This window comes from Nonomuraea sp. NPDC049141 (genome assembly GCF_040648415.1).
Classification (GTDB): Bacteria; Actinomycetota; Actinomycetes; order Streptosporangiales; family Streptosporangiaceae; genus Nonomuraea.
Map to the genome: position 1 here is coordinate 1 of NZ_JBEZDR010000036.1, position 56,206 is coordinate 56,206.

At 68.7% G+C, this 56,206-nt stretch carries 55 protein-coding genes and 4 pseudogenes; 31 read left to right on the forward strand and 28 right to left on the reverse strand.

What is annotated here, in order from left to right; translation table 11 throughout:
* Both AB0B91_RS59850 and AB0B91_RS59855 read left to right on the forward strand, forming a co-directional pair.
* Positions 1 to 156: pseudogene (locus tag AB0B91_RS59850) on the forward strand (transposase); the annotation flags it as partial.
* 134 nt (positions 157 to 290) lie between these two features.
* Positions 291 to 1,733 (forward strand): carboxylesterase family protein, encoded by a 1,443-nt coding sequence (locus AB0B91_RS59855; protein ID WP_358341242.1) that lies wholly within the window; start codon positions 291 to 293, stop codon positions 1,731 to 1,733.
* A 380-nt stretch (positions 1,734 to 2,113) separates the two neighbouring features.
* On the opposite strand, the gene AB0B91_RS59860 is transcribed toward AB0B91_RS59855, so the two are convergent.
* Positions 2,114 to 2,692: a helix-turn-helix domain-containing protein gene (locus AB0B91_RS59860; RefSeq protein ID WP_358341244.1), complete on the reverse strand. Its 579-nt coding sequence runs from the start codon at positions 2,690 to 2,692 to the stop codon at positions 2,114 to 2,116.
* A 94-nt stretch (positions 2,693 to 2,786) separates the two neighbouring features.
* On the opposite strand from AB0B91_RS59860, the gene AB0B91_RS59865 reads away from it, so the two are divergent.
* From AB0B91_RS59865 to AB0B91_RS59880, 4 genes are all read left to right on the forward strand, one after another.
* Positions 2,787 to 3,575, forward strand: a complete 789-nt coding sequence (locus AB0B91_RS59865) for an SDR family oxidoreductase (RefSeq protein WP_358341246.1) — start codon at positions 2,787 to 2,789, stop codon at positions 3,573 to 3,575.
* 90 nt (positions 3,576 to 3,665) lie between these two features.
* Entirely contained in the window at positions 3,666 to 4,787 is a 1,122-nt protein-coding gene (locus AB0B91_RS59870) for an MBL fold metallo-hydrolase (protein WP_358341248.1), read from the forward strand.
* Positions 4,769 to 6,001, forward strand: a complete 1,233-nt coding sequence (locus AB0B91_RS59875) for an MFS transporter (RefSeq protein ID WP_358341250.1) — start codon at positions 4,769 to 4,771, stop codon at positions 5,999 to 6,001. Before AB0B91_RS59870 ends, AB0B91_RS59875 begins: the two co-directional genes overlap by 19 nt.
* A 229-nt stretch (positions 6,002 to 6,230) precedes the next feature.
* Positions 6,231 to 7,166, forward strand: a complete 936-nt coding sequence (locus AB0B91_RS59880) for a pirin family protein (protein ID WP_358341252.1) — start codon at positions 6,231 to 6,233, stop codon at positions 7,164 to 7,166.
* Here AB0B91_RS59880 and AB0B91_RS59885 read toward each other — a convergent pair.
* Positions 7,163 to 9,484 carry a serine/threonine-protein kinase gene (locus AB0B91_RS59885; RefSeq protein WP_358341254.1) on the reverse strand — a complete coding sequence of 774 codons (2,322 nt, stop codon included), beginning with the start codon at positions 9,482 to 9,484 and terminating at the stop codon, positions 7,163 to 7,165. The genes AB0B91_RS59880 and AB0B91_RS59885 overlap by 4 nt on opposite strands.
* Positions 9,485 to 9,563: 79 nt before the next feature.
* Complete coding sequence (locus AB0B91_RS59890) at positions 9,564 to 10,613, reverse strand: Lrp/AsnC family transcriptional regulator (protein ID WP_358341256.1); 1,050 nt, start codon at positions 10,611 to 10,613, stop codon at positions 9,564 to 9,566.
* Positions 10,614 to 10,756: 143 nt separating this feature from the next.
* Between AB0B91_RS59890 and AB0B91_RS59895 the strand changes: the two genes are divergently transcribed.
* On the forward strand, positions 10,757 to 12,244 hold the full coding sequence (locus tag AB0B91_RS59895; RefSeq protein ID WP_358341258.1) for an MFS transporter: 1,488 nt from the start codon (positions 10,757 to 10,759) through the stop codon (positions 12,242 to 12,244).
* 14 nt (positions 12,245 to 12,258) lie between these two features.
* The gene (locus tag AB0B91_RS59900) at positions 12,259 to 12,921 is read left to right on the forward strand and encodes a hypothetical protein (protein ID WP_358341259.1); all 663 of its coding nucleotides are present in this window, start codon (positions 12,259 to 12,261) and stop codon (positions 12,919 to 12,921) included.
* Between the two features lie 253 nt (positions 12,922 to 13,174).
* On the opposite strand, the gene AB0B91_RS59905 is transcribed toward AB0B91_RS59900, so the two are convergent.
* From AB0B91_RS59905 to AB0B91_RS59935, 7 genes are all read right to left on the reverse strand, one after another.
* Positions 13,175 to 13,834 carry a hypothetical protein gene (locus AB0B91_RS59905; protein ID WP_358341261.1) on the reverse strand — a complete coding sequence of 220 codons (660 nt, stop codon included), beginning with the start codon at positions 13,832 to 13,834 and terminating at the stop codon, positions 13,175 to 13,177.
* 362 nt (positions 13,835 to 14,196) lie between these two features.
* Positions 14,197 to 15,168, reverse strand: a complete 972-nt coding sequence (locus AB0B91_RS59910; RefSeq protein WP_358341263.1) for an ABC transporter permease — start codon at positions 15,166 to 15,168, stop codon at positions 14,197 to 14,199.
* A complete protein-coding gene (locus AB0B91_RS59915; protein WP_358341265.1) occupies positions 15,165 to 16,133 on the reverse strand; it encodes an ABC transporter permease in 969 nt (322 codons plus the stop codon). The genes AB0B91_RS59910 and AB0B91_RS59915 overlap by 4 nt, the downstream gene beginning before the upstream one ends.
* Positions 16,126 to 17,652, reverse strand: coding sequence for a sugar ABC transporter ATP-binding protein (locus tag AB0B91_RS59920; RefSeq protein ID WP_358341267.1), 1,527 nt, complete (start codon positions 17,650 to 17,652; stop codon positions 16,126 to 16,128). Before AB0B91_RS59920 ends, AB0B91_RS59915 begins: the two co-directional genes overlap by 8 nt.
* Before the next feature lies 1 nt (position 17,653).
* Complete coding sequence (locus tag AB0B91_RS59925) at positions 17,654 to 18,715, reverse strand: ABC transporter substrate-binding protein (protein ID WP_358341269.1); 1,062 nt, start codon at positions 18,713 to 18,715, stop codon at positions 17,654 to 17,656.
* A 15-nt stretch (positions 18,716 to 18,730) separates the two neighbouring features.
* Complete coding sequence (locus AB0B91_RS59930) at positions 18,731 to 20,314, reverse strand: sugar-binding domain-containing protein (RefSeq protein ID WP_358341387.1); 1,584 nt, start codon at positions 20,312 to 20,314, stop codon at positions 18,731 to 18,733.
* On the reverse strand, positions 20,238 to 21,242 hold the full coding sequence (locus tag AB0B91_RS59935) for a PA14 domain-containing protein (RefSeq protein ID WP_358341271.1): 1,005 nt from the start codon (positions 21,240 to 21,242) through the stop codon (positions 20,238 to 20,240). The genes AB0B91_RS59930 and AB0B91_RS59935 overlap by 77 nt, the downstream gene beginning before the upstream one ends.
* A gap of 193 nt (positions 21,243 to 21,435) precedes the next feature.
* Between AB0B91_RS59935 and AB0B91_RS59940 the strand changes: the two genes are divergently transcribed.
* Both AB0B91_RS59940 and AB0B91_RS59945 read left to right on the forward strand, forming a co-directional pair.
* A complete protein-coding gene (locus tag AB0B91_RS59940) occupies positions 21,436 to 22,236 on the forward strand; it encodes a DeoR/GlpR family DNA-binding transcription regulator (protein WP_358341273.1) in 801 nt (266 codons plus the stop codon).
* Positions 22,237 to 22,310: 74 nt separating this feature from the next.
* Complete coding sequence (locus tag AB0B91_RS59945) at positions 22,311 to 23,792, forward strand: sugar ABC transporter ATP-binding protein (protein WP_358341275.1); 1,482 nt, start codon at positions 22,311 to 22,313, stop codon at positions 23,790 to 23,792.
* Here the strand turns inward: AB0B91_RS59945 and AB0B91_RS59950 are convergent.
* Together AB0B91_RS59950 and AB0B91_RS59955 are read right to left on the reverse strand one after the other, a co-directional pair.
* Positions 23,789 to 24,784 carry a CehA/McbA family metallohydrolase gene (locus tag AB0B91_RS59950; RefSeq protein WP_358341277.1) on the reverse strand — a complete coding sequence of 332 codons (996 nt, stop codon included), beginning with the start codon at positions 24,782 to 24,784 and terminating at the stop codon, positions 23,789 to 23,791. The two genes, AB0B91_RS59945 and AB0B91_RS59950, sit on opposite strands and share 4 nt — an antisense overlap.
* A 9-nt stretch (positions 24,785 to 24,793) precedes the next feature.
* Positions 24,794 to 25,642 (reverse strand): polysaccharide deacetylase family protein, encoded by an 849-nt coding sequence (locus tag AB0B91_RS59955; protein ID WP_358341278.1) that lies wholly within the window; start codon positions 25,640 to 25,642, stop codon positions 24,794 to 24,796.
* Between the two features lie 187 nt (positions 25,643 to 25,829).
* Here AB0B91_RS59955 and AB0B91_RS59960 point away from each other — a divergent pair, with 187 nt between their 5' ends.
* The 7 genes from AB0B91_RS59960 (at position 25,830) to AB0B91_RS59990 (ending at position 33,898) form a co-directional block, all read left to right on the forward strand.
* Positions 25,830 to 26,852, forward strand: coding sequence for an AraC family transcriptional regulator ligand-binding domain-containing protein (locus AB0B91_RS59960; protein WP_358341280.1), 1,023 nt, complete (start codon positions 25,830 to 25,832; stop codon positions 26,850 to 26,852).
* A gap of 311 nt (positions 26,853 to 27,163) precedes the next feature.
* Positions 27,164 to 28,096 (forward strand): site-specific integrase, encoded by a 933-nt coding sequence (locus tag AB0B91_RS59965; protein WP_358341282.1) that lies wholly within the window; start codon positions 27,164 to 27,166, stop codon positions 28,094 to 28,096.
* Positions 28,093 to 28,896 carry a hypothetical protein gene (locus tag AB0B91_RS59970; RefSeq protein ID WP_358341284.1) on the forward strand — a complete coding sequence of 268 codons (804 nt, stop codon included), beginning with the start codon at positions 28,093 to 28,095 and terminating at the stop codon, positions 28,894 to 28,896. The genes AB0B91_RS59965 and AB0B91_RS59970 overlap by 4 nt, the downstream gene beginning before the upstream one ends.
* A 380-nt stretch (positions 28,897 to 29,276) precedes the next feature.
* A complete protein-coding gene (locus AB0B91_RS59975; RefSeq protein ID WP_358341390.1) occupies positions 29,277 to 29,456 on the forward strand; it encodes a BldC family transcriptional regulator in 180 nt (59 codons plus the stop codon).
* A gap of 255 nt (positions 29,457 to 29,711) precedes the next feature.
* A complete protein-coding gene (locus AB0B91_RS59980; protein ID WP_358341286.1) occupies positions 29,712 to 31,214 on the forward strand; it encodes a site-specific integrase in 1,503 nt (500 codons plus the stop codon).
* Between the two features lie 58 nt (positions 31,215 to 31,272).
* Positions 31,273 to 31,443: a hypothetical protein gene (locus AB0B91_RS59985; protein WP_358341395.1), complete on the forward strand. Its 171-nt coding sequence runs from the start codon at positions 31,273 to 31,275 to the stop codon at positions 31,441 to 31,443.
* Positions 31,436 to 33,898, forward strand: coding sequence for a tyrosine-type recombinase/integrase (locus AB0B91_RS59990; RefSeq protein ID WP_358341288.1), 2,463 nt, complete (start codon positions 31,436 to 31,438; stop codon positions 33,896 to 33,898). Before AB0B91_RS59985 ends, AB0B91_RS59990 begins: the two co-directional genes overlap by 8 nt.
* A gap of 239 nt (positions 33,899 to 34,137) precedes the next feature.
* On the opposite strand, the gene AB0B91_RS59995 is transcribed toward AB0B91_RS59990, so the two are convergent.
* Positions 34,138 to 35,115, reverse strand: a complete 978-nt coding sequence (locus AB0B91_RS59995) for a pyridoxal-phosphate dependent enzyme (protein WP_358341289.1) — start codon at positions 35,113 to 35,115, stop codon at positions 34,138 to 34,140.
* A gap of 156 nt (positions 35,116 to 35,271) precedes the next feature.
* Here AB0B91_RS59995 and AB0B91_RS60000 point away from each other — a divergent pair, with 156 nt between their 5' ends.
* From AB0B91_RS60000 to AB0B91_RS60025, 6 genes and pseudogenes are all read left to right on the forward strand, one after another.
* The gene (locus AB0B91_RS60000) at positions 35,272 to 35,946 is read left to right on the forward strand and encodes a hypothetical protein (protein WP_358341291.1); all 675 of its coding nucleotides are present in this window, start codon (positions 35,272 to 35,274) and stop codon (positions 35,944 to 35,946) included.
* An 18-nt stretch (positions 35,947 to 35,964) separates the two neighbouring features.
* The gene (locus AB0B91_RS60005; RefSeq protein WP_358341293.1) at positions 35,965 to 36,495 is read left to right on the forward strand and encodes a hypothetical protein; all 531 of its coding nucleotides are present in this window, start codon (positions 35,965 to 35,967) and stop codon (positions 36,493 to 36,495) included.
* Between the two features lie 687 nt (positions 36,496 to 37,182).
* On the forward strand, positions 37,183 to 37,311 hold the full coding sequence (locus AB0B91_RS60010) for a hypothetical protein (protein WP_358341295.1): 129 nt from the start codon (positions 37,183 to 37,185) through the stop codon (positions 37,309 to 37,311).
* Positions 37,312 to 37,380: 69 nt separating this feature from the next.
* Positions 37,381 to 37,656, forward strand: a complete 276-nt coding sequence (locus tag AB0B91_RS60015) for a hypothetical protein (protein WP_358341298.1) — start codon at positions 37,381 to 37,383, stop codon at positions 37,654 to 37,656.
* Between the two features lie 224 nt (positions 37,657 to 37,880).
* Entirely contained in the window at positions 37,881 to 38,432 is a 552-nt protein-coding gene (locus AB0B91_RS60020; RefSeq protein ID WP_358341300.1) for a hypothetical protein, read from the forward strand.
* Between the two features lie 100 nt (positions 38,433 to 38,532).
* A pseudogene (locus AB0B91_RS60025) lies at positions 38,533 to 39,790 on the forward strand (IS3 family transposase).
* Between the two features lie 332 nt (positions 39,791 to 40,122).
* On the opposite strand, the gene AB0B91_RS60030 reads toward AB0B91_RS60025, so the two are convergent.
* The 3 genes from AB0B91_RS60030 to AB0B91_RS60040 all read right to left on the reverse strand — a co-directional run bounded on the left by AB0B91_RS60030 (position 40,123) and on the right by AB0B91_RS60040 (position 41,120).
* Positions 40,123 to 40,578, reverse strand: a complete 456-nt coding sequence (locus AB0B91_RS60030) for an SgcJ/EcaC family oxidoreductase (protein WP_358341302.1) — start codon at positions 40,576 to 40,578, stop codon at positions 40,123 to 40,125.
* A 45-nt stretch (positions 40,579 to 40,623) separates the two neighbouring features.
* Positions 40,624 to 40,776, reverse strand: coding sequence for a hypothetical protein (locus AB0B91_RS60035; RefSeq protein ID WP_358341305.1), 153 nt, complete (start codon positions 40,774 to 40,776; stop codon positions 40,624 to 40,626).
* A 152-nt stretch (positions 40,777 to 40,928) separates the two neighbouring features.
* Positions 40,929 to 41,120 (reverse strand): hypothetical protein, encoded by a 192-nt coding sequence (locus tag AB0B91_RS60040; RefSeq protein ID WP_358341307.1) that lies wholly within the window; start codon positions 41,118 to 41,120, stop codon positions 40,929 to 40,931.
* Between the two features lie 201 nt (positions 41,121 to 41,321).
* Between AB0B91_RS60040 and AB0B91_RS60045 the strand changes: the two genes are divergently transcribed.
* Positions 41,322 to 41,540, forward strand: coding sequence for a sigma factor (locus AB0B91_RS60045; RefSeq protein ID WP_358341309.1), 219 nt, complete (start codon positions 41,322 to 41,324; stop codon positions 41,538 to 41,540).
* On the opposite strand, the gene AB0B91_RS60050 is transcribed toward AB0B91_RS60045, so the two are convergent.
* A complete protein-coding gene (locus tag AB0B91_RS60050) occupies positions 41,474 to 41,872 on the reverse strand; it encodes a hypothetical protein (RefSeq protein WP_358341312.1) in 399 nt (132 codons plus the stop codon). The genes AB0B91_RS60045 and AB0B91_RS60050 overlap by 67 nt on opposite strands.
* A gap of 407 nt (positions 41,873 to 42,279) precedes the next feature.
* Between AB0B91_RS60050 and AB0B91_RS60055 the strand changes: the two genes are divergently transcribed.
* Together AB0B91_RS60055 and AB0B91_RS60060 are read left to right on the forward strand one after the other, a co-directional pair.
* Entirely contained in the window at positions 42,280 to 42,492 is a 213-nt protein-coding gene (locus AB0B91_RS60055) for a hypothetical protein (protein ID WP_358341315.1), read from the forward strand.
* Between the two features lie 153 nt (positions 42,493 to 42,645).
* Entirely contained in the window at positions 42,646 to 43,386 is a 741-nt protein-coding gene (locus tag AB0B91_RS60060) for an SDR family oxidoreductase (protein WP_358341318.1), read from the forward strand.
* Positions 43,387 to 43,873: 487 nt separating this feature from the next.
* Here AB0B91_RS60060 and AB0B91_RS60065 read toward each other — a convergent pair whose 3' ends face one another.
* From AB0B91_RS60065 to AB0B91_RS60080, 4 genes are all read right to left on the reverse strand, one after another.
* Positions 43,874 to 44,464, reverse strand: a complete 591-nt coding sequence (locus tag AB0B91_RS60065) for a TetR/AcrR family transcriptional regulator (protein WP_358341321.1) — start codon at positions 44,462 to 44,464, stop codon at positions 43,874 to 43,876.
* Positions 44,465 to 44,600: 136 nt separating this feature from the next.
* On the reverse strand, positions 44,601 to 45,614 hold the full coding sequence (locus tag AB0B91_RS60070) for an NADP-dependent oxidoreductase (RefSeq protein WP_358341324.1): 1,014 nt from the start codon (positions 45,612 to 45,614) through the stop codon (positions 44,601 to 44,603).
* A gap of 73 nt (positions 45,615 to 45,687) precedes the next feature.
* Positions 45,688 to 46,599, reverse strand: a complete 912-nt coding sequence (locus AB0B91_RS60075) for an alpha/beta hydrolase (protein WP_358341327.1) — start codon at positions 46,597 to 46,599, stop codon at positions 45,688 to 45,690.
* Positions 46,600 to 46,673: 74 nt separating this feature from the next.
* Complete coding sequence (locus AB0B91_RS60080; protein ID WP_358341329.1) at positions 46,674 to 47,489, reverse strand: oxidoreductase; 816 nt, start codon at positions 47,487 to 47,489, stop codon at positions 46,674 to 46,676.
* A 115-nt stretch (positions 47,490 to 47,604) separates the two neighbouring features.
* Between AB0B91_RS60080 and AB0B91_RS60085 the strand changes: the two genes are divergently transcribed.
* The gene (locus AB0B91_RS60085) at positions 47,605 to 47,856 is read left to right on the forward strand and encodes a hypothetical protein (protein ID WP_358341332.1); all 252 of its coding nucleotides are present in this window, start codon (positions 47,605 to 47,607) and stop codon (positions 47,854 to 47,856) included.
* A gap of 135 nt (positions 47,857 to 47,991) precedes the next feature.
* Here AB0B91_RS60085 and AB0B91_RS60090 read toward each other — a convergent pair.
* Positions 47,992 to 48,117 (reverse strand): annotated as a pseudogene (locus AB0B91_RS60090) (FHA domain-containing protein); the annotation flags it as partial.
* A gap of 17 nt (positions 48,118 to 48,134) precedes the next feature.
* Positions 48,135 to 48,431: pseudogene (locus AB0B91_RS60095) on the reverse strand (FHA domain-containing protein); the annotation flags it as partial.
* 161 nt (positions 48,432 to 48,592) lie between these two features.
* Between AB0B91_RS60095 and AB0B91_RS60100 the strand changes: the two are divergent.
* A complete protein-coding gene (locus AB0B91_RS60100) occupies positions 48,593 to 48,946 on the forward strand; it encodes an STAS domain-containing protein (protein ID WP_350780304.1) in 354 nt (117 codons plus the stop codon).
* 187 nt (positions 48,947 to 49,133) lie between these two features.
* Here the strand turns inward: AB0B91_RS60100 and deoC are convergent, their stop codons facing one another.
* Positions 49,134 to 49,892: a deoxyribose-phosphate aldolase gene (gene deoC, locus AB0B91_RS60105; protein ID WP_358341335.1), complete on the reverse strand. Its 759-nt coding sequence runs from the start codon at positions 49,890 to 49,892 to the stop codon at positions 49,134 to 49,136.
* A 123-nt stretch (positions 49,893 to 50,015) separates the two neighbouring features.
* Between deoC and AB0B91_RS60110 the strand changes: the two genes are divergently transcribed.
* The 3 genes from AB0B91_RS60110 (at position 50,016) to AB0B91_RS60120 (ending at position 53,294) form a co-directional block, all read left to right on the forward strand.
* Positions 50,016 to 50,765, forward strand: a complete 750-nt coding sequence (locus AB0B91_RS60110; protein WP_358341338.1) for a GntR family transcriptional regulator — start codon at positions 50,016 to 50,018, stop codon at positions 50,763 to 50,765.
* Between the two features lie 558 nt (positions 50,766 to 51,323).
* Complete coding sequence (locus AB0B91_RS60115; protein ID WP_358341341.1) at positions 51,324 to 51,926, forward strand: DsbA family protein; 603 nt, start codon at positions 51,324 to 51,326, stop codon at positions 51,924 to 51,926.
* A 438-nt stretch (positions 51,927 to 52,364) separates the two neighbouring features.
* Positions 52,365 to 53,294: a hypothetical protein gene (locus AB0B91_RS60120; protein ID WP_358341344.1), complete on the forward strand. Its 930-nt coding sequence runs from the start codon at positions 52,365 to 52,367 to the stop codon at positions 53,292 to 53,294.
* Positions 53,295 to 53,566: 272 nt separating this feature from the next.
* Here the strand turns inward: AB0B91_RS60120 and AB0B91_RS60125 are convergent, their stop codons facing one another.
* The 4 genes from AB0B91_RS60125 to AB0B91_RS60140 are packed head-to-tail and all read right to left on the reverse strand — an operon-like array spanning position 53,567 to position 56,128.
* Complete coding sequence (locus AB0B91_RS60125; RefSeq protein ID WP_358341346.1) at positions 53,567 to 54,400, reverse strand: NAD(P)H-binding protein; 834 nt, start codon at positions 54,398 to 54,400, stop codon at positions 53,567 to 53,569.
* Positions 54,397 to 55,275 (reverse strand): alpha/beta fold hydrolase, encoded by an 879-nt coding sequence (locus AB0B91_RS60130; protein ID WP_358341349.1) that lies wholly within the window; start codon positions 55,273 to 55,275, stop codon positions 54,397 to 54,399. The genes AB0B91_RS60125 and AB0B91_RS60130 overlap by 4 nt, the downstream gene beginning before the upstream one ends.
* Positions 55,272 to 55,727, reverse strand: a complete 456-nt coding sequence (locus AB0B91_RS60135; RefSeq protein WP_358341351.1) for a nuclear transport factor 2 family protein — start codon at positions 55,725 to 55,727, stop codon at positions 55,272 to 55,274. The genes AB0B91_RS60130 and AB0B91_RS60135 overlap by 4 nt, the downstream gene beginning before the upstream one ends.
* Entirely contained in the window at positions 55,724 to 56,128 is a 405-nt protein-coding gene (locus AB0B91_RS60140; RefSeq protein WP_358341354.1) for a nuclear transport factor 2 family protein, read from the reverse strand. Before AB0B91_RS60140 ends, AB0B91_RS60135 begins: the two co-directional genes overlap by 4 nt.
* Between the last annotated feature and the right edge of the window lie 78 nt (positions 56,129 to 56,206).

Sequence of the window (56,206 nt, forward strand, 5' to 3'; positions counted from 1 at the left end):
TCGGCCCGGCTCCTGCGCAAAGAGTTCGGCCCGCACGTGCGTCACTATCTGTGGGGCGGGCACTTCTGGTCCCCGTCCTACTTCGCCGCCTCCTGAGGCGGCGCCCCACTGTCGATCATCAAGGAGTACATCGAAAACCAGAAACGGCCGGACTGATCCGCTCACCCGAACCAACCGTCACGGCACCGCTCGGGCCTGGAGGCCCTCCCACGCTGTCGTTTCCACCCGGGCGTAAACGCCCGGGATTCCACGCCAGATTCCGCTGAAGATCAATCGCGATGGAGGGCAACATGACGACGATCTCGTCCGGCGAGATCAGCGGTTTCGATGACGACGGTGTCGCGGTCTTCAAGGGCATCCCGTTCGCGAAGAGCCCGTTCGGCGAGCACCGGTTCGCCGCGCCGGTGCCCCCGGACCCGTGGGACGGCACCTTCGAGGCCACCTCGTACGGCCCGCGCCCGCCGCAGCCCGCGATGTTCCCCGGGCAGGCGCCATGGAGCTCGGCCGACGGGCTGGACATCCTCACCGTCAACGTCTGGACGCCCGAACTCGGAGGTTCCGGGCTGCCGGTGATGGTGTGGATCTACGGCGGCGCCTACTGGCTGGGCTCGGCCGACTGGCCGGACTACGACGGGGCGCGGCTGGCCCGAGGCGGCGTGGTGGTCGTCACGTTCAACTACCGGGTCGGCATGGAGGGCTTCGGCCACGTCGACGGCGCCCCGGCGGACCGGGCGCTGCTCGACCAGGTGGCGGCGCTGCGATGGGTGCGGGAGAACATCGCGGCGTTCGGCGGCGACCCGGACAACGTCACGATCTTCGGCGAGTCGGCGGGCGGCGGATCGGTGGCGGCGCTGCTGGCGATGCCGCAGGCCGAGGGGCTGTTCAGGCGGGCGATCGCGCAGAGCGTACCGGGGATGTTCTTCTCCTCCGAGTACGCGGCCCGCGTCACCGAGTCGATCATGCGCAGGCTCGGGGGCGGCTCGCCGTACGACAAGACGCCCGAGGAGCTGACGGCGGCGGCGAGCGCGGTCGCGAACGAGGAGATCCGCGGCAATGCCGAGCTTTGGGGGGCGATGGCGTATTCGGCGATGCCATTCGCGCCGGTGGTCGACGGGGAGGTGCTGCCCGGGACGCCGTGGGAGGTGCTGGCAAGCGGGGCGAGCCGCGACGTCGAACTGATCGTGGGCTTCAACCGGGACGAATACCGGACCTTCCACGCGATGAACGGGGAATGGGATCTGGAAGGCGCGCTGAAGGCGCTCGCCCCCGGCGGGGCCGGCGCCGCCTACCGGGCCGGACTGCCGGGGGTGACGGACGAGGAGCTGTACATCCGGCTGATGTCGGACTGGATCTTCAGGATGCCCAGCGTACTGCTGGCCGACGTTCACTCGGGGCCGACGTACGCCTATGAGCTGACCTGGGCCCCCGACCCGATGCTGGGGGCCTGCCACGGGCTGGACGTGCCGCTCACGTTCGGGACGACGTCGGGGCCGATCGCGGCGATGATGGCCGGAGGCTCGCCGGATCTGGAAGGTCTGTCGGAGCAGTTCCGTACGGCCTGGACGCGCTTCGCCACCACGGGTGATCCGGGCTGGCCGCGCTACGAGGCGGGGATCGGGATCACGCACCTGTTCGACGTGGAGCCGTCGGACGTGGCCGATCCCGAGGCGGTCTCGCACGCGATCTGGTCGGCCCGCGACTTCCAGCCTCATGGCGACGGAAAGGACACCTAGCGGGAGCTATGAGGTCGGCCGCCAGCAGACTCGGCCTCCGCTCTTCGCTCTCCGGCGCTGGCCGTCGCCGTCGCCGTCGCCGGTCGCCGGTGGCCGGTCGCCGGTGGCCGGTCGCCGGTGGCCGGTCGCCGGTCGCCGGTCGCCGGTCGCCGGTCGCCGGTCGCCGGTCGCCGGTCGCCAGCAGACTCGATCTACACTCCCCGCTCTCCGCTCTCCGGCGCTCGCCGTCGCTGGTCGCTGGTCGCTGGTCGCTGGTCGCCAGCAGACTCGATCTACACTCCCCACTCCCCGGCCTCCGCTCTCCGGTGCTCGCCGTCGGCCGTTGCCGGCCTCCGGCAGCCGACAGGCGGTAGCCGCTGGAGAGTGAGCGCTCCGGCCGTCTAACTCAGGCCCCGGTCGGTGCCGACGCCGCGGAGCAGGGTGTCGACCAGGAGCGTCGCCAAGGCGTCGGCGTCGTCGCCCTGGCTCTGCGCGGCCTCATGGATCAGCGCGTAGTAGACGCGCCTGGCCCACGCCACATCCACGTCGGCCCGCAGCAGGCCGGTGGCCTGCGCCTTGCGGAACAGCCGGTCGCACTTCTCCTCGACCGCCGAGTGCACTTGGGCCACCGCGGGATCCGCCGACGCGCGGCTCATGGTGAACCCCCAGTCGATCTTCACCCGCAGCACGCTGGCCGTGACCTGGTAGAGCGCGACCAGCGGCGGCGTGGTCTCGGAGCTCGCGGAATCGACGGCCGCCGCGAACTGCCGGGCGGCCCACGACTCCATCGCGCTGACCAGCGCATCGCGGGACGCGAAACGCCGGTGCACGGTCGTACGGGCGACCCCGGCCGCCTCGGCGATCTGCTCCATGCTGGCCGACGGATTCTTGCTGAGCACGCGCTCGGCCGCCTCGAGGATCGTACGCACGGTCCGTTCGGCGTCCGAACGCAGTGCCCGTCCCTGCTGAATCGCTTCCACAGTGAGACCATACACTCCAGAGTTGCATCACTGATGTTGCAAGTGCTACGTTCTCAGCATCGCTAGCGACGCAACTACAGAAGGGCACACCGCCATGGACATGAGCCTCACCGGCAAGACCGCCGTCGTCACCGGCGCCAGCCGGGGCCTCGGGCTCGCCATCGTCGCCGCGCTGCGGGCGGAGGGGATGCGGGTCGTGGCCGGTTCGCGGACGATCTCGCCCAAGCTGAAGGAGACCGGCGCGACGGCGGTAGCCGTCGACCTGTCCGCCGCCGAAGGCCCGGCCGAGCTGATCGGCACCGCCCTGGCCGAGTTGGGCGAGCTCGACCTGCTGGTCAACAACGTGGGCGGGGGCGACGGCGGCGAGGGACAGCTCGACGGATTCCTGGGCTTCAGCGACGAGCATTGGCACCAGACCCACGAGCTCAACTTCCTCAGCGCGGTCCGCGCCACCAGGGCCGCCCTGCCCAGCCTGCTCCGCCGGGGCGGAGCCGTGGTCAACATCTCCTCCAACGGCGCCCGCATGCCGCACGCCGGTCCGATCACCTACACCACGGCCAAGGCCGCGCTGACCGCGTTCGGCAAGGCGCTGGCCGAGGAGTTCGGACCTCAGGGGGTGCGGGTCAACACCATCTCCCCCGGCCCGTCGCTCACCTCGATGTGGGAGGACCCCAACGGCTACGGCGCGGCTCTCGCGGCCAAGATGGGCCTGGAGCACCACCAACTCCTGGCGGGACTGCCGTCGAGCACGGGGATGACGACGGGTAAGTTCGTCGCACCGGAAGAGATCGCCACCTTGGTGACGTATCTGGCCTCGCCGCATGCCGCGAGCGTCAACGGCGCGGACTACGTCATGGATGGCGGAGCGATCAAGACTGTCTGAATCTATCGCGATATATCGTCCAAATCGGGAACATCGGAGATATCGCGATCAGTTGAGGTTGGTGGACCGACTTTCAGGGGAGTGTGAGCGATGGCGGGAATGCGGACGGCACGACGGATCCTCGTAGGCGGGGCGGCCTTGGCCGCGGCGGGCTGGGCCCTCCGCGACGTACCCGCCGAACTGGGCGTGCGGCCTTTGACCTCGGGACCGGACCGGGTGGCCAGGATGCGGCGTTCGCCGCAGTTCAAGGACGGCACCTTCTACAACCCGATGCCGGAGTCCACCACCCTGATGACCACGCCGCCCGCGGGCCTGCTGCGCGAGCTGGCCAAGGACAGGGACCAGCGCAGACCGGGCGGCCCCATCCCGCTGCGCGTCCCGCCGACCGGCGACCCGTCGCCGACCGGCCTGAGCGCGATCTGGTACGGCCACGCGTCCACGCTGGTCGAGATCGAGGGCCGCCGGGTGCTGTTCGACCCGGTGTGGAGCAGGCGGCCGTCGCCGTCGCAGCTCGTCGGGCCGAAGCGGCACCACCCGCTGCCCGTCCAGCTCAACAAGTTGCCGCCGATCGACGCCATCGCGATCTCGCACGACCACTACGACCACCTTGACATGGCGACCGTGCGCTCGCTCACCGCGACACAGAAGGCGCCGTTCCTGGTGCCCCTGGGCATCGGCGCCCACCTGGAACGATGGGGCGTGCCCGCCTACCGGATCATCGAGCTCGACTGGGACGAGGAGGCGGAGGTCGCCGGGCTGCGCTTCGTCGCGACAGCCGCCCGTCACTTCTCCGGCCGCATGTTCACCCGCAACGACACGCTGTGGGGCTCGTGGGTCGTGGCCGGGGCGAGCAAGCGGGTCTTCTACGCGGGCGACTCCGGCTACTTCGAGGGCTATCAGGGCATCGGGTCGGCCCACGGCCCGTTCGACCTGACGCTGATGCCGATCGGCGCCTACAGCCCGGCCTGGCCCGACATTCACATGAACCCGGAAGAGGCGATCAACGCCCACCTCGACCTGGGCGGCAAGCTGCTGTTGCCGGTGCACTGGGCGACCTTCACGCTCGCGCTGCACCCGTGGGCGGAGCCGGTGCAGCGGCTGTGGCGCGAGGCGAAGGCCCGCGACGTCAAGATCGTGGTGCCACGCCCCGGCGAGGCCGTGGACACCGACGGCGCCCCGGCCGTCGACGGCTGGTGGGAGACCCTGGGCTGACCACCTTCGCACACACCCGGCGGGCCTGCTACGCCGGGTACATCACCCAGGCCATCGTCAACAACCTGGCACCCCTGCTGTTCATCGTCTTCCAGACCCGCTACCAGGTGCCGTACGAGATGCTGGGCCGCCTGGTCCTGCTCAACTTCGCCACTCAGCTCGTCACCGACCTGGTCGCGGTCAAAGTGGTGGACCGGACGGGCTACCGGGTGCCCCTGGTGCTGGCGCACGTGTTCAGCGTGGCCGGGCTGGTGCTGCTCGCGGTGGCTCCGTCGGCGCTGCCGTCCCCTTACTGGGGGCTGGCCGTGGCGGTCGTGGTCTACGGGATCGGCGGCGGGCTGCTGGAAGTCCTGGTCAGCCCGGTGGTGGACGCCCTGCCCGCGCCGAAGGAGCACCGGGCCGCCACGATGAGCCTGCTGCACTCCTTCTACTGCTGGGGTCAGGTCGCCGTCGTGCTGGGCACGACGCTGATCCTGGCCTGGATCGGCGACTCGGCCTGGCAGGTGCTGCCGCTGCTGTGGGCCTTCGTACCGCTGGGGGGCCTCGTGCTCTTCCTGCGGGTCCCGCTGCCCGCGACTGTGCCCGACGAGCACCGGACCGGGCTCGGGGCACTGCTGCGGACCCCGTCGTTCGCGGCGGCGCTGCTGCTGATGCTCTGCGCGGGAGCGGCCGAGCTCACCATGTCGCAGTGGTCCTCGCTCTTCGCGGAGCAGGGGCTGGGCGCGGCCAAGGTGTGGGGAGACCTCGCGGGGCCGTGCCTGTTCGCGGTGCTCATGGGGCTCGGCCGGATCGCCTACGGGCTCTGGGGCAGCCGGATCCCCCTGCTGCCCGCCGTGATCGCCTGCGGCGCGCTGGCGACCGCCTGCTACCTCGCCGCCGCCCTGGCCCGGGACCCGGTGCTCAGCCTGGTCGGGTGCGCGCTGTGCGGGCTGGCGGTCAGCCTGATGTGGCCCGGGACGTTCAGCCTGACGGCCGCGCGCTTCCCGTTGGGCGGGGCCGCGATGTTCGGGGTCCTGGCGATGTTCGGCGACGCGGGCGCGGCGGCGGGACCGTGGCTGGCGGGCGCCGTCGCCGACGGTGACCTGCTCGACGACGGCTCCGGACTCCGTGCCGGGCTACTGGTCGGCACCGTCTTCCCGCTCGCGGTCGTCGTGGTGGGGATCGCGCAGTCGCTCCTGATCCGCCGCCGCACCACTGCCCCCGCCGAGAACTGATCCATGCAGTCGTACAGTCCGCGCCGGGAGCTTGTCCGCGCAGCCGCACCGGCCCTGCCGAGAGCTGGTCCATACAGGTCATACAGTCCGTGCCAAGAGCTTGTCCGCGCAGCCGCACCGGCCCTGCCGAGAGCTGACCTGCGCAGCCATACGGTCCGTGCCGAGAACTCGGCTCCCCGGCCGCACGGTCCCCGCCGGGAGCTGATCCGCGCAGTCGTACAGTCTTAACGTGAGCAACCTGGAACAGGACCCCCGCGAGATCCGCTGCGGCGTCGAGGCCGGTGGCGAGACCAGCGACGGGGAGACCGAGCTGCTCGCCGGGCGTGCGGTGCCGCTGGGCGGTCCGCGAGGCATGTCGGTGAGCCGGACGCTGCCCAACGCGCATCGCCGCATGATCGGCGCGTGGTGCTTCGTGGACGCATACGGCCCCGAGGTGGCGACGATGCGGGTGCCTCCGCACCCGCATACCGGCCTGCAGACCGTGAGCTGGCTGGTCGCGGGTGAGGTGCTGCACCGTGACAGTGTCGGCAGTCTCCAGGAGGTACGGCCCGGCCAGCTGAACCTGATGACCGCCGGACGCGGCATCTCCCACTCCGAGGAGTCACGCGAGACCCTGCTGCACGGCGTGCAACTGTGGGTGGCGCTGCCCGGTGAGCACCGGCGGACCGGGCCCGGGTTCGAGCACCACGCGGCGCTGCCCGCGCTGTCCGGCCCCGGCTTCGCCGCCACGGTGATCATGGGGTCGCTCGGCGGCGTGACCTCGCCGGCGACCACCTTCAGCCCCCTGGTGGGCGCCGAGGTGGCCGTCGAAGGGAGCGCCGAGGTGCCGCTCGATGCGGGATTCGAGCACGGTGTGCTGCTGCTCGCCGGACAGGTCGAGCCGCTGGAGGCGGGACCGCTGCTCTACCTGCCGCCCGGCCGTACCCGGCTGCGGTTGAGCGGGCGCGGACGGGTGCTGCTGATCGGCGGCGAGCCGTTCGGCGAGGAGATCGTGATGTGGTGGAACTTTGTCGGCCGCGACCACGACGAGATCGTCGCCTTCCGCAAGGAATGGATGGAGGGCGAGGGGTTCGGCGCCGTCGAGGGCTTCGACGGCGACCCGCTCCCCGCGCCCGTCCTGCCGGGCACCCGGCTGCGGCCCAGGGGTCGCGTGCGCGAGAGCTAGTTCCGGTGCGTGAAGGTGTAGATCACGTCCATGTTCGAGCCGTTCGTCGGCATCTCGGCCAGCAGGCGCACCGCGGTGCCCGTGAAGTCGACCACCTGCACCTGCTGCTTCTCCGCGCTCGCGTCGGGCCTGACCCAGCAGACCAGGTGGCTGTCGTCGTACCAGGTGGCCAGGCCGGAGCAGGGTGACTCGAAGCGCTTCAGCTCGGCGCCGGTCTGGGTGTCGTAAACGCAGTTGTTGCCGCTGCCCAGGCCGGGGCAGTTGGTGACGAACTGCTTGCCCGACGGCGAGAACAACGAGTCGGCGATGCCCGGGCCCACGTTCGGGATGCGGCGTATCCGGAGTCCGTTCTCGTCGAAGAAGCGCAACGCCTGCTGCTTGGTGTCGTTCGACAGGGCCACCACGCCCGTGTCGGTGTGGTCGAAGCCGTAACGGATGCCGTGCAGCGAGCCCTCTCTGAGGGATGCGACCGTGGCCTGCCTGGTGGCGACGTTCACGATCGCGAACCCGGTCGACTGCCACACGCCCTTCACCGGATTGCCGACGTTGAACAGCAGGCGGCCGCTGTCACGCGACCAGCCCTGCACGTACGCGCTGAGCGGCTGGCGCGAGGTCTTGACCGTGAACGCCTCACCCGTCACCTTGTCGGTGATCTTGACGCTGTCGTAGCCGTCGACGAAGTTCTTGCCACGCTGGGCCAGGTACCTGCCGTCGGGCGACAGCATGCTCTCCCACATGTTCGGATATTTCGTGAACGATCCGGTCAGCGTGTCACGGGCGTAATAGATCCAGTCCCGGGTCTTGGCGTCGCGGACCATGTAGGTGGTGAGCCGGACGGCGTCGCCCGGGTTCTCGTAGATGACCGCGTCGGTGCCGGGGAGCGTCGAGGTGACCAGGTTCGCGGTGGGAATGGCCACCGGGGCCGGAGACGTGCTCTTCGTACTCGGGGAGGGGGTGGGGGTCGGCGGGCCGGGCAGATTGATCAGCGCGACGGCCACCACGGCGATGGTGGCGACGATGGCCACGGCCGCGGCGATCGACGCCACCACGTAGCTCTTCTTGCCGCCCGACCGGGATGGCGGCACCGGCAGGCCGACGTACTGCGGAGACTGCCCCGCCGCGGCCGGGGAGACCCACTGCGGCTGCTGGTGCGCTCCTGACTGTGGTTGCGGCCCCTGGGGTGGCGGACCATACGGGTGCGCCGCCTGCGGACCTTCGGGGTGTCCTCCCGACTGTGGTTGCGGCCTCTGGGGTGGTGGACCATAGGGGGGCGCCGCCTGCGGGGCTTGCGCGTGCGGTCCCGACTGCGCGTACGGCGGCGCTGCCTGCGGTGGTGGCGGTTGCTGGTGCGGTCCCGACTGCGCGTACGGAGGCTGCCCGTATTGGGGTTGCGGGTACTGGGGCTGGAACCCCTGCTGGGGCGGGAATTGGGGCTGCGGCGAAGGCGGGGGTGGGGGCGAGAAGCCGCTGACCACCGCGGCTGCCTGCTCCAGTTCGGCGGTGTTCGAGGTGGGGTGTTCCAGCAGCCGCATGATCACCTGTTCGGCGGTGGGCCGCCGGATGGGGTCCTTCGACAGGCAGGCGGCCACGAGTTCGCGCAGCGGCCCGGTGAGCCGGGACAGATCGGGCTCGTCGTAGAGGACCTGGTTGACGATCAGCGGCACCGACTCCGCCTCGAACGGCCCGGTGCCGGTGGCGGCGAACACCATGGTGCTCCCCCACGCGAACATATCCGCGGGCGGCCCCACCGGGTGCTCCAGAACCTGCTCCGGAGCCATGAACGCGGGCGTCCCCACCGGCGTGGACGTGATCGTCGAGGTGGCGTCGAGCGCCTTCGCGATGCCGAAGTCGATCACCCGCGGACCCTCGCCGGCGAGCAGCACGTTGTTCGGGCTGAAGTCGCGGTGCACGATGCCCGCCTGGTGGATGGCCGCCAGCGCGGTGACCGTCCCGATGGCCAGCCGGTACAGGGAGGCCTCCGCCCGCGGCCCCTCCTCTGCCACCACTTGCTGCAGCGGCGGACCTTCGACGTACTCGCTGACGATGAACGGCCGCTCCTCGTGCACCCCGGTCGCCAGCACCTTCGCCGTGCAGAACGGCGCCACCCGCTGCGCCACGGCCGCCTCCCGCGCGAACCGCTCGGCCGCGACCGCGTCGCCCGCCAGGTGCGGACGTAACCACTTGATGGCGGCCTGGCCGCCCTGCTCGTCGACGCCCAGGTACACGACGCCTTGTCCGCCTTCTCCCAGCCGTCCGCGGATCTCGTAACCTCCGAGACCGGCGGGATCTCCTGCTCTCAGCTCACTCATCGACGGCATGACCAAATTATGGACATGCTTCTTGCGAATGACTTAACTGCGCCTGTGGGTAAAATTACCGCTTCGGACCTACACATCATCAGTTTCCGCGGGTGAACGAAGCGGCGGGGGTCAGCGGGCCCGCTGCCTTGACGGTGTGCAGGACGGGGGCCGTTTCGAGCGCGTGAATGGCATCGAGGCCGCCCAGCCGGTGCGTGAGGTAATCGTGCAGGTCGGCGGGGCTGCGGCAGAGGGCGTTGGCCAGCAGATTGGTCCGGCCGGTGGTGGCGGCCACCAGGGCGAGTTCACGGTGACCGGCCAGGGTGGTCGCGACGCGGTCGAGGTGCCCTGGTTGGACGGTCATCCAGAGCAGGGCTTGGGTGGTGGCTCCGAGGACGGCGGGCGCGATCTCGACGTCGAAGAAAATCGCGCCGTTGGCGCGGAGGTCGGCGAGGCGGCGGGCCACCGTGGCTTGGGATACACCGGTGGCCGCGGCGAGATCGGCGTGCGTGGCCCGGCCGTCTTGGCGCAGAGCGTCGATCAGGTCATGGTCGGCACGCGTCAGCGGCGCTCGGGGAGGCGACGTATCAGTCGCCGGTGGTCGAGGAGGCAGCCCATCGGTCGCCGATGATCGACTGGCCGGCGGGTCGGTGGCGCGGGGCGGTTCGAGCTGCTGTTGTTGCTGGTCGGTGAGGGCCTCGAGGTGTCCTCGCCACGCGGTCGGCCCGCCCAGGTAGGTGTGCAGCAGGCAGTGGGCGGAGACCGCGGTGATGCTCGCTCTGCGAGGGATGTCGTGCAGCAACAGTGTGGGTACGGCCTGCGTGTCGCTTGACGCGTGAATGACGGCGAAGATCTCCGTGCCCCCGGAGGCCAGTTTGACCCACGAGGTATCGGCTCGCCGGGCCAGCGACTGAGAAAGGTCCTGCACGGTGGACGGAGTGGCGGTGAGCCGGATCATCCACTGGGTCTGGCCTGCCCGGTCCGGGTTGGGGAGCCCGACCACACGAAGGGCGGCCTCGGCGCGCAGTCGCCGGTAGCGGCGGGCCACGGTCTGCGTCGACGTACCGAGCACCTCGGCGATGCGGCCGAAGGGTGCTCGCCCGTCAATGTGCAGGGCGTGGATCAGACCTCGGTCCACCTCGTCGAGCATGGGGATTTCCCTCATAAATCCGGCAGTCATGGAAGATACTCTCCAACATTACGTTCCAGATGGAACAACTGGCCCCGGCTTCTCCAGTCTGGGATCCCCGCCGAGCTGTCGGCGGGGGTTCGCGGCACTGGAGAGGAATGCGAATGTCTGAACGTGTGGTGGCGGCCTACCGGTGGCGGTGGGTGGCGCTGGCGGCGTTGCTGCTGGCCGAGGCGATGAATCTGCTGGACTCGACGATCGTGCAGGTCGCCACCCCGGCGATCCGGGCCGACTTGGGTGGGTCGGCGGCGGACATGCAGTGGTTCAGCACGGCGTACACCTTGCCGTTCGCCCTGCTGCTGATCACCGGCGGCCGGCTGGGCGACATCGCCGGCCGGCGGCGGGTCTTTCGGATCGGTGTCACTGGATTCCTGGGCGCTTCGGTGGCCTGCGCCCTGGCGCCATCGGTCGGGATGCTGATCGGCTTCCGCGTCGTGCAGGGCGCTGCGGCCGCGGCGGTCATTCCGCAGACCATCGGACTGATCCGCGCGATGTTCGATGGGGAGGAGTCCGATGGGGAGGAGTCCGATGGGGAGGAGATGTCCAAGGCCCTGGGCAGCATCGGCCCCGTCATGGGTTTGGCCGCTGTCTGCGGGCCCGTTCTCGGGGGCGTGCTGACTCACGCCGATCTGTTCGGCTCGTCATGGCGGGCAGCGTTCCTGGTCAACGTCCCGCTCTCTGCCGCCGTGCTGGCCGTCGCGCCGACCCTGATCGAGGACCACGCGCCGGCGCGACCGAGCCTTGACCCCATCGGCACCGCGCTGGCGATGCTCGGCACCGCCCTGATCGTCTACCCGCTGATCGGTGCCGACACAGCGCACCTGCCGATGGGGACGTGGGGCGCCATCGGCCTCGGGCTGGCCGTGATCGCCGGTTTCGGCCTTCATCAGCGGCGCAGTGCCGGGCTTGGCCGCAGCTCGCTGGTGGAGACCAGCCTGTTCGCGCACCGCGCTTTCCCGGCCGCGCTGGTGACGTCCACCCTGTTCTTCGCGGTGACGACCGGGCTGATGTTCGTCGTGGTCCTGCACCTGCAGCTGGGGTTGGGCACCGATGTACGCACCGCGGGCCTGACCATGGTGCCTTGGTCGGTGGGCTTGGCGGTGTCCTCTTGGGTCGCGGGCGCGTATCTGGTTCCTCGGCACGGACGGCGGGTGATGTTCGCCGGACTCGCCACGCTGGCGATCGGCGTGCTGGCCGCCGTCGCCGTGTACCACGCGGCCGGCTCTACTGGCTATCCCACGCCACTGCTCGGCGCCCTGGGAGTCGCGGGTCTCGGTGTCGGGATGTTCACCCCGTCGTTCTTCACCACCGCGCTGAAGCCGCTCAGACCACAGGAGATCGGCTCGGCCGCCGGCCTGCTCAACGCCGTCCAGCAACTCGGCGCGACGCTCGGCGTCGCCGTCCTGGGTAGTGTTTATTTCGATGGGGCCCGGTCGGACTCGCCGGGTAGCGCGGTCCAAGTGACCTTCTGGGTCGCGGGTGGATTGCTCGTGGCGAGCTTCCTCTCCACCGTGCTGATGACAACGGTCAACCCGCGGTTACAGGATCATCCCTCAGGGAGTAAAGAGGCCCTCCTCGACCTCGACTCATAACGGAGCGTGCTGGAATGATCGCCGTTAGGATTCTCGCCATGACAACCCTCCAAGATCTGGGCGGCCGGGTGGCGCGCCTGGAAGAGCGCACGGACAACCAGCGAGAAGACATCAAGGTCTTCGGCCCAGAACTGTCGAAGATTATGGAGACTCAGAACAAGCACTCGCTGAGACTCGACCAACTGGCGGAGACTCAGAACAACCACACGCTGAGACTCGACCAACTGGCGGAGACTCAGAACAACCACACGCTGAGACTCGACCAACTGGCGGAGACTCAGCACGAGCACACGCTGAGACTCGACCAACTGGCGGAGATTCAGCACGAGCACACGCTGAGACTCGACCAACTGGCGGAGATTCAGCACGAGCACACGCTGAGACTCGACCGAGTGGATGCGAGACTCGACCAAGTCGACGCGAGACTCGATCAAGTGGAGATGAGACTCGATCAAGTCGACGCGAGACTCGACCGAGTCGAGGTGAAGCTCGACGAGCACAGCCGGACACTGGCCGAGCACCGAGAGATCCTGGACACCCACACAGAGATCCTCGATACCCACACGGAGATCCTGGACGGACACACGCACACGCTCGACAAGCACACCCGGATGTTCGAGACGATGTTCACCCACTTCGGCATCCCACTCCCCACCGAAGACCCCCACAACAACTAGAGGCCCCGTCAGGCTGGGTCCAGCAAAAGGAACGGGGACCGTCTCTCGACGATCAGCCAGCGAGTGCGTGAGCACATCCGCCTGATCCCCCAACGGTCCCCGCACAGTAGGGCAGCACCGGCGCGACGTGCTCGCCGCGTCTCGCGAGACACCAGCGATCCGCCGCCGCTGCCGCCTGACCCCCAGACGCCTCTCCGGCGGTCGACTTGGCTCCGCAGGGCCCGGGGCTGAAGTGCCCCGGGCGACCCGATGCCTACTTGTCGGAGAGCAGCCGTCCGCGGAACTGCGGGTGGTCGGTCTCCCAGTATCGCCAGCCTTCGATCCTCGACGGGATGCTCGCGATGCCGGTACCGACTCTGACCTCGCTGCAGTTGTGGAGCCGTGCCCACTGTCCCCAGTGGACGCGGTAGCCGAAGACGCGGTACCACATGTTTCCGTACTTGCCGTCGCTGATCGTCCGCGTGTAGTCGTGGCCCGTGAAGATCATGTGCCTCTTCTCGAGGTGCGGAGTGACCTCGAGGTTCACCGCGCGGACGATTTCGTCGGTGGAGACCACGTTGCCGATCGCGGTGTCGTCTGACCTTCTGACTGAGGCGAACCTGTTCTTGTCGGCCTCCACGAACGCGAGCACCTCGAACTCGTGGTGGACCGAGACGGTCATCTCGCCGCCGGGACCGTCGGTGTAGCGGGTGCGCGGAATGAAGAAGTTGTGCGGCCTAAGGGAATGAACCCTGATGAAGGTTCCCGCCTCGCAGCCTCCCCCGTCTCCGACCAGGACCGGCTTGCGGAGTTTGTGCTCGAGATGGTGGAAGCGGTCGTGCCTGTGGTCCGGCGTCGGACCGTTCGCGAGGGCTGGGTTGGTCGTGGTGCCGGCAAGGGCCACGGACAGGGATCCTGCCACGGCCAGCGTCATCAGTCCTTTTGCCGAGCGCCGCCGCGCCGGCTGGGTCGGTATGGCTGTGGCGTCGCTTTTGGGAGTGTGCGTGAACATAGAGGTACCGTTTCTTTTGGAGCGCGGCCGTGACCGCGGCTAACCCATTGGCCGGAAGACGGCCCATGCCTGCCCGCTGGGCGACCCAGCGTGACTGAAAAAATACTTACAGTAGCCATCGATCTCCTCCCGCCGCCACGCCGAAAAGGACTTCCCCGGACAGGGAAAGCAAAGGTGAAAAAACATCAGTGAATGTCTGACGCGGCCCGTTATCCCGCCGAACCACCAAACGCGACAGCCCCCGGGAAGTCACCTCCCCAGGGGCCGCGCCGGTGTGGCAGCCGTTACGACAGTCGCTGCGCCTTGCTCAGCAGCCGCTGCGCCACCACCACCAGTGCCAGGAACGCCCCGCTGACCACCTGCTGGAAGGCCGACGTCAGGCTCCCCACCTGGTTGATCAGGCTTTGGATCACCCCCAGCAGCAGCACCCCCGCCACCGTCCCGGTGATCCCGCCCGCGCCGCCGGTCAGCAGGGTGCCGCCGATGACGACGGCGGCGATCGCGTCCAGTTCCAGCCCGATGCCAAGGATCGTGACCCCGGACGAGAGCCGGGCCGCGTTCAGCGCGCCCGCGAGGCCCGCCAGCAGGGCCGACATCACGTACACCGCCACTTTGGTACGCGCCACGGGCACGCCCATGAGCGCCGCCGCCTGCTCGTTGCCGCCGATCGCGTAGACGTTCTGCCCGAAACCGGTCCGCTGCAGCAGCACCATCGCGACCAGGGCCAGCACCGCGGTGATGTAGACGGGGTACGTCAGGCCGAGCAACTCCCCCTGCCCCAATGACGCGAAAGCAGCATTTTTCACCAAATAGGTGGTGGCCCCCTCGTCCGAAATGGCGAGCATCAACCCCCGCACGCCCAACAAACCCGCCAATGTCACGATAAAAGGGGCCATGCCGGTGCGAGCTATGACGAGGCCCTGCAACAGACCGACCACCCCGCACGCGCCCAACGGCAACGCCAGCGCCATGAGCAGGCCGTACTGGGACCCGTAGGCCGCCAGTACCCCGCCCAGCACGAACAGCGACCCCACCGACAGGTCGATCCCGCCGCTGATGATCACGAACGTCATCCCGATCGCGATGATCGCCAGGAACGACGACGAGACCACCACACTGGCCGCGTTCCCCGCCGTGGCGAAGGAGTCGAAGGCCAGGCTGCCCACGATCACCAGCATCGCCAGCACCATGAGCGCCCCGTGCTGCTGGAGTACCCGGCTCACCTGCTCACGCCGTACAGAGGCTACGGAGGTCATCGGTTCGCACGCTCCCTGGTGGCGTAGACGGCGGCCAGGATGATGACCGCCTGGACCATCTGGGTCCACGACTGCGGCAGGTTGTGCTTGATCAGTGTCGCCGCGAGCAGTTGCATGAGCACCGCGCCCATGACCGTGCTGAGCACCCTGATCCGCCCGCCGGTGAGCGGCGTGCCGCCGACCACGACCGCGGTGATCGCCGACAGCTCGATGAACAGGCCGAGCGACGTCGGGTCGCTGGCCTGCAGGCGGGCCGTCGCCAGCACCCCGGCCAGCGCGGCGAGCAGCCCGGAGATCACGTACACGATCAGCAGCACCCGTTTGACCGGCAGGCCCGACAGCTCGCTGGCCGAGCGGTTGCCGCCGATCGCGACGACCTGCCGGCCGAACGTCGTGCGCCGCACCACGAACAGCATGATCAACGTCAGCGCCGCCGCGATCAGCACGATGAACGGGATCCCGGCCACCGAGCTGCTGCCCAACGCGATCAGGTCCGGGTTGCGGAACTCGACGAGCTGCGGCACCAGGACGTTCGCGATGCCGCGTACACCGACGAGCAGCGCCAGTGTGGCCACGATCGGCTGGACGCCCACGTAGGCGACCAGGGCCCCGCCCGCCGCGCCGACGATCGCTCCGCCGATCACGGCGACGATCAGCGCGGGCAGGGCGCCGTACCCCAGGTAGAGGGCGACGAGCGCGGCGGCGAGCGCCATGACCGAGCCGACGGACAGGTCGATGCCCTGGGTGCCGATCACCAGCGCCATGCCGAGCGACACGATCACGATGGGCGTGACCTGGACGAACTGGGTGCGGAAGTTCGACGCGTCGAGGAAGTGCGGCGTGAACAGCACGTTGAACAGCAGCAGCGCCAGCACGGCCGCGTACACGCCGTAGTCCTGCACCCAGGCGAAGACCCGCGGTTTGAGGTCGGCCCGCGGCACCGCTTTCGAGGTGAGTTCAGTCATCGGACTGCTCCGCGATCGTCGCCATGATTCTCTCCTCGGTCACCTGGTCACCGGTCAGCTCCCCGACGACCGCGCCCTCGCGCAGCACCAGGATGCGGTCGGCGCCCTCGACCAGTTCCTCCAGGTCGGAGGAGATCAGCAGCACGCCCAGCCCCTCCTCGGCCAGCTCGTCGATCAGCGCCTGCACCTCGGCCTTGGCGCCCACGTCGATGCCGCGGGTGGGCTCGTCGAGCAGCAGCACCTTGGGACGTACCGCCAGCCAGCGGGCCAGCAGCACCTTCTGCTGGTTGCCGCCGGACAGCTCCGACACCAGCTGGTTCGGCGAGGCCGCCTTGATGCGCAGCCGCCGCATGAAGATCTCGACCATCCGGTCGATCTTCGCGTCGGACACCACGCCCGCCCTGGCCAGGGCGGGCAGGGCGGCCAGCGCGATGTTCTCGCGGACGGACAGTGTCGGGACGATGCCCTCGGCCTTGCGGTCCTCGGGCAGCAGGCTGATGCCCGCCCTGATCGCCGCGGTCGTGGAGCCGCCGCGCAGCGGCAGCCCGGCCACGAGCACCTGCCCGCCGTCGAGGGGCATCGCGCCGACGATGGCCTTGGCGGTCTCGGTACGGCCCGCGCCAAGAAGGCCGCCGAGCCCCACGACCTCGCCGGGCCGTACGGACACGTCGATCCCGTCCAGGACGTGCCGCCGGGTGAGGCCGCGCGCCTCGACGGCCGGTGGCTCCTGGCCGTTCGCGGCGCGGTGGCGATCACGGGAGAACCTGGTCAGGCCACCGGCTTTGACCTCGTTCAGGTCGCGGCCCAGCATGAGCGAGATGAGCTTGAGCCGGTCGAGCCCCGCGAGCGGCCCGGTGTGCGCGACGCGGCCGTCGCGTAGCACAGTGACCCGGTCGCACACCTGGTAGAGCTCGTCGAGCCGGTGGCTGACGTACATGACAGCGATGCCCTCGCCGCGCAGCCGCCTGATCACCCCGAACAGCGTCTCGACCTCGCGCGGTTCCAGGGACGAGGTCGGCTCGTCCATGATGACCACGCGGGCGTCGACGGCCACGGCCCTGGCCAGGGCGACCATCTGCTGGGCTCCGATGCCGAGCGTGCGCAGCGGCCGCCGGACGTCGGTCTCGACGCCGTAGCCGGACAGGATCCGGGCGGCTTCGGCGTACATCCTCGTGGCGTCGATCACCCCGAAGCGGCCGCGTGGCTCGCGGCCGAGCAGCAGGTTGCGGGCGACGCTCATCATCGGGACGAGGTTGACCTCCTGGTAGATGGTGGAGATCCCGGCGCGCTGCGCGTCGAGCGGCGTGCCGAAGGCGGCGGGCGCGCCGAGGTGGCGCAGTTCGCCGCCGTCGGGATGGTATACGCCGGTGAAGACCTTGATCAGGGTGGACTTGCCCGCGCCGTTCTCCCCCACGAGGGCGTGCACCTCGCCGGGGAGGAGGGCGAGATGCACACCGTCGAGAGCGAGTACGCCGGGGAAGCGCTTGCTGATCCCCTTCGCCTCAAGAACCGCATCCAACTCAGTACGCCTCACCGAGGGAGTTCTTGGCGTTGGACGTGTCGTAGTCGCGGTCGGAGATGACCACCTTGTCGGGGATGGCCTGGCCGTCGAGGAACTTCTGCGCGGTCTCGAAGGCGAGCGGCCCGAAGCGGGGGTTGGACTCGATGACCGAGTGCAGCCAGCCGTCGGCGATGCCCTGGACGGCGCTGCGGGTGCCGTCGACGGACACGATCTTGATGGTGCCCGCCTCCTTGCCCGCGCCCTTCAGAGCGGTGACCGCGCCGAGCGCCATCTCGTCGTTCTCCGCGTAGATGCCGTTGATGTCGGGGTTGGATTGGATGAGCTGCTCGGTGACCTGCTGGCCCTTCTCACGGGCGAACTCACCGGTCTGCTCGAAGGAGATCTGGATGCCCGGCGCCTTCTCCGCGATCCGCTCCTTGAAGCCGTCGGTCCGCTCGGTGGTGACGTTGTTGCCTGGCGCGCCGAGCAGGATGGCGACCTTCCCCTTGCCCGACAGGGCGTCGATCATCCGGTCGGCGGCCCGCTTGCCCTGCTCGTGGAAGTCGGAGCCGATGAAGGTCAGGTAGTCGCTGCACGCCTTGGCGTTGATCTTCCTGTCGACCGTGATGATCGGCACCTTCTTGGCCGCGGCCTGCTGGAGCACCGGCTCCCAGCCATCGGAGTTCAGTGGCGCGATGACCAGCAGTTGCACGCCCTGGGCGATGAGCTGCTGCACGTCGGTGATCTGCTTGGAGAACTGCGACTGGGCATTGGTGACCTTGAGATTGGCGATGCCCAGCTTGGCCGCCTCATCCTTGATCGACTTGGTCTCGGCGATGCGGAACGGGTTGGCCTCCTTCTCCGACTGGGAGAAGCCGACGGTGGCCGTCTTGAGGTCGAACTTCTTGCCGCCGAACTGGTCGAGCGTGCACGTCGGTCCCGCCGAGCCGCTGGGGCTCTGCACGACCTGCTGCCCGGCCGTGCTGGTGGCGGCGGGCGCGCTCTGCGGCTCCTCCGACTTGGCGCAGGCCGACGCGGTGAGGAGTACGGCCAGCGCCAGGCAGGCTGTCCGGAGATTCATAGGGGTTCCTTCCTATCAGGCGCAAGCCGGGGAGATCTGGTCGGTGAGCGCCTTGTTCGCGTCGTGGACCCGGGCGACGTCGGTCTTGGTGACGGCTCTGTCGTAGGTCATGAGGCCGTTGAGCTCGGTCTCGACGTCGGTGGTCTGGGTGTAGATCGCCGCGCTGAGCTGGTCGCAGGCGTGCAGCTTCTGCAGGGCCTTGGCCATGTCGACGTAGCGGCTGGTGAGGGCCTCGGGGTCGGGTTCGACCGCGTAGCCCCAGCCGCCGCCCGACCAGGTGTGACCGATGAGCGGGAGTCCCAGGCCGCCGTACTCGCCGATCACGACGGCTCTGGTGCCGGTGGGCTTTCCGGGGGTGCCTGGGCCGGGGTAGATGTGGAAGTCCTGGACGTCGCCGTTGCCGCCGTCCTGGGCTCCGCAGCAGTTGACGCCGCTCATGTTGTCGACCAGGCGGGAGGGGTCCCAGCTCTTGACCAGGTCGGCGATGCGGGCCTGGTCGTACTGGCCCCAGCCCTCGTTGAAGGGCACCCACATGATGATCGACGGGCTGCTGCGGTGCTGGTCCACCAGCTCGCGCAGCTCGGTCTCGAACTGCGGCTTGTCGCCGGTCTTGAACATGGCGGGCATGTCCTGCCAGACGAGCAGGCCGAGCTTGTCGGCGTGGTAGTACCAGCGGTCGGACTCGACCTTGGTGTGCTTGCGCACGGTGTTGAAGCCGAGCTTCTTGGTCTGCACGAGGTCGTACTTGAGCGCCTCGTCGGTGGGGGCGGTGTAGATGCCGTCCGGCCAGAAGCCCTGGTCGAGCGGGCCCATCTGGAAGACCGGCCGGCCGTTGAGGAGCATCCGGTTGTTCTCCAGCGTGATGGTGCGCATCCCGAAATAGGACTTGATCTCGTCCTGCTTCACCCGGACCGTGAGGTCGTACAGGAACGGCTTGTCCGGCGACCACAGCTTGGGGTTCGGCACCGGCAGCCGGAGCTCGGTGCCGACGGGCCCGGAGACCGTGCCCACGACCTTGTGACCGTCCTTGGCCACGATCACGGCGGTGCCGGCCGAGCCCTGGACGGTGACGCGCAGCGCCTTGCCCGCGACGTCGGGCACGGTGTCGACGCGGTCGATGTGCTGCTGGGCGACGGGCTCCATCCAGACGGTCTGCCAGATGCCGGAGACGGCGGTGTACCAGATGCCGCTCGGGTCGAGCCGCTGCTTGCCGATGGGCTGCTGCCCGCTGTCGGTCGGGTCGGTGACGCCGACGACGAGCTCCTGGGATCCGCCGCGCTTGAGCGCGTCGGTCACGTCCACGGTGATCCGGCCGTAGCCGCCCTTGTGCGCGCCGACCTGCTTGCCGTTCACGTAGATGGTGGCGTCCCAGTCGATCGCGTCAAGGTGCAGGAGCAGGCGCTCGCCGCTCCACGAGCGGGGCACCTCGAACGTCCTGCGGTACCACATGCGGTCCTCGTGCCGGCCGATGCCGGACAGCTGCGACTCCACCGGGTACGGCACGACGATCCGCTCGGCCAGGTCACGGCCGGTGGGGACGGCCTCGCCCGGCTTGGCGGCGGCGAACTGCCAGGTGCCGTTGAGGCTGCGCCACCTGATCCCTGACCAGTTGGGGGCGCGGGTACTCGGGCAGCGGGTTCGCCGGGTTCACGTCCTTGGACCAGCGGGTCTTGAGGATGTAGGCGGACTCGTTGACGACGAAGGCGTAGGGGAACGCGGCGACGGGAGTGCCGTCGGCGAAGGAGAGACCGGTGCCGTCGTAGGCGGCGCGCAGCGTGCTCCCCGCCTTGGCCGGAACCGGATATTTCAGCTTAAGCACCACCGTGTCCCGATATTTCAGGGCTACGGAGGCTACGGGCCATTTGGTGCCGGCGACGGTGAGGACCAGGTGGTCGGTCAGGTCGGCCGGCAGCGGGGCGAGCGCCTTGGCGAACGTCAGCGTGGCCAGGTCACCCGTCGCACCGACCTTCGCCTCGCTGGGCCCGGGCGGGTCGAACCCGTCCGGCGGCGTGAACGCCTCGGACGGCACGGCCACCTTCGGCTGGCTGGCGCTCTGCCAGCGCAGGTGCAGGTTCGCCCCGCCGAAGTGCTCGAAGTACTCGACCTTGATGTCGTAGTCCTTGCCCGCCTCCAGCGCGATGGGCGTGCCCACCTGCTCCCGGTCCCAGTCGTCCACCCAGTGGTCGATGACGGCCTTGCCGTCCACCCAGAGCCGGAAGCCGTTGTCGCCGATGATCGAGAACGTGTACGTCTCGGAGTGCTCGGGCCGGATCTTGCCGGTCCACCGGACGGTGACGTCGTCATCCCGGCCGGTCAGCAGCTTGAGCGCCGGGTTGAGATCGGCCATTTCCAGGCTCGGGTCCACGACGCCGGCCTTCAGCTCGCCGAAGTCGAACGCGCCGGCCGCCGAGGCGAGGTAGTAGTCGCCGCGCAGCCCATGCCGTTCGGCGGCGGCGCCCGCCGGGGTGGGAGCCTGCCAGAGCACGGCCAGCAGCACGGCGATCATTGCCGCGAGTGACTTTCGCACAGGGTGTCCTTTCACGCTGGGGGATGGAAGGAGGTGTCGTACGCCATGCCGTTCGATCAGGATCGGACAGGTTATGACCCTGTATGGCTCTCAAATAAGCACCCTTGGACCGAGTCGGTCAAGATTTCCGATCAAATTCGTTCTCATATGATCAGAGGTGAGCCGGAGTTGAGCATTCGTCTATGATCGGGATGTGAGCGACACGCAGAGCGACGGCCGCCGGCCGGTGTTCGCCGCGGAACGCCGGCAGCGCATCCTCGAACTGGTGCGCGCCAACGGCGCCGTGTCCTTGCGTGAGCTCGCCCAATCCGTGCACTCCTCCGAGGTGACCGTCCGCCGCGACCTGCGCGCGCTGGAGTCGGAGGGCCTGCTCAACCGCCATCACGGCGGGGCCACCCTGCCCGGCGAGCTGTCGCGCGAGGCGGGCTACGCGCACAAGGTCTCGCTGGAGTCCGCCGAGAAGGCGGCGATCGCCGACCTCGCCGCGGCGCTGGTCGAGGACGGTGACGCCATTGTCGTCGGTCCCGGCACCACCACGCAGGAGTTCGCCCGCCGCCTGACCAGGCACGCGGAGCTCGCCGTGGTGACCAACTCCCTGCTGGTGGCCCAGGTGCTCGCCGGCTCGCCGCGGATCGAGGTGATGCTGACCGGCGGCACACTGCGCGGCTCGATCCTGGCCCTGGTGGGCAGCGCGGCCGAGCACTCTCTGTCCGGGCTGCGGGTGCGCCGGGCGTTCGTCTCCGGCAACGGGCTCACCGCCGAACGCGGCCTGTCCACCCCGAACATGCAGGTGGCGGGCGTCGACCGGGCGCTGGCCGCGGCCGCCGAGGAGGTCGTGGTGCTGGCCGACCACACCAAGATCGGCGTCGACACGATGGTGCAGACCGTCGCCCCCGAGCAGATCGGGCACCTGGTCACCGACGAGGGCGCGCCGGGCGACGTGCTCGACGAGCTGAGCGGCAGGGGCGCCCGGCTACATATCGCCCGTATCTGATCGAATGTGACGTTTCTGTTACTGGATTGTTTCCTTCCGCGACCACGATCGAGGCGGAGGCAAGCGTGTTGCAGGTGGCCGGTGTTCTCAAGTCGTTCCAGGGCGTGACCGCGCTCGACCATGTCACGCTCTCCGTGCGCCCCGGCGAGGTGCACGCGCTGATCGGCGGCAACGGCGCCGGCAAGTCCACCCTGGTCAAGGTGCTCTCCGGCGTCTACCAGCCGGACGCGGGCCAGCTGCGTTACCTGGACGAGCCCGTCAGGTTCGGCAGCCCGGCCGAGGCCAGGCGGGCCGGCATCGCCACCATCCACCAGGAGACGAACCTGGTCCCGACCATGAGCATCGCCCGCAACCTGCTGCTCGGCAGGGAGCCGCGCGGCCGCCTCGGGCTGATCGACTTCGGGGCCGCCAACGCCCGCGCCCAGCAGGTCCTGGCCGAGTACGGCCTGCGGACCGACGTCCGCAAACCCCTGGGCACGCTGGGCGAGGGGGCCAGGCAGCTCGTGGCGCTGGCCAGGGCGGCCACCGCCGACGCCCGGCTGGTCATCATGGACGAGCCCACCTCCGCGCTGGAGCACGCCGAGCTGGAGACGCTGTTCGGCGCGGTGGCCCGGCTGCGCGACGAGGGCCGCTCAGTCGTCTACGTCACGCATCGGCTGGAGGAGCTGTACGAGGTCTGCGACCACGTCACCGTGCTGCGTGACGGCCGCGTCGTGCACACCGGCCCGCTGACCGGGCTGGATCGCCTCCGGCTGGTGTCGCTCATGCTCGGCCGGCCGTTCCACCCGGTGCAGGAGGCGATCGAGCCCGGCGAGCCGGACGAGCCGGGCGACGAGCCGGTGCTGGAGGCGAAGGGGCTCACCCGCCACCACGTGCTCGACGGCGTGTCCTTGGCGGTGCGCGCGGGCGAGGTCGTCGGCCTCGGCGGCCTGCTCGGCGCCGGGCGCAGCGAGACGGCCAGGGCGATCGCCGGTGTCATGCCGGTGGACGCGGGCCAGGTGACCGTGGCCGGCGCGGCGGCCCGCAAGTGGTCGATCAGGAGCGCCATCCGCGCCGGCGTCGGCCTCGTCCCCGAGAACAGGAAGACCGAGGGCATCGTCCCCACGCTGTCGGTACGCGACAACATCGCGCTGGCCGCGCTCCCCCGGCTGTCCCGGGCCGGGATCGTCTCCGACGCGCAGATCGACGGCATCGTCGAGACGTTCATGAAGCGGCTCGGCATCAAGGCCGTCTCGCCGCGCCAGCCCGCGGGCGAGCTGTCGGGCGGCAACCAGCAGAAGGTGCTGCTGGCCCGCTGGCTGGCCATGCACCCCAAGGTGCTGCTGCTCGACGAGCCGACCCGCGGCGTCGACGTGGCCACCAAGCTGGAGATGCAGGCGCTGCTCGACGAGCTGGCCGTGGACGGGCTGGCCATCCTGCTGATCTCCTCGGACGTGGCCGAACTGGCGGGCAACTGCGACAGCGTGGTGGTGCTGCGCGACGGCGCGATCAGCGCGCAGCTCAACGGCGCCGAGGTGACCGAGGACCGCCTCCTCGCGGCCCTGGCGAAGGGCTAGCTGAGAATGATCGGGTTGCTGAGCGCCGCCATGTGTCCTGCGGCGTGGCGTACTTCGATGCGGACGAACGCCGATTCCGCCGCGCTGGTGCGCCACTCCACGGTGCCCGATCCGGGCACCGATTCGCGGTGCGCCTTGCCGCGATCGGTGTGAAAGGTGATGGTCCCGGACGGCACCCCGCGTACGTCCACCCGTACCAGCGCCGGCTCGTCGCCGGTCTTCAGCCGCTCACCTATCCCGGCGCTGCGATCACCGGCGGAGACCGTGAGCGACAGTTCGATGGCGGCCGACTCGGCGATCCAGCTGCGGCCGGCCCGGATGCCGGCGAGGACCGCGTCCGTAGTCAGTTCCTCGGCCAGCACGACGGTGTGCGGTGTGCCGATCTGGCCCTCCAGATGGGTGTCGCTGTTTCCCATCGCGGGCCGCCATCGCCCGCCGTGGATGTCGGCGGCCAGGCCGCGGCCCCACTCGGCCAGCGCTGCCTCGTTGTCGGCGTTCCAGGGCAGGTCCGAGGCCCACAGCCCGTTCCACACCTCGACCACGTCGACCTTCTGGAACGGATACATGAACACGCCGGAGGGGTACGGCGCGTGCGGGTGGGCCGCCACGCACAGCCCACCGGCTTGACGTACCTGGTCCAGTTGCCGGTCGACCACGTCGTCGCGTAAGCCGTATCGCCAGTCGACCACCTGCCCCGGGTCGATGCCGAGCGCCAGCCAGTGCCCGGTCTGTGTGGTCACCTCCTGGCCCAGGACCACCAGCAGACCGGCGGCGTGCGAACCCCAGGCGGCGTGCGCGGCGGGTGTGTTGTGCTCGGTGGTCGCGATGAAGTCCAGCCCGGCCTCACGGGCACCGGCCGAGAGCTGCTCCGGCGTCAGCTCTCCGCCGTTCGAATACGTCGAGTGCACGTGGCAGTCACCTCGGTACCAGCCACGCCCCCGACCCGCCACCCACCTCGGCGGCAATTCCGCCCGTTCGTCAGCCTTGGCCATCCCGGCAGCCTACGTGCTCGCGTAGTGCTCGGCGATGTCATCGCTCGTCGTCAGCCACACACCGGGGTGGCCGGCGACGTACTCAAGGGCCTGTCCGAGGTATTTCACGCGGAACGCCTGGCCGATCACGAACGGGTGCAGCGCCAACGCCATGACCCGCCCGCTGTCGGCGGACTCGGCATAGAGCTGGTCGAACTGGTCCTTGACCAGTCGCACGAAGTCGTCGCCGCTCATGCCGTGCATCGTGAAAATGCCCAGGTCGTTGAGTTCGAGCGAGTACGGCACGCTCAGCATCCCCGGGACGTTCAGCCGGTACGGCTGATCGTCGTTGGTCCAGTCCAGTACGTAGCTCAGACCCAGCTCGGCGAGCAGGGACGGCGTCTGGAACGTCTCGCTGAGCGCGGGACCGAGCCAGCCGCGCGGCCGCTGCCCGGTGGCCTTCTGGATGGTCTCCACCACCTCGCTCAGGTAGGCGCGCTCGTCGTTGACGTCGGCCTGGAGCGTGGAGTTGTTCTTGCCGTGGGCGAGCCAGGCCCAGCCGCGGGCGTTGCCCGCCTCGATGATCTGGGGGTAGCGCTCGCACACGTCGGCGTTGAGCAAAGTGCTCGCCCGGAGCCCGTACCGGTCGAGGATCTCCATCACGCGCCAGATCGCCACCCTCGGCCCGTAGTCGCGCCAGCCGTAGTTCAGCGGATCCGGCACCAGCGCCGCGGTCGCTTCGTTGATGCTGGTGGAGGGGCGGTCGATCGTGAAGTGCTCAACGTTCAGGCCCACGTAGAAGGCGACGCGGGCACCGCCCGGCCAGCGGATCGGATCGCGTCCGACGATCGGGCTGTAGTCGAACAGCGTGTTCTCCATCGCGTTTCCTCTCGGATCGGTTCACCTGCCTGACCCTGAAGGTAGGATTCCGCGCTCTCCGTCAGGAGGGCTGAAGGCGCCACCAGGTGGGCCGAAGGCGCCAATCCGATATGTCACGCTAAAAGGGTCATCGCCGCCCCGGGAGAACAGGCCGTTGATGGTGAACGACACGATGCGAGACGGCGCGGTGGCAGACACCGTGAAAGGCACCGTCTCCCCCCATCTGACCCGCTTACTGGTCCGCGCGGGCCTCGCCGCGGGCCTGGATCGGTCGCGCCTCGCCGGCGTGCCCGGCCTCGCCGTACTGGACGAGAACGGGATCCGCATCCCCACCGCGACCTGCCTGCGGGTCTGGGAAGTGATCTCCAGCCCGGCCTGGGAGGCGGGCGGCAGCAAGCGGGTCATGGAGCTGTGGCGGCCGGGCTCGCTGGGTGTGTGGGACTACCTGTTCTCCGTCTCCGGCAGCCTCGGCGACGCGCTCCGCGTCTCCAGCCGCCACTTCACGGCCATCGCCGACCCCGCCGACCGGCTCCTCGTGACCCGCGACGACGGCGGCGGAACGACAGCCGGCTGGCAAGGCCCCTACCGCGACCACCCGGAATACCCGATGATCGCGGAGTTCGTGCCGTACATGCTGCTCACGCTGACGAGCCTGGCAGCCGGGCGACAGCTCACACCGGTGCGCGTACGGCTGCCGCACCGCCCGCCCGCCGACGTCAGGCGTCTCGTCGAGCTGTACGGCACCAGCGACATCGAGTTCGAGGCCGACCATCCATCGATCACGTTCGCCGAGGCGGACATGGACGCTCCCCTGCCGCGCGCCGACCCCGCGCTCGCCGCGATCCTGGACGACCACGCGCGGCTGTCCACCGCGGCCGCCCGCCCGGTGCTGGGCTGGCTCGACCGCTTCCACGCCGTTCTGGAGTCCGCGGTCGCGAGCGGCCCGCCGGGCCTTGACCAGGTGGCCGGACGGCTGGCCATGAGCCCGCGGACCCTCCAGCGCCGCCTGCGCGAAGAGGGCACCACCTGGCGCGAAGAGCTGGAAAGGCTTCGGCAACGCCGGGTGGACCGCCTGCTGCGGGAGACCTCGCTCAGCGTGGAGTCCATCGCCGCGCGGGTCGGCTTCACCGACTCCCGGGCGCTGCGGCGAGCCATCCACCGCTGGTACGGCCACGGCCCGGCCGCGATCCGCGCGAGCGGCCCGGCCTAGTCCACCGGCTACCCGAGGGACATGGCGTCGGGATGATCACCCGTGAGCGGGGCCGCCGGCGCGGCAGGTCCCGCGCCGCTTCACCCGCGGCGACCCGGAGCACCCCACCTACCAGGTGATCGAGGAGATGGGCCGGGCGGTGCGTACATGGTTCGTCTGCGACTAGCTCGCCGACGCCGAGTTGCGGCAGGAGATCCACGAGGGCTCGCAGGTCGTGGAGAACTGGAACAGCGCGAACAAGGACCTCTTCTCCCTGTTAACTGCACTTCTATCCCACCCTTCACAGGGGTACCAGGAGAGGAGAGCAGTTCATGGACGACGTTCGTACGGCTCTGTTGGAAGGGCGCATGGACCTTCCTCGAGTCGGCGAGGTTCGTGCCGGGGGCCGGTCATCGCTGCCCTATCTCGTCGTCGATGCCCGGGAGGCCGAGGTCGAGCCCATCAGCAAGTACCTGCGGGATCTCGCGCTCAGTGATGCGAGCCCGTTGACGTGCCGGTCCTACGCCCACGATCTGCTGCGCTGGTGGCGGCTGCTCGATGTCCTGGGCGTCGGCTGGGCACAGGCCACGAGCGCGGAGGTGACCGTGCTGGTGGGCTGGCTGCGTACGGCGCGCAATCCGCAGCGTCGGCGCACCTCGAAGCTGCGGCCCGGGACGGTCAACCTGCGTACGGGCAAGGCGGCGCTGCCAGGAGGGTACGCGGCATCGACGATCAACCACACGCTGTCGGTACTGTCGGGCTTCTACGCCTTTCACGCTCACTATGGACGCGGTCCTGCGAGCAATCCGGTGCCGGATCAGCAAGGGCGGCGGGCGTTGCTCGCGCACCGCAACCCGCTGGAGCCCCACCGGCTCGCGCCCCGGGCGAGGCTGCGGCAGAAGGTCGTCGAGCAGGCGCCGCGATCCATCCCCGACCCCTTGTGGGCCGAGTTGTTCGAGGCGATGACCTGTGACCGCGACCGGGCGCTGCTGGCCTTCTACGTCTCTGGCGGAGCCAGAGCCAGCGAGTTGCTGGAGCTGCGGTTAGATCACGTGGACTGGGCGGGCATGCGGATCTGGGTCACCTCGAAGGGGTCGCATGTGCTGCAGGAGATCCCCGCGTCCCCGGAGGCCTTCGGCTACCTGGCCCTCTACCTCGACGAGCATGGGCTGCCGGAGCGGGATCAGCCAGTCTGGCGGGCTCTGCACGGCACGCCGCGACCGTTGACCTACTCGGCGATGCGAACGCCGACGGCCGTGCGATGAGCGAGGAAACGCACGCCTCCTGCTCCGGTAACGGCGCCTGCTTCCCTTCCAAGACCCGCGCCACCTTCTACTGCACATGCCCAGAAAGCCACGACTACGTGCCGCCGAAGTCTGCCGAGAAGCCCAAGGTGCCGGTCAAACTCGTCCGCGAAGGCAACATCGCCTGGGGCACCAGCGGCGAACTGCGTCAGGAGTGGCTCAAGCAGCGCCTGGCCTCCCGCACCGACCCTGGACAGGTCGTGCTGCGCGCGGTCACCCGGCTGCTGGCCGTGGAGATGCCTGAGCCGCTGAGCGACCTGTTCGGCGCAATTCACCGCAAGCAGTTTTACAAAGACCTGGTCGGCGCACCCAAGGTCGAACAGGTCACCTCCGCGTCCACGGCGCGGCTCGGCTGGATGCTGCTGGCCCGCGTCGCCGCGGCGATCGAGTACTGGCTGACTCAGAACAGCTGGTCGAACTACCTGTGGCGATCCGATCGCAGCAGCCCTGACAGGTTTCAAATCGTCGCCGTCTGGCTGGCCCTGTGTGAGCAACTCGGCCACACCCTGGCGCCGATCGAGATAGCGCTGAAGAACGGCGTCGAATACCGCGGTGATCTCCCGGCCGACATCGGCACGACTCCCTCTTCTCACAACACCGACCACGTTGACGACCACCCCGAGGGCTTCGAGCCGGAGGATTACGCCGACGGGGACCTTGACGAAGAGGACGTCGACTCCGTCGACGGCGGCCACGATGCCGCGGTCACCCACCTCGACGAACAAACGCCCGACGCCGACGTACAGACACCCGACGTCTGACCTACCACCCACCACCGCTTCAGGCAACGACCCCCGCCGCCACCGGTGCACCCTGCCCGAAGAAGGGCGGCGCATGCCGACGGTGACCCCGATGCTCGCCGGAGTCCGCAACCGCGCTGGACTCTTCCACCTACGCCACCTCCCCGACGCTGTCCGCGCTACGGCCGGACGGCGGCCGGACGCCGAGTGATACGCCACATCGAAGCCGCCGCATGGCGACGCAGATCGCCGTCGAACTGGCCCGCCGGGCCCGCTGATCTCCCCAGGCGCGGCCGCGCGCCGTTCTTGTGCCCACGACCACCATCACACGTGCGCGCCCGAGCCACGCCCACGAACTTCACCCGCCGAAAGGACGAACTCCTCTGACCGTCGCAGAAGCCCTGAACACCCTCAAACTGCTCAAGCCCGGCGAGGTCGCCGCCATGTTCCGCGTCCGCGTCCCGACAGTCACTCGCTGGGCGAACGCCGGGAAGCTGACCGCCATCCGCACCGTCGGCGGGCAGCGCCGCTACCGCGAGATCGAAGTGCAAGAACTGCTGACCGGCGGCCCCACCGCCTAACTCGCCAGGCCGACGTGCCCGGCTGCGCTTCCCCCGGCCGTGCACGGGCGTGCCACACCTGAACAGGCATGCCGGCCAAGGGACTGTCCGACAGGGAGCCACACCTTTCGTGACACGCACAACCTCATGTCTCACAGCTCCGCTGGTCCACCCCCAGCCGCGAACCACCGACCGCCGGCACGAGGCGCGCCGATGACCCAGCCATCGCCTACGGACACGCCGCTCGCAGAGCTCAGCAAAGACGGCATCGCCTGGGTGGACGTGCTGCGCAGCGTCGACCTCAAACAGCAGGAGATCCACAAAGCGCAGGCCGACCTGAACAAGCGGAAAGCCGACCTCCTCGCCCAGGCCGGGTTCACCGCGCTGGAGGAGGAACTGAAGCAGAAGCAGGCCAACCTCGACGGGATCCTCGAGAAGGCCGAGGCGATCTTCAAAGTCGAGATCGGCGCCAACGGCGTCGGTGCCATCGACGGCACCCCGGTCGTGAAGGGCAAACTGACGCGCGAGCAGGGCTACACGGGCCGCGTCGTGGTCCTCCACAACGACGTCGGGCGCACCCCCTCGGGGGAGCCGCTCGAATGGCACAACGTCGAAGCGCTCGCCCGCGAGCACGCCGAACAGTACGGGTTCGACTTTTACGTCCGCGCCCGCGAGTTAGGCGGGCTATGGGACCAGCTCGTCAACGAGCGCCGCAACTGGCCGTCCAGTTCAGCGCGCTGGTGCTCAGTTAACTGCACTTCCTTCACCTGGTTGATCATGGCTCTCTACGTCGTGATCAAGGAGTGTGGAGTGGACCTTCGTCGCCAGTTGATGGAAGGCCGTGTGCAGGTCCCGAGCGTCGGCTCCGTCGCCACGGTGGCGCGGATACATCCGCCGTTCGTCGTTCTCGACCGGGCCACCGAGCAAATCCGCCCGGTCACCGAGTACCTGGAGGACCTCGCCTTGAGCGACTCAAGCCCCCTGACCTGCCGCAGCTATGCGTACGGCCTGCTGCGATGGTTCCGGCTCCTGTGGCTGCTGGAAGTGGATTGGGAGCGCGCCACCGAGGCCGATGTCGCGGCCATGGTCGGATGGCTGCGCAGCGCACCCAACCCCCAGCGGCGCCGCCGCGTACCGGGTGCGCCGGAACCCGGGTCGGTGAACCTGCGCACGGGGAAGCCGACGCTGGCGCGGGGGTACGCGAAGCGGACGATCAACCACGCGTTGTCCGTGGTGAGCGGCTTCTACGAGTTCCACGGTCATCGCGGTCACGGACCGGTCATCAATCCGGTGCCCTCCTCGCCCCAGCGCCGACGGGCCCTGTCCCACTTGAGCCCGCTGGAGCCCAAGCCGGTGGTCGGCCGGGCCCGGCTCCGCCAGAAGGTTCCTGACCGGCCGCCGCGGGCGATCCCCGACCGGCTGTGGGATGAGTTGTTCGAGGCGATGGGCTGCGAGCGCGATCGGGCTTTGCTGGAGTTCTCCGTCTCCAGCGGGGCCCGGGCCGCCGAGCTGCTGGGCGTAACCCCGGAGGACATCGATTGGGCCGGTCGGCAGATCTTTGTCATCTCAAAGGGGACGCGGCTGCGGCAGCCGGTGCCCGCGTCGCCGCAGGCATTCGTGCGGCTGGCGCTCTATCTCGACGAGGTCGGGACGCTCAAGCCCGGCGAGTCGATCTGGCGCGTGCGACGTGGCGACGACCGCCCGCTGAGCTATTGGGCGCTACGGCGCATCATGCAGCGCGGCGAACCATCTGCTGGGCACCAACTGGACCTGGCATGACCTACGGCACACCGCGGCGATCCGAATGGCCAACAGCGGCCAACTCACCCTTCCCGAGGTGCAGGCCATCTTGCGGCACGCCAACATCCAGACGACCAGCCGCTACCTGACGGTCGGTGTCGAGGAGCTGTTCGACAAGCTCACCGAGCATTACGCTCGCCCCCTCCCCGAGCCGCGCTACTCCTCCGGCTACGCCGCTGCCGACATCGAGGCGGTGTTCGGTGGCTAAGCCCGAAGCCCGTCCGACCACCGGAGTGAGCCGACGCTACGGGCCGCTCGTCGAGGGGCTCGGCTTCTCCAGCCGGTACGTCTCGGCCACAAAGATCAAGCCCGAGCCCGCCACCCCGACCGTTCTTCCCCGCCCCTTCGGAGACCTGGCGACGGCCTCCATCAGTCACCTGGCGCAACTGGCCACCGACACCTGGGAAGGCACCCGAACGACGCGCCGCCAGCGCGGCAACGCTGTCTGGGAAATCTTGAGCTACCTGACGAAGTTCCCCGGCACGGCCTGGCAGGAGCGCTGGGACAACAGCCCGCTGAGCACCGGCGATGTACGAGCCGCCGACCTCGGAAACAGCCGCAGCAACGGCATCTCCACCCCTACCGGGCTGCGGTCCCTGCTCTGCCTGCGCGTGATCCAGCCCTCGCTACTGGCCTTCCGCAGCAACACCTTCAACAACTACCCCCCGTTCTTCATCACCGCCCAGTCCGACCCGCTGCTGGACAAGTTCGCCGAGCAGGCCGCCACCTACGACGTCGAGGGCCATCACCGCCGAGACGCGGTGCGAGACGTGTGCGGGCTGCTGACCGTTCAAGGCATCGCCCTGGCCGACCTGACACCCGCGGCACTGCTGCACCACGGCCACGAGAACCGCCAGGTCATGGCGAAACGCCTTCCCGGCACCAAGATCACAAATCGATTCGCCGGCCCGTCAGCCTGGAACATCATGCACGCCATGGGGCACTTCCCGCCCGGCACACCATCCACGATGCGTGAGGCCCTGATGCGCGGCCAGCTCACCGTCGAGGAACTCGTCGACCGCTACACCATCCGCAACCAGTCGGTCCGCCAGCTCTTCGTCGACTACTTCGTCCGCCGCTCGGCCGACAGCGACTATGCCAGCTTGTCCAACCTGGTGCTCGAACTCGCCCACCACTTCTGGGAGAAGATCGAGCGGATCAACCCCGACCAGGCAGACCTGAGGATCACGCCGGAGGTCTACCAGGCCTGGCGGCACATGATCAGCACCCGCGAGGACGGCAAGCCCCGCGCCGGCGTGGACGGCATCGTCATCATCGTCCGCAGCTTCTACTACGACCTGCACACCTGGGCGGCCGACCAGCCCGAGATCTGGGGGCCCTGGGTTGCGCCCTGCCCGGTCCCTCCAAGCGAGCTCCGCGGCCTGGGCAAGCGCCGCCGCAGGATCAACGAACGCAGCGCCGACCGCACACGCCAGCGCCAACCGCTTCTGCCGGTGCTGGTCCAGCACATCGAGGACCGATACGAACACGCCCGCGCGCTCCTGGAGCGGGCCAGCACCGCCGCCGAGGGCGACGGCTTCGTCCTGAACGGGCGCACCTACCGGCGTGTCACCACCGCTCACGACCGGCACCGCCAACGCAGCCGCGGCTATCTGCCCGCCCGAGTCGTCGAGGAGGACACCGGGCGGATCATCCAAACCGAGGCCCACGAAGAGCAGGCGTTCTGGGAGTGGGCCTGCATCGAAACCCTGCGCCACTCCGGCGTCCGTATCGAGGAACTGTGCGAGCTCACCCACCTGAGCGTCCGCCAATACCAGCGAGCCAACGGCGAGGTCATTGCCCTACTGGTCATCGCCCCCTCCAAGACCGACCGCGAACGCGTGATCCCCATGAGCGCCGAGCTGTTCCACGTCATCGCCTCGATCATCCGGCGGCACACGCGCAGCGGCCGGACGATCGAGCTGATCAAACGCTTCGACTACCACGACAAGGTCTGGAGCGCGCCCCTGCCGTTCCTGTTCCAGCGCCAGCACGGCTCCACCCGGCGAGTCATCTCGCCCGCCACCGTGCTGCAGCAACTCAGGCGGCGCTGCGAGGAACTCGCCGAGCACCACCCGCAGTTCCGGACCGTACGCTTCACTCCGCACGACTTCCGCCGGATCTTCGCCACCGAACTCGTCAACAGCGGCCTGCCCATTCACATCGGCGCCGCTCTGCTGGGACACCTCAACATCCGAACCACCCGCGGCTACGTCGCCGTCTTCGACGAGGACGTCGTCCGCCACTACACCGCTTACCTCGCCAACCGCCGTACTTTGCGTCCCGGCGACGAGTACCGCCAGGCCAGCCCCAAGGAATGGCAAGAGTTCGAGGAACACTTCGACAAGCGCAAGGTCGAATTGGGCTCCTGCGGCCGGCCTTACGGCACACCATGCCAGCACGAGCACGCCTGCATCCGCTGCCCGATGCTGAACGTCAACCCGAAGATGCTCGATCGGCTCAACGAGATCGAAACCGATCTCCTCGCCCGTCGCGAACGCGCTGACGCAGAGGGCTGGATCGGTGAGATCGAAGGCATCGACCTGACTCTCACCTTCCTTCGCACGAAACGCGATGAGGCCGAACGCCAGACAAGACGGTCGGTCGTCAGCCTCGGTATCCCTTCCTTGCCGCCCAGCAGGAGACAGGAGCCCAAGCAGTGATCATCCAGGTTGCCAAGATCGGTCAAGTCCAGATAGCACCTCCGACCACAGCAGGTACCCAGGGCGACGTTGGTGGCTACGCAGGTCGTCGCCGAGCTCGGCTTGTCCGCCGGGCCCGCTCGCGTGCTCTACTGCCGACGTGTGAGAGCTGGCGAATCGATCGGCCGGGCTGGCAAGTCACCGAAGTCCGTCAACACCCGCCGCTCGTCCGGCTACCACAAGCCGCACGCCGGCGCAGGTCACAAGCTGGTGCGCTGCCTCAGAGTGCCCGTGTACTGTCCGACGTCCAGCCCTTTCCCGGCGGCCCACCCGTCGTCGTGACAGGTCGCCAGATGTCGATCGTCCGCGTCGCCGATCAGCGACACCACCGTGCCAGTCTCGCCCCTGGCCCACATGCGCTCCACCAGCTCCAGCGCCGCCCACAACGCGGTGCCCGACGAGGCGCCAACCGGCAGCCCGGTCACCTCGCGGATGTGCCGGGCCGCCGCCACACTGGCCGCGTCGGGCACGGGGACGACCAGGTCCACAAGGTCGGGCCGGAAGCCGGGCTCGACGCGCGGCCGTCCGATGCCCTCGATCCGCGAGGGCATCCCGGTGCCGTAGTCGGGCACGTCCAGGGTCCATCCCGGGAAGTAGGCCGAATTCTCGGGATCCGCCACCGCGACCCGGCAGTCCTCACCGTGGGCCCGGATCCACTGGCCGAGGGCGGCCGAGGTCACGCCGGTGCTCGCGCCCGTCACCACCCAGTCCGGCCGCACCTGCCCGAACAGCTCCTCCGCCAGGTCGTGCGGCGCGGCCCGCCCGAACTGGTCCAGGAAGTGCCCGTCGATCTCCCGTGCGGCGTTGTAGATCGCCAGCGGCGGCGTCACGAATCGGCACTCCCCGCCCAGTTCCTCCACTGGCCGCGCCCGCGCCTGGCTGCGCTCGCCCGGCATGACCACGATGTACGGCAGCCCGAGCCGCCGCGCGAACCAGGCCTGCGCCACGGCTGCGTTGCCGCCGGTCGCCTCCACCACGGTCACCCCCTCGGTGACCGACCCGTCGAGCACGGCCCGGCGGAACAGTGCCCTGGCGTGCCGGTGCCGCAGGCTCCCCGTCGGTTGCGCAGACTCATCCTTCAGCAGCAGTCTGATCCCGGGCGCCGATACCGGGAAGTCGATCAGCAGGGTGGGCTTACCCACCGCCAGCACTTCGAGCGCTCGCGTGTTCCAATTCACCGTCCCACCATGTCAGGCGCGGCCCAAAAGGCCGCGCCCGTTCGCCACGAGCGAGCCAGCCAGGGAGTCCGCGCGCGCTCCCCTGAAATGACCATCGCGGTTGCCGGATCAGCCCAGGTGCAGATAAGCACAAGTGATCAGAAAACGTCCCAAGGGATGAAGTTCGTCACCGAACTCGTCACCGAACTGCGCGAGCAGCTCGGCATCACCGACCGCCCCGTCCAGGTGCTGTACGCGCTCGGCATCCGGGGAGAGGAGTCCGATCGGCGCGCGGGCATGGACGTCCTGGTCGTGGACCACTCGCACTCCAGCGGCAACCGCACCATCCACCGCTGGCACCTGATCCGCGACTGGACGATCAATCAGGTGTGGGATCAGATCAAGGAGGCAGGGCTGCGCCCGCACGCCGCCTACTCGTGGGGGATGACCCGCCTGTCCTGCTCGTTCTGCGTGCTCGCCTCCACTGAGGACCTGCTCATCGCCACCTCCCGCCGCCCTGAACTGCACGCCGAACTGATGCAGGCCGAGCAGCAGATCGGCCATTCCTTCAAGCAAGACCTGTCCCTGGCCGAGATGCGCGCCGCGCTCGACGCTGTCGAACTCGAAGCGCACGCCCCGGCCGACGCCGAGCAGGCCCGCCAGAGGGTCTACCAGCTCGCCTACACCCGCATCGAGACCATCCAGCGGCGCCGCCACGAAAAGAGCCTCACCAAGCAGGACAAGAAGCCCGTCCCGATGTGGTCGCCCGCGCGGATCGCCGCCAAGGCCACCGCCGAGACCACCCGCACCATGGCCGCCGCGCGCCGCGCCCTGCTGGCCCTGGCCGCCTGAACTCTCGAGGAGTAACCCGTGATCGAAAGGCCCGGCCCTGGCCAGCCTGCCACCGCCATCACCTTCGCCCGCAAGACGATCGAGGACTGGGCAGGGCGTGACCTCACCGACGCCGAGATGACCCAACTCCACGCGGCTAGCGCCAACTCCGGCATCCCCGACACGATCGCCGCCCTCGTAGACGCCTTCCGGCCCCGCCCTGACGCCGCCATGGTCGCCGAGGCCCTGGCCAACATGACCACCCGGATCAGCGACGACCTCGACAGGTTCCTCCACCCTGTCGCCGAAGGCAACGTCCTCACCATCAAGGCCACCCCCGCCCACGACAGCGAGGCCGAACCGGAGGAGGACTTCGACTTCTGCGCCGTCGTCTCCGAGGTATCGCCCCGACCGGCTGGAGGAGGGCCCGCTCGACGTACTCCGCGCGGACGACGGCCGAGTCCTCATCAACCCCGAGTCCCCCTGCTCGACCTCTCGGCGCACCAGGCGTTCCAGGTGGCCGCCCAGATCAGCACCGCTGCCGCCCTCAGCCTCCGCCCCAGCCGCTGACCCACCCGGCCGCCTCGCCCCACCGCGAGGCGACCCCACACTCCGGAGAAACCCCGTGTTCGACACCCGCCCCATCGCCCGCACGGACGCCCAACGGGCCCTGTCCTCGCCGGCACCGCATGGGTCAAGGACTTCACCGTCGAGGACTTCAACAGCGTTCACGACTTCTCATCCGCGAGCTCGCGGCGGACGCCCTTACCCCACAGATACCCCCTGGTCACGTGTCGCCGTCACGACAGGAGTGCTTTACCGCCAGGCACCTTTCGCAGTACCGGCCACAGGCTCGCACGTGATGAATACACCGCAATTTGCGCGCGACCTGTCCACGATGCGGCGCGCTACAGCGCTTCGACAGTACGGGGTGAGAGACCTGCCAGGTAACCGGCCAGACCCGAGCCCTCGGCCTTACCGTGAAGGCATCGTCGTCCATGTGCCGCGAGGCTTCCGCCGGGCGCATGGCCGCATCCCGCTGGCAGGCCCTGCCGGACGCTCCCTCGCAGTCAGGCTGACGGGCGCGATCCCACCGCGTTCCGCGCTCGCGTACCAACCATCTCACCCAAGGAGTTCGCCCTGGGCGTCCGCTCCCACATAGCCACCGCCGACCGGGTCGCCTTCGAGGTCGTACCCGCCGACCAGCTGGATTACCTCCTCGAAGACGACGAACAGCCACCCAATGAGCAGGCCCTCGTGATCGCCGACGTCGGCAACGACGAAGAGTTCGTCATCTTCGGCACCCTGGGCGAGCTGACCACGCTCAGCCACGAAATGTCGGAGCACTGCTGGGCGGCCGAGCAGCGCACCATCACGTCCGCCTGAGCGACATCCACCACGCGCCGCCCGGACGCCGCGCCATCACCCGGAAAGGAGCCGCAGTTGGAGCGTTGGATGCTCCAGACTCCGCTCCTGGCCCTTGTCCCCATCGCGATCCACGAAATGCGCACCATGAGCTTCGCCGAACGCCAGGCGATCGCCACCGCATGCTCGCACACCATCGCCGAACGCGCCGACCGGCTCATGTTCCCCACCCCCGGCAGCAAACCCTCCGGTGTGCTGACCGCCCTCGCGCGAGGGTTCGCCGCTGCCGCCTACCAGCCCGGGGGTATCACCGCGCTGGGCATCCACGCCTGTGTCTTCGCCCATCCCGGGGTGCCCCGCCCTTGATGCGCAGCAGCGGCCGCCCTGCTGCACGTGCGCCTCTGGCGCATGCTCCCCCATGGCGGCGGCCGCCTGCGAGCGGTGCACCTGGTGCGCTAACGGGTGTTCAACTGACGGCACCTGCTGCCCGCCGCGATCAACCTTCGGACGTGTGGTGCTCGACGACACGCCCTGAACGCTAACCCTCGCTTCCTCCCCCAGCCCCTGGCCACCCGCCCAAGGATCACGGCGTGCCCGAACGCGGGCGGCCCAGGGCCGGGAAACCCTCGCACAGAAAGAACCCTTTGGGAGCCACCCCCTTCACCACCGGGCCACAGCAGGGCGCAACAGCCGAGGGGGCGTTCGACGCCGCAGTCGAACAAGCCAGATACGACTACGGCCGCCGCGGATACACCGGCACCATCGCTGAGAAGGACGACTTCGTCATCGTCGCCAGCGAGCCCATGACCGAAACCGAAGCGACAGCACTCGCCGACCAGCTCCTCAGGACGGACGACCCGCGGATCGTCGATAAGTGGGGCCAGCCGGAGCGATCCCCATCAAGGGAGAGAACAGCAGCCCAGGCGGCTGGCTCTTCGTGGGCTGGGCCTCCAGCTGAAGCATCCTCCGCCTCTTCGCCGCAGCGCTGCGCGGTAGCCGCACCCCATCTGACTCCCGGAACCCGCTGGCTGGCGCTCGACGGCATGCCGGGTCCGGACGCTCTTCGCGACGAATGCATCACTTCGCAGGCGTCCGAGCCCGCCATCCCTCTCGGTCGCCTTGTTCAGCACAACACGCACTGACGCGGCTGCGTTGCCTCGCCAACCCCCGTCTATGGGAGGACCCCGATACATGAAGCGCTCCGGCTTCGTTGGAGGCTCGTTCCCTTGAGAGGATCGAGTCATGGCAGCCAAGTCCCCCTATCCGCCCGAGTTGCGTAAGCGCGCGGTGCGGATGGTCGCTGAGGTCCGTCCGGACTACCCGACTGAGTGGGCCGCGATCAACGCGGTTGCCGCCAAGTTGGGCATCGGCACCGCCGAGACACTGCGCAAGTGGGTCCGCCAGGCCCAGATCGACGAAGGACAGCGGCCGGGCACCACCACCGATGAGGCCGAGGAGTTGAAGCGGTTGCGGCGGGAGAACGCCGAGCTGCGCCGGGCCAACGAGATCCTGAAGGCCGCCTCCTTGAATCTAAGTCGGCTTTCTTCGCGGCCGAGCTCGACCGGCCACACACGCACTCGTGATCTTCATCGACGAACACCGCGAGATGTTCGGTGTCGAGCCGATCTGCCACGTGCTGACCGAGCACGGCCTTGCCATCTCGCCCAGCACCTACTACGCCGCCAAGAACAGGCCGCCATCGGCCCGGCAGGTCCGCGACGCCGAGCTGGACGAGCACATCAGGCGCATCCACACCACCAACTACGGCGTCTACGGCACCCGCAAAGTCTGGCGGCAACTGCTGCGCGAGGGCCACCAGGTCGCCCGATGCACGGTCGAGCGGCGGATGCGTGCGCTGGGCCTGCAAGGAGCCCGCCGCGGCAAGAAGATCCGCACCACTGTGGTCGATCCCAGCCATCAGCGGGCGGCCGACCTGGTCAAGCGGGACTTCACCACGCCCCGGCCGAACACGGTCTGGGTCGCCGACTTCACCTACGTTCACGCCTGGTGCGGGATCGTCTACGTCGCCTTCGTCGTGGATGTGTACTCCCGGGCGATCGTCGGCTGGGCGGCCTCGCTGTCCAAGCGCGCCGGCCTGGTGCTGGACGCCCTGGACATGGCGTTGTGGCGGCGCGACCGCGCCGGACGACCCGCCGGGCCGGGCCTGGTTCATCATTCGGACGCCGGCAGCCAATACACCTGTTTCCGCTTCACCGCTCACCTGATAACCGCGGGCATCGATGCCTCCATCGGCACGGTCGGGGACGCGTTGGACAACGCGCTGATGGAATCGCAGATCGGCCTTTACAAGACCGAGCTGATCAAACCCCGAGGGCCCTGGCGCAGCCTGGCCGAGGTGGAACTGGCCACCGCCGAATGGGTCGAGTGGTTCAACACGACCCGCCTGCACTCCTCGATCGACAACATCCCGCCGCAGGAGTACGAAGCCCTCTACTACGCTCAACACCAGCCCAACGAGACCGTTGGAATCAACCCCTGAGCTCTCCATCGAAGCCGGGGCGGTTCACGGGCAGCATGCTCAGCTTCTTCCAGATGGCGCTCGTCATCGAAGAGCTCGCCCGTGACGGTATTCGCCTGCACGGATTCGGCCTTCTCTTACCCAACCAACATCTGTCGTGATCGCAGCTTCCAGCAGAGTAGTGGATGACGATCAAGTTGTCAGCCGCGGCTGTCGCGCCAGGAGGTCGTCGAGAGGTCCATCAGCCGCGTGAAAAGACCCCGCCGGACGTGGGTGCCGGACGGGGTCTTGATGTGCGGGTTGGCGGCTTGGTGCGCGTCTTGTGGCTGGAGGTGTGTCGCGGTCGAATGCGGTCAGTCGCTGCTGAGCACGCTGGTGTTCTGGCAGGCGGTCAGGCGCCACTGCCCGTCCTCCTTTGCCATGACGAACAGTGGCGTGCCCACCTCCTCCGTCCCGTCGGGGTTCCGATAGACCTGGCGCACCTTCACGGCTGCGACGTCGGGACGGACGAACAGCACGTGTTCGACCTCGAACGTGACCGTGGTGTCCTGCATCCCTCCGGGAAGCACCTGGTGCGTGAACGTCGAGATCGCATCACGGCCGATGAGGCGCTTGCCGTGGCCTGTTGTCCAGATCGCGTCGGCTCGGAACAGAGCAACGAACTCGTCAGGGAGTTCATTGTTCTGGGAGTGCTCAACCGCGGCCACCACCTGCTTGATCGCTTCGATGTCGGTCTGGCTCGTCTGGTCGGCAATGTTCGTTGTGCTCATGACGATGGACGATAGAACCTTAAGTTTGCTTGAGGTCAAGAGCGTCAATCGTGCCGGGCGGGGTCTTGATGTGCAGTGATGCCCTCAGGCTAGGAGGCCCAGGGTTTCGGGCGTTTCCCAGGCGGTCAGCTGCCGCTCGGGGTCGGTTTCCTCCTGCGTGCACTGGTTGATCAGGCCGGCGAGGGCTTGCCGGTCCTGCTCGGGCAGGTCGGCATCCGGCGCGTTCAGCTGATCCATGGCAGCTACCATCCATCTCGTATGGTGATACGCGATTCCTGCATTGTGGACAATGCTGCCGCGTGGACATGCCTGACCGCCACAGGCTTTCGGTAGATGAGACGCTGGGGCGGTAAGCCCGCATGAAGATCGGCCACGTACGGAAGGCAGGGCTAGCAGATCCATGTCTCGTGGCGCAGGACGGCGCGCCAGCCGTCGGGGGTCCGACCGTAGGCCGTCGACGCGTACCAGGACTGCGTTTCCTCGCCCATGGTGCTCATCACCTTGTAGGTGATCACGGCTGCCGCGTCGCCGAGTCGCTTGAGGACGACATCGTGTGCCTGGCTGCGGTGTTCCGGCCACACCACCTGGAAGCTGACTCCACGTGACGCAGATCACATCCTAGAACGCGAACTCGCGCCAGCCGTACGGGCGAAAGCTGACAACCAGTGCGTACGGACAGGAGCACCATGTGATCGCCGAAGAATTCGGCAGAACCGACGACGCCGAGCTGATACGGCGCTCGGAGCGCGTTCCGGAGGACTTCGCCGACCTCTTCGACCGCCATGCGGAGGTATGTCGCCAGGCGGCTGGGCCCCTCCCTGGCCGACGACATCGTCTCCGACACCTTCCTGGCCGCTTTCCGGCGCCGCCACCGCTACGACCCGAGCCATCCCGACGCAGCGGCCCTGGCTGTACGGCATCGCCGCCCGGCTCATCAGCCGGCGTCGGCGTCCGCGGGGAACGCGTTCGGCTTGTCTGCCTGCTCCGGCTTGCCCCAGTAGCGGATGCGGTTCTGGAGCGCGACGCGCGATACGCCGAGCATCCGGGCGATGGGGCCGACTTCGATCGGCTGCTCGGCGGCCGCGTCGGCCACCTTGCGCCGCTGCGACGGGCGCAGTTCGACGCCCTGCGCCTTGATGTCGCCCGACACCATGGTCAGGTCGAGCTTGTACTCGGCGCCGATTTCGGCGATCTCCCACTGCCTGCCGTCCAGGTGGCCCTGGTAGAGGGCGGCGATGTCCTGCCGCCGGATCTCCCGGACCGCGTCAGCGAGTGCGCGCTTGGCTTTGAGCTCCTTCGCGGCCTCGTCGCGCTTGGCAAGCGCGGTGTTCACGTCCCAGTCGGGGAGCTGCTCGGCGATCTCCTCGTCGGACTGCGTGACAGGCCCGCCGGTCGGGAACAGGGAGGAGGCACCAACGCCGGTGTTCTTGGACGCCTTCTGCTTGTTCCACCCCTTGGCCTTGTGCCGGTAGTGGAGCGTCCAAACGGCCTTCCCGAGGAGGTCACGGGCGTCCTTCGCGGCGGCGTTCGCGTTCGCGGCGAGGCCGGCCGCGCACGAAGCCGAGTTGGCGCGCCTGCGTGCCGAGCTGGACGCCGTGAACGAGGCGCTGCCGCAAGGCGGGCATCGACTACCCGCAGGGCGCGCGTGGGATCCGCGACCTCTACAACGCGTTCCAGGGTGCGCTCGAAGGTCGGCGGGAAGCGGTGGAGGAGCTCCGCACCCTCAAACGGTGACAGAGCGTGCAAAGGGTGCTGAAACCCGCGTCGGAAGAGACGAACGGCCGCTACCTCATCTACAAGTGGAACAACGCCGACGGCGTGAACGTGGTGCGCTACGGCGTCACGAAGGGCCGCGGCCACAGCACCATCCCAGAGGAGATGCGGCTGCTCTGGAACTGGTATGAGCTTTGGAAGAAGGCTCCTGACGGGAGTAGCACCTACGTAGGGCGGTAGGAGTCGGCCTGCACCGTCCAGGTGCCAACGTGGCGGCGGCTCCCTCGACGACCCGGCCGTGGCCGGGCACCAACCAGCTGAACATCACAACGAGCCAGCCTGCCAACCGCGATCCCTGAGGACGCACAGACCTCACGCGCGAGCGATCCACAAGTGACAACCACGACCGTCGCCGCCAAGCACGCCGTCATAACCGGAGCGAGCTCAGGCATTGGCCTCGCTGTGGCACATCGGTTGCTCAACGAGGGCTGGCATGTCACCGGAGTATCTCGACGCCCGTCACCGAGCACCATCCACCCGCCCGCCCAAACCGGCGGATCCGCCAGCTCCAGACTGTCCTGGCTGTGCGTGGACCTCAGCGACGTGGAAGCCGTCGGTCAGGCCCTCGCGACGGTGACCGGCGACATCGACGCCATCATCCACTCCGCAGGACTTCAGCGCACCGCAAAGCTTGGTGCGCTGAACATGGCAGATGGCGCAGCGATGTGGCAGGTGAACGTCGCCGCGGCTAGCTACGTCGTCAACGCGTTAAGCGGACAGCTCGTGGCTGGCGGCCGAATTGTTCTGCTCGGCAGCCGGACAATGCAGGGAACCGCCGGCAAGAGCCACTACGCCGCCACAAAGGCCGCCCTGCTTGGGCTATGCCGGTCGTGGGCCATCGAATTGCTACCCCACGCGATCACCGTGAACGTCGTTGCGCCAGGCCCGACCGATACCCCCATGCTGAAAGACCCGGCCCGGTCCGATATACCGCCCAAGACGCCTCCGCTGGGCCGGCTCATCCGCCCGGATGAGGTAGCCGGCCTAGTCTCGTTCCTCCTCGGCCCCGACGCCGGCGCGATCACAGGCCAACACCTCATGATGTGTGGCGGGGCCTCGCTGGCCCTGCCCTAGGGACCATGTCCGAGCGGTTCCCGTGCTCGCTGTTGTTCGCTTGTCGAAGTAGGAGCTCCAATGTGCCCTGCGGCAGGTGAGCGGTGCGGTGCTGGCATAGCAGGTGGCACAGCGTATCTGCCGGTCACGCTTGATCCTGCTACCCAGCCCTGTAGGGCAGGAACTGCGCGAACTGCGTCTCGATCGGCTGGTGAAGACTGGCGCAAACCGATCGGGCGAGGTCATCGGCCATGATCTCCACCGCACCGTTCTCCCTCCGGGCTTGGGGAACATCATGTTCGCCCGTCAACGCTGGGACGAGCTTGCCGATGTTGCTGTGCTTCCCGGGAACGAGGTCACGGACCCGGTAGGCGATGGGCGACCCGTCGTCCCCCACCGGCACGCGTACGGCATGACGAGCCGCCTGTCCGTCAGCCGTAGCCGGGTACCGGGAGCGTGCCCGCCGTGCAGGCGGCTCGGCGGGGCTGCCGCGTGGTGCTGCGGCGTGTCAGCGGGACTCCTGTGCGCCGAGCAGAGTGAGGGCGTTGCGGATGCCCTCTTCGAGGAGTTCGTCGGAGAGTCGCCGGTCGGCCAGGGCGCGGGAGAGCTGCAGCGTCCCGACCATCATGGCGTAGACGCTGAGGGTCTTCGTGCGCACCGAGCGCGGATCGGCAGGCGCCAGGCGAGCGGCGATACCGTCGATGACGGCGAGCACGCCGTCGGTGTACGCCTGCTTGGTCTCGTCCGCGCAGCGCCCTATCTCATCGAGGAGTGCGGCGGAGGGGCAGCCGTCGTCGGGACTGTCGCGGTGCTGGGGCGACAGATACCACCGTACGATCTGCTCGAGTCCGGCGATCCCGGGGGCCGCCTGCTCGATGACGTTCGCGTACTGCGCGCGCAACTGGTCCGCGACCGCGGCGGCCACGAGATCGTCCTTGGTTTCGAAGTGGCCGTAGAAGGCGCCGTTGGTCAGTCCGGCGTCCGCCATCAGCGTCGAGATGCCCGAGCCGTCGATACCGTCCTTCTTGAACCGGCGGCCGGCGGTTTCGATGATCCGCTGCCGGGTCGTCTGCTTGTGCTCTTTCCCGTAACGCACCACGCGCTCGCTCCTTTGTACGCCGGAAGGGACGCCTGCCCTCCGCCAGCTTCGCCATCATATTGGATTACGAACGAACTCCAATGGTATGCGAACGGCGTCTGGAGCACCGCCACGTCTTCTCTGCGGCCAGCCCGATTCAGTCGTTGCCGGGCGCCATCGAGATCACGACCTTCCCGGCCGTGGTACGCCCCTGCTCGACGTACGCCATCGCCTCGAGCGTCTGGTCGAAGGGGAAAGTTCGGTCGATGACCGGGCGGAGCCGTCCGTTGTCGTACAGGGCGCCGAGTTCACGGAGCTGGGAGCCGCTGGCCTGCATGAAGAAGAACTGATAGCGCACGCCCAGGGCCTTGGCCTGCTTGCGCACCTTGCGGCTGAGCGCGTTCATGGCCACGCCCATGAACGAGGGGGCGCCGAGTTGTCTGGCGAAACCGGCGTCCGGCGGGCCGGCGACACCGATGGCCAGGCCGTCCGGTTTCAGTACGGTCAGCGACTTCTCGAGGTTCGCCCCGCCCAGGGAGTCCAGCACCAGGTCGTAGCCGCACAGCACCTTCGAGAAGTCCTCCTTGGTGTAGTCGACGACGATGTCGGCGCCGAGGCTCCTGACCAATTCCTTGGTGCGGGTGTTCGTCGTCGTCGCCACCGTGGCACCGAGGTGCTTGGCGAGCTGGATGGCCGTCGATCCGAGGCCACCGGCACCGGCGTGGATGAGCACCTTCTGGCCCGGCTTCACATGGGCACGGTCGACGAGGATCTGCCAGGAGGCCAAGGCCACCAGCGGAACCGCGGCCGCCTCGCGGAGGGTGAGTGACTCCGGCTTGGGCGAGACGTCGTCCTGGTCGATCGCAATGAACTCGGCGAAGCCTCCGATCCGAAGGTCGCGGGGACGTGCGTAGACCTCGTCGCCGACGGCCACGTCGCGCACGGCGGACCCGACCTTCGTCACGACGCCAGCGACGTCGTGGCCGAGCACGAAGGGCAGCTTGTACCTCAGGAGTCGTTTGAACTCCCCGTTGCGGACCATTTTGTCCAGCGGGTTGATGCTGGTGGCACTCACTCGGACCAGGACGTCGCCGTCCCCGACAGTGGGCTCTGGAACGTCTGCGGCGCGTACGCCGTCCTTGCCGTACTTCTCGACGACGAATGCCTTCATGTCAGCCATCCCTTTGCGTGGTCTTCTCGGTTGTCTTTCGGCGGACGATGCGCATGTCCGGGCGGCTTGCGCATCAGCTGCCGAGGTGCCGGCGGAGCCACTGACCCATCTGCTCGATCGCCCGGTCCACCTCGGGCACGCGCCCCGCGCCCAGGATGAACGAGTGCTGGCCCTCGGGCAGCGGGCGGACCTCGGAGAGGATCTTGAAGTCGGCGAGTCGGCGGCCGAAGTCGGCGCCCTCGCCGGCAAGCGTCTCGTGCTCGCCGTAGTGGAGGGCCGTGGGCGGCAGGCCGGTCAGGTCGGCGTTCAGGATGCTGATGTCGGGGTCGGTGAAGTCCACGCCGGGGTCCTGCAGCCAAGCTGCTCGGAACTGCTCGAGGATGTCCCGGCTGAGCATCTTGTCGTGTTCCTCGTTCTCGTCCACCTTCGGGTTGCTGATGGTGAGGTCGGTCCACGGTGAGATGCTGATGATCGCCCCGGGGGTCGCCTCGCCCTTGGCGAGCAGGCGCAGTGGCAGCATGACCGCGAGGGTGCCTCCGATGGAGTGGCCGGTGCTGCCGATGTTCCGCGGCTCGTAGCCCTGCGTGAGCAGCCAGCGGTAGGCGGTCTCGGCGTCGTCGATCTGCGCCGGGTGGGGGTGCTCGGGCGCCAGGCGGAAGCCCACGACGAGTGAGCGGGCTCCGGCCGCCTTGGCGATGTGGCCGGCGGCCTTGCGGTCCGATGCGATGGAGGCGGCGACCGATCCGCCGAAGTGGAAGTGGAGCAGGGCCTTGTCGGGGTCGGCGCCCTCGGGGATGGCCCACAGGGCGGGGACGCCGTCGGCGTCCACGTCGGCGTAGGTGACGCCTTCCGGCTCGGTCGATGCCGAAGCATGTGTGTCGACGATGTCGCGGACGACGGCCAGATCGAGGCCCGGTGTCGACGCCTTCGCGCGCACGCTCTCGAGGAACTGCGCGAACTGCTGTGCTTGCGTACTGATTCCCATGGTGATGCTCCTGTTCAGGTCGGAGGTGAGTGCACTTCTCGCGCGCAGTGCGGGCCGATGGGCCGGGTGCGATGTCAGCCGGGCATGCGGTTGAATCTGCGGATCTGCTTGTCGAAGATCCCGGCGGGGACCAGGCGTCGCGCGGTGGTGATGCGTGAGGCGAGCGGTCCAGCGGTGTAGCGCAGCTTCGGCTTCGGGGCGGTGGCCGCCGTGACGATCTCCTTGGCGACGACGGCGGGGTCGTCGCCGGTCTTCATCGCCTCAGCGACCACTTCGTCGAAGACACGCCGCCGCTCCGCATACAGCGGCAGCGGGGTGTCGGGCTGCGCGGCATTGGCGTCGAAGGCGGTCCGGGTGTAGCCGGGCTCGACGAGCAGGACGCGGACGCCGTGCTCGCGGACTTCGTGGTCCAGTGACTCGGAGTAGCCCTCGATGGCGTGCTTCGCGGCGACGTAGAGGGCCATGTAGGGCTGCGGGATGACGCCGAGGACGGACGAGAGGTTGACGATGCGTCCACGGCCCTGGGCGCGCATGTGCGGCAGGACGGCCTTCGTCATGCGGACGAGACCGAAGAAGTTGAGGTCGAAGAGCCTCTGTGCCTGGGCGACGGAGTTCTCCTCGGCGGCGCCGGCCGAGCCCAGACCGGCGTTGTTGACGAGGACGTCGATCCGTCCGAACCGTTCGATCACTTCCTGGACGGCGGCGGTGACGGATTCGTCACTGGTCACGTCGAGGTCGAGGAAGGTCACACCGGCGGGCGGGGTGAGTCCCGAGGTGTTCCGTCCGGTTCCGATCACCTCGAACCCGGCTGTGGCGAAGGCGCGAGCGGTTGTGTTACCGATCCCCGATGACGCCCCCGTCACGAGTGCTACCGGCCGATGTGTCGCCATCACAGACTCCCTGCATCATTAAATTTCGATCGTTTAGCTTACGGTCGTAATATTATTAGAGGACCGGGCGGATGGCAAGGAGCGACTCCGGCGATCGCCGGGAACCTGCGGCTTGGTGCGGGAGGGGAAAGAGGGCGCCGAAGGCGGCAGGCCACCGATACAAGCCAGCAGCGGCGCCCGCCGACAGCCGTCCCCCCGCGAGGTGTTCCTCGGCAGTCACCTCTACTGGCAGAACCACGACCTGCTGTGGGAGCCGGTCTCCCGCAGCGACCTCGGCGAGGAGAACTGGCTGCACCTGGCGTATGCCGACAAGACCCTGGTGACCCAGATCGACGGACTGGGCGCCGCCGCTGCCACCACGCAGTAGACGGGCTGGCCCACATCCTTGGCCACCCTGCCGTCACTGGTGGTGCGCATGCTGGAGCTCCCCGGAGGCCGCGTGTTGGAGATCGGCGCCCTTCTTACTCTTCGGCTTGGCGGCCGGTTTGGCAGGCTAGATGCCTTTACGTGCGGGTGCCGTACGTGATCCGAACAAGTCAGTCCGGATCACGCCGACTGCGGCAATGACGAAGAACCACAGCACCGCCAGGAATGCGAGCCGGATCAGCAGCAGCGTGAGCTCGGACATGGACCGTTTGTCCGCCCCTAATCGCGCCGGAACACCAGAGTCGTACGTCCAAGCGTCACTCGCGTGCCGTTTTGGAGCTCGACCCTGCGTACCGGCTGGCCGTGGACGAACGTGCCGTTCGTCGATCCGAGATCGACGAGAGCGACGTTTTGACCCTCGACGCGCAACTCCGCGTGGTGACGTGACACGCCGGGGTCGACAAGACGAAGGTCGCAGTCGGTGCCCCTGCCCAGCAAGGTCACCGGAGTGGTGAGCTCGTAGGAGCGGTCGCCCTGCGGGTCGTCCTGAGTGGACACGAGCAGCCTGGGCCGCCCGTTGAAGGCATTGGACCTCGATGGTGGCAGATCGCTCGCCGGCTTCGTCGGCCTCGCCCTGGCCATCACGAGATATCTGACGCGCGCGCAGGACTGATCTCATGGCCGCTCTCACCTGTTCCCGTCCTGCCAGACGGTCCACCCGCTGCCGGGGAGCCGCGATGACCCCGCTGACGTTCGCCTGCCAGCACGTGCCCGGCGTCACCGTGATCTCGATGGCCGGAGACCTGAACGCCGCCAACGTCGACCAGCTGGACGCCTTCGTCAGCCGGGCGCGGCGGCAGCCAGGCGATCACGTGGTGCTCGATCTGAGCGAGGTACCGCATGTAGGCCGTTCAGGCCTGCGTGTGCTGCTCAATGTCCGGGCCCTGCTCCGCCGGCACGGAGGCGACCTGCACCTGGCGTCCCTTCAGCAGGCACCCGCCCGGCTGCTGAACGACACCGGAGCCAGACTCATCCTGACCGTGCATCACAACGTGGAACAGGCCATCCTCGCAGCGCTGCGGGCACACTGAACCACTCCAGGCCGGGGCTCCGCTCCCGAAGGTGTCCCCAGCCGCCAGGTATGGATCGTTACTCACGCAGGAACAGCCGTTGGCGATGAGACGGACAGCACTGCCTGGACATGGACACCCGCCTCGACCTCGCAGCCGCCTAACCACGCGGGTCGGGGGGCGCTACGCCCTCTACGATGCTTCCCACTCAGTAGCCCGCCGTCAGTTCGGCGGCGCTCGCGGTGGGCAGGTTGCCGTTGCGGCGGCTTTCCAGGTCGTCGAGGATCGCCGCGGTGGCTGTGGCTCCGAAGCGGGTGGCGCCGAGCTGGTGCAGGTGCAGGAGCGCGTCCAGGGTGCGAACGCCTCCGGCGGCTTTGACCTGCACGTTCGAGGACACGGTACGGCGCATCAGGGCGATGTCGGCGGCCGTCGCACCGCCGCGGGCGAACCCGGTGCTGGTCTTGATGAAGGCTGCGCCCGCGGTCTCGGCGGCCTTGTACCCGGCGGTCTTGTCCTGGTCGGTCAGATAAGCGTTCTCGAAGATCACTTTGACGGACAGGCCCTCGGCGGCCTGGACGACGGCGGCGATCTCGTTCTGGACGAACGCGACGTCGCCGCCGCGCAGGCGGCCGATGTTGATCACCATGTCAATCTCTTCCGCCCCCAGGGAGATCAGTTCGGTGCTCTCGAAGACCTTCGCCTGCGTGGTGCTGCTGCCGTGCGGAAAGCCGACGACCGTGCCGACGCGAACCTGGCTACCGCGCAGCGCGGCGGCCGCAGCCGCCACGTCGGCGGGCCGCACGCACACCGACGCCGTGCGGTACTTCAGGGCAATTGCCAGGCCGTCCTCGACCTCGGCCGGAGTCAGTTCGGGCCGCAGCAGCGAGTGGTCGATCATCTTCGCCACCTGCTCGCGTGAGGGCAGGTGGCCGTCCCAGCGCGGGACGTCGATCGAGGCCACGGACATGATGCTCTCCTTCGGGTCGCCCGAGATAAGCTGTATATACAGCCTATACAGATCTGAGTGACGGTGTCGACTGGCGTCACACTGGGAGCCGACACCATCCGACTGAGGAGGAGCACACCCGCCATGGCCGCGTCGCAACCGCTGTACGAGCGCATCGAGAAGCAGCTGCGCCGGCGCCTCGAAGGCGCCGGCGACGGCGATCCGTTCCCCTCCGAATCGCGGCTGGCGCAGGAGTTCGGTGTCTCCCGGATGACGGCGCGCGCCGCTCTGGTCCGACTGGAGCGCGACGGCCTGCTGGAGCGGGTCCCCGGGCGAGGCAGCTTCGTGCGGCAGGCCGCCGCCGCCCGGCCGGTCGGCACCCTGCTGAGCTTCCATGACCAGGCCCTCGCCCTTGGCAAGACACCGCGTTCCCGGGTCCTGGAGGCCGCCGTGCGCCCTGCCTCCCACCAGGAGATGGCCGCCCTCTACCCGGCCCTCACCACGCAGCCCGCGTCCGTGGTCGCCATCAGCCGCGTCCGGCTCTTCAACGACCTGCCCGTGGCCATCGAACACGCCACGTTCCCCGCCACCCTCGACGCGCTGCTCACCGCAGACCTGGAGACCGGATCACTGCACCAGACCCTCCGCCGCACAGGACTGCACCCGACCCTCGGCTCCTCCGTCCTCACTGCGCGCACAGCCGACGACGATGCACCGGAACTCGACGTTGACCCCACCACGCCGATGCTCGTCGAGACGCGCTCCATCATCGACCAGGATGGGAACCCTCTCGAATACACGATCAGCTCCTACGTGGCGCACCGCTACGCGCTCAAGGTCGACTTCTTCGTCTCCGCGCCCGGCCACCCCTCGCACCGGGCCGACACACGTTAGGCGCCTGAGGTGTCTGACGTGACTAACAGGCCTTCAAGCGTCTGACCAGCAGGTTCGCTTGACAGCCCCAGATAACCATCGCGCCCTCAACTCAAGAACTGTTGCTTACCCTGCTCGGCCGCCTGGCGCGGGCAGCCCAGCCGCGCCGCCCCTGGCTGCGGGTGACCGTCTCGCCCTGGTGGGCTCGGGTCCTCCTCGCCGCCGGCACGCCTGGCGCCCGTCTGCACGCTGACCGCCAGCTTTCCCTCCGTGCCTACGATCGGCCCGGGCCAGGACCTGCGCGGCGCGAACCTGTGACGTGCCACGGTTTATGTCGCTGTTTCGGCCACGCTCTTGTCGTGATTCAGAACTGTCGAGCGGGACACCGCGGCCGAGGCCAGCAACTGCCCGGGTTCCGCCACCGCGTGGATAAGTATCTCGGGGACACGGGCTGACTGGGCCTGGCAAGCTCTGTGGTCGCGCACCGGCGGGCGTGGCGGTTGGCCCAATCAGATTGCCAGGAATCGGCTCTTCTGTAGGGTCCATGCGCTGAGATTGAATGCCGCTGTGCAGATAGACATGTGGTTCGACCCGAAATGCCCTTGGGCGTGGAACGCCTCTCGCTGGCTGCTCGAGGTGGAGCAGGTTCGCGACGTTCAGGCCCGGTTCCATGTGATGAGCTTGGCCATTCTGAACGAGCGTCGCGATGATCTGGAGGACTGGTATCGGGAGTGGCTGGGTGACACCCGCGCTCCTGTGCGGGTTGCGATCGCAGCTGAGCAGGCCTTTGGCAACGGCGTGCTCCGTGACCTCTACACGGCACTCGGCAACTTGATGCATCACGCCAAGATGCCTATCGGCCGGGAGCTCTTCACGAAGGCGCTGGTCGCGGTGGGACTGCCCGAACGGCTGGCGGATGCCGCCGACTCCGCAGAGTACGACGAGGCGCTCCTCGCCAGTCACCGCGCGGGCCTGGACCCTGTCGGGGAGAACCTCGGCACACCTGTGATCCACGTCCCCACCCCAGACGGGTCGGTGAACGCCTTCTTCGGGCCGGTGGTAACCCCGGCGCCCCGCGGCGAGGCGGCGGGACGGCTGTGGGACGGAATCCTCCTTACTGCGGCGACCGACGGGTTCTTCGAGCTCAAGCGCGGTCGTACCCGTTCACCACAAGTGGACTGATGAGCCTCCGAGCGCACGCTCGGGCTCGCCGAGTTGAGCAGTTCCATCGGCGACGGCACGTTCTTCGCGACGTCGGCCCTGTACTTCACCGTGATCGTCGGCATGTCGGTGCCGCGGGTCGATTGTTGTGCACCAGGTTCCACGGGCCTGGGGAGTGTCCCCGTCTGATCCTCGAGGCGAGGGCCGGTAGGCAGGTAAGGCGCTGGCAGGCGAGGACGAACGCCTGGGCGCCCAAGGCCAGGTGCGCTCAATCCGCAGCTTCCGATGCCGGGCGTCGGAACCAGAAGCCACGGTCAACACCCCCGACCGGATCCTTAAGCGGGATCGCCGTCCTCATAGGTTCTCCGGAGGCACGGCTCCGCCGGCGGCGACGCGTATCGCCAACCCGCTGGGAAGCAGCAGCTGCTGCTGGGCTGAGCACGAAACCTAGGAGTGATGATGAGCCTGGCCAGCCTCGGGCTGACCACAGAGCAGGAACGCCTCTACCGCTACCTGCTGCGCAAACCGCATGCCAACCTGGATGCGGCCGGCGTGGAGCTCGGCATGGCCGACGGGCGCGGCGTGGCCGCCGAGCTGCGCGCGCTGAGACTGGTGGACGAGGCGCTGACCGTGGTGACCCCGACCGCCGCCGTGGACCTGCTGGTGCGGCGGCGGGTGGAGCAGACCCAGCGGCAGCTCACCGAGCTGACCGTCGCCTGGGACGTGCTCAAGGAACTGACCGAGGAGCATCGCAGCGGCCGGCATGTGCAGATGGTCGAGCACCTGACGGACGGGCCGACCGTGACCCGGCGCATGTATGCGATGCTGGGCGACGATCCGGGTGAGTTCGTGCACATGAAGGAACGGGCACTGTACCGCGGGACCGAGTACGCCGCCGCTCCGTTCAAAGGCTTCCTGGCCGCCGGTCTTCGCAGCCGCACCCTGTTCTCAGCGCAGGCCCTGGAGGACCCCGAGCAGGAGCCGTACGCGCGGTTCTGGCACACGCTGGGGGACCTGCACCGGGTCACCACCGAGCCGTTCCGGCACCTGGCCGTCGTCAACCGGTCGGTCGCGTTCGTCCAGGCCGATCCCGCTGACCCGAAGGCAGGCGCGCTGCAGATCCGCCAACCTGGCGCGGTGGCGATGCTGGCGGAGGTCTTCGAGGGCATGTGGGCACGCGCCCGTGACCTGGACGACCTGCCGCTGTCCCCTGTCGAACAGCGGGTCCTGCATGCGCTGACCAGCCATGACACCGACGAGGCCGCAGCCCGCTCGATCAACGTCTCGGTCCGCAAGTTCCGTGCCCACGTCGCCGATCTGATGGCCCGCCTCGGTGCGAGCACCCGCTTCCAGGCCGCTCTGCTGGCCAGGGACCGCGGCTGGTTGTGACGCCCCTGGCGGGCACGCAGAATCATGCTCTTCGTCTGCTGTCCCCGGTACACGCGGTGTGCACCGAACCGACCGTGACCACCTGCGAGCGGTGACCGCTGACGCGGTCCAGCTACTGCCCGACGACGAGAACATCCGTCCGTACACCGACCGAGCCCGGCTGCGTCGAACCAGGCGGAAGCGCCAATCCGAGCCCAGTGCCCGGAACTCGGCACGGTGTGGGGGAGCCCGAGAGGACGATCATGCCCTGATCTGCCCGCTCAGCCGGCAGCTCAAGGGTCCGTCCGCGCGGTGAAGGCAGCTCGGTGGGCGATGGCCCACTGCTGGAAGGTCCGTGGTGGCGTTCCGGTCACCTGCTCCACCGTCGGATAGATCTGGGATTCGTCGAGCGTGCCGTCGCTGTAGAAGCTGAAGAACGCTTGGATGTACTCTTCGGGGATCTTTCCGGCCATGTCGGCCCGGGCTTCCGCGTCCGACAGCGCGTGGAAGCGCAGATCACGGTCGAGAACCTCGGCCAGGACGGCCAGCCGCTGGGCGGGCAGGAGCCGTTCCGGCCCGCTGAGCGGGTACACCCGTCCCTCGTGGTTGGGATCCAGCAGGGCGCGGACGGCCACGGCCGCGATGTCGTATGGGTCGACCGAGGCGATCGGCACCTCGCCGAACGCATCCCTGATGACATCCCCGGCCTGCAACTGCGGCAGCCAGCGCAGCGCGTTGGACATGAACGCATTGGGCCGCAGGACCGTCCAGGCCAGCCCGGATTCGCGCACGGCCGTCTCCGAACGGATCATGTACTGCGAGACGGCGTTGCGCGTGTCGGTGGCGACGCTGGCCAGGCTGGACAGCAGCACGACCCGTTCCACTCCGGCCTGCCGTATCCGGGCGAGCAGGCCCGTCATGTTCCGGTAGCCGGGCAGCAGGAACACGCTGCGCACCCCGTCGAGCGCGGCGCCGATCGAGCTCGGCTCGTTCAGGTCGCCGACGGCCTGCTCCACCGGCAGGTCGGCGGGTTCGCGTACCAGCACGCGCGCGGGTTCTCCGGCGTGCACCAGAGCCTGGACGACCTCGCCGCCGACGTTGCCGGTGGCTCCGCTGACGAGGATCATCGCAGCGTCCTGCCGAAGTGGGCGACGACGGCGTCGACCGACACGGTCACCTGTGGCTCCTGGTCGTAGAAGTCGAACTGGGTGCCCTGGGTCCAGTGGATGTCCTTGGGCCCGGCCAGCCCGGCGTGGAAACGCCGTGCCCCATCGGGGATGGCGGCGTCCTCGCTGTGCACGAGCAGGGTGGGCTGGGTGATCTGCGGCGCGAGGACGATGGAGTCGTAGGTGAGCCAGTCCGGCCAGGACATCACCGCGAAGCGGTTGGGCCAGGCGGGGATGCCGCCGCGCTCGGGGTTGAGGTAGAAGTCGATGTCGTACGGCATGGCCGCGCGCGGGTCGGTGGCGCTGACGACCGGCACGTAGTCGATCTCGCCGGTCTCGTCGTACCGGGACCGGGCCTCCCGCCCGATCTTGATCTTCTCGGCGATCGCCTCGGCGCCGCCGTACGCCTGCTCGCAGATGGCGGCGTCGTGCAGCCACGGCGCCACCAGGGCCAGGGACGTGACGAGGGGGTCGTGGGCGGCGTTGCCGGCCATGTACATCGCGGCCGCGCAGATGCCCAGCGCGCCCAGCCGGTCGGCGTCGACGGCCGGGTGGGTGGCCAGAAAGGCGACCGCGTGGTGGATGTCGAGGACCTTGCGGGCCGGCTCCTCCACGTCGCGCGGCTCGCCGCCCGACTCGCCGAAGCCGGTGAAGTCGAAGGAGAGCGCCGCGTAGCCGCGTTCGGCCAGGCGCTGGGCATAGCGGTCGGCCATCAGCTCCTTGACGCTGGTCCAGGTGCCCGCGACCACCACGCCCGGGGCCCGCTCCACGCCCTGGGGCAGGTACAAATTGCCGGTCAGGGTGACGCCGTCGCTGTCGAAGGTGACCTTGTTCACGCATACTCCAAAGTGGCCTTGGTGATCAAACCGTTGGTGATGTCGAAGTGGTAGTTGGCGCGGAAGCCGCCCGCTCCGCCGGGCTTGAAGCGGACCAGCATGGTGACCCCGCCGGTGCGCGGGGTGTGGTTCAGCAGCGTGTAGACGCCGCCGATGACCTCGTCGGCGGCCCACCGCCGGATGGCGTCCCGGCCGCGGATCTCGCGCCCGACGTCGATGACGAGGCCGTCGGGCGCGAAGGCGGCGGCCAGAACGTCGGCGTCCTTGGCCGCCACGGCGTCCAGGTAGCGCTGCGCCGCCGGGTCCAGCGGCCCGCGGGAGGCGGTCGGCGAGGGCAGCGGCTGGACGGCGTCGGTGGCGACCGCGCGCAGGAAATCGCTGCCGGTCACGGCCACCACCCCGCCGACGACCAGCACGGCCGCCGCCACACCCACGATGGTGGGTATCCTCATCGGGTGCCGTCGCTCCAGGCTGCGGTCATCAGCACTTCGGTGATTCGCCAGCCGTCGCCGGTGCGTGTCAGGTCGAAGCGGTAGGTGCCGCCCAGCGTCCACAGGGTGTCGTCGGTCTTGCGGTGGGTGGCCTGGAAGGAGGCGGTGCACACCGCGGTGTCGCCGTTGATGGTGGCCAGGTGGTTGCCGATCAGGTGCTGCGTGGCCACGTAGGCGCCGAGCGCGCCCTGCCAGCCCTCGATGATCTGCGCCGGGGTGAGGGTGATGGGTTCGCCTCCGTTGAGGCTGGTGTAGTCCAGCCTCACCTTGTCGGCGAACACCTCAGCGAGCCTGCTCCACTCCCGCTGATCGGCGTACCAGGCCATCCGGGTGCAGGTGTCGAGGATGTCGAATCGATCCATGCGGCCCAGCATGGCGGTCGTCGCTGCGGGCGCGGGAGACGGAGAAGTTGCAGGCAGGGCTGCAGGAAACTGCGACGT

Coding starts and splice junctions, on each gene's coding strand:
- AB0B91_RS59855 (WP_358341242.1), top strand. CDS start 291: ATGACGACGATCTCGTCCGGCGAGATCAGCGGTTTCGATGACGACGGT.
- AB0B91_RS59865 (WP_358341246.1), top strand. CDS start 2,787: ATGGACATGAGCCTCACCGGCAAGACCGCCGTCGTCACCGGCGCCAGC.
- AB0B91_RS59870 (WP_358341248.1), top strand. CDS start 3,666: ATGGCGGGAATGCGGACGGCACGACGGATCCTCGTAGGCGGGGCGGCC.
- AB0B91_RS59885 (WP_358341254.1), bottom strand. CDS start 9,484: ATGCCGTCGATGAGTGAGCTGAGAGCAGGAGATCCCGCCGGTCTCGGA.
- AB0B91_RS59890 (WP_358341256.1), bottom strand. CDS start 10,613: ATGCTCGACGAGGTGGACCGAGGTCTGATCCACGCCCTGCACATTGAC.
- AB0B91_RS59895 (WP_358341258.1), top strand. CDS start 10,757: ATGTCTGAACGTGTGGTGGCGGCCTACCGGTGGCGGTGGGTGGCGCTG.
- AB0B91_RS59900 (WP_358341259.1), top strand. CDS start 12,259: ATGATCGCCGTTAGGATTCTCGCCATGACAACCCTCCAAGATCTGGGC.
- AB0B91_RS59905 (WP_358341261.1), bottom strand. CDS start 13,834: ATGACGCTGGCCGTGGCAGGATCCCTGTCCGTGGCCCTTGCCGGCACC.
- AB0B91_RS59910 (WP_358341263.1), bottom strand. CDS start 15,168: ATGACCTCCGTAGCCTCTGTACGGCGTGAGCAGGTGAGCCGGGTACTC.
- AB0B91_RS59915 (WP_358341265.1), bottom strand. CDS start 16,133: ATGACTGAACTCACCTCGAAAGCGGTGCCGCGGGCCGACCTCAAACCG.
- AB0B91_RS59925 (WP_358341269.1), bottom strand. CDS start 18,715: ATGAATCTCCGGACAGCCTGCCTGGCGCTGGCCGTACTCCTCACCGCG.
- AB0B91_RS59950 (WP_358341277.1), bottom strand. CDS start 24,784: ATGGCCAAGGCTGACGAACGGGCGGAATTGCCGCCGAGGTGGGTGGCG.
- AB0B91_RS59955 (WP_358341278.1), bottom strand. CDS start 25,642: ATGGAGAACACGCTGTTCGACTACAGCCCGATCGTCGGACGCGATCCG.
- AB0B91_RS59965 (WP_358341282.1), top strand. CDS start 27,164: ATGGACGACGTTCGTACGGCTCTGTTGGAAGGGCGCATGGACCTTCCT.
- AB0B91_RS59970 (WP_358341284.1), top strand. CDS start 28,093: ATGAGCGAGGAAACGCACGCCTCCTGCTCCGGTAACGGCGCCTGCTTC.
- AB0B91_RS60000 (WP_358341291.1), top strand. CDS start 35,272: ATGAAGTTCGTCACCGAACTCGTCACCGAACTGCGCGAGCAGCTCGGC.
- AB0B91_RS60015 (WP_358341298.1), top strand. CDS start 37,381: ATGCTCCAGACTCCGCTCCTGGCCCTTGTCCCCATCGCGATCCACGAA.
- AB0B91_RS60035 (WP_358341305.1), bottom strand. CDS start 40,776: ATGGATCAGCTGAACGCGCCGGATGCCGACCTGCCCGAGCAGGACCGG.
- AB0B91_RS60045 (WP_358341309.1), top strand. CDS start 41,322: ATGCGGAGGTATGTCGCCAGGCGGCTGGGCCCCTCCCTGGCCGACGAC.
- AB0B91_RS60070 (WP_358341324.1), bottom strand. CDS start 45,614: ATGAAGGCATTCGTCGTCGAGAAGTACGGCAAGGACGGCGTACGCGCC.
- AB0B91_RS60075 (WP_358341327.1), bottom strand. CDS start 46,599: ATGGGAATCAGTACGCAAGCACAGCAGTTCGCGCAGTTCCTCGAGAGC.
- AB0B91_RS60080 (WP_358341329.1), bottom strand. CDS start 47,489: ATGGCGACACATCGGCCGGTAGCACTCGTGACGGGGGCGTCATCGGGG.
- AB0B91_RS60100 (WP_350780304.1), top strand. CDS start 48,593: ATGACCCCGCTGACGTTCGCCTGCCAGCACGTGCCCGGCGTCACCGTG.
- deoC (WP_358341335.1), bottom strand. CDS start 49,892: ATGTCCGTGGCCTCGATCGACGTCCCGCGCTGGGACGGCCACCTGCCC.
- AB0B91_RS60110 (WP_358341338.1), top strand. CDS start 50,016: ATGGCCGCGTCGCAACCGCTGTACGAGCGCATCGAGAAGCAGCTGCGC.
- AB0B91_RS60115 (WP_358341341.1), top strand. CDS start 51,324: ATGTGGTTCGACCCGAAATGCCCTTGGGCGTGGAACGCCTCTCGCTGG.
- AB0B91_RS60120 (WP_358341344.1), top strand. CDS start 52,365: ATGAGCCTGGCCAGCCTCGGGCTGACCACAGAGCAGGAACGCCTCTAC.
- AB0B91_RS60125 (WP_358341346.1), bottom strand. CDS start 54,400: ATGATCCTCGTCAGCGGAGCCACCGGCAACGTCGGCGGCGAGGTCGTC.
- AB0B91_RS60135 (WP_358341351.1), bottom strand. CDS start 55,727: ATGAGGATACCCACCATCGTGGGTGTGGCGGCGGCCGTGCTGGTCGTC.
- AB0B91_RS60140 (WP_358341354.1), bottom strand. CDS start 56,128: ATGGATCGATTCGACATCCTCGACACCTGCACCCGGATGGCCTGGTAC.